Here is a 56,005-nt window from a genome sequence, read left to right as displayed (position 1 = left end):
TTTCAGCGTCCGATCATGTGCCTTGCGATGATCACCCGCATGATCTCATTGGTGCCTTCCAGAATCTGGTGCACCCGCAGATCGCGAACCAGCTTTTCCACGCCGTAGTCGTGCAAATAGCCGTAACCGCCCAATAGCTGGAGCGCCTCGTTTGCGACATGAAATCCGGTATCAGTAACGAAACGTTTGGCCATGGCCGACCATTTTCCCGCGTCATGCGCCTTGCGGGTCAACTTATTTGCTGCCGTATAAAGAAGCAGTCGTGCTGCGCAGAGTTCGGTCTCCATGTCAGCGAGACGGAATTGTAAGGCCTGAAACTGGTCAAGTGTCTGTCCGAACGCCTTGCGCTCGCTGCAATATTGGAGCGCCTTATCAAGGGATGATTGTGCGCCGCCCAGAGAACAGGCGGCAATATTGAGGCGACCACCGTCAAGACCTGCCATGGCGATTTTAAAGCCATCGCCTTCATCACCAAGAAGGTTTTCGACGCTCACGCGGCAATTCTCGAACGTGACGCTGCGCGTTGGCTGCATATTCCAGCCCATCTTGTGCTCGTTGACACCAAACGACAGGCCTGGTGCGTCCTTTGGCACAAGAAGGGTCGAAATGCCTTTGGGGCCGTCCTCGCCGGTACGAACCATTGTGACATACACATCGGTTGCACCCGCACCCGAAATAAACTGTTTGATGCCGTTGATGATGTAATGATCGCCGTCCCTCTCTGCGTGGGTTCTGAGCGCGGCTGCATCAGAACCTGAACCGGGCTCTGTCAGACAATAGCTTGCAAGCCATTCCATAGAGCTCAGCCTGGGCAGAAATGTCTGGCGCTGGTTTTCGGTGCCAAAATGATCGATCATCGATGCTGTCATATTATGAATGGAGATGAAGGCCGAAAAAGCCGGGCACGCGTAAGCGAGCGCTTCAAAAATCAAGACGGCATCAAAACGCGTCAGTGCACAGCCACCGACATCGTCGCGCACGTAAATGCCGCCCATGCCAAGCGGGCCGGTTTCGCGGATGGCATCGAGCGGAAAATACTTATCGCGATCCCATTGAAGCGCGTGCGGCGCAATGCGATCTTCGGCAAATTCCCGTGCCATGTCCTGAATGGCCCGCTGATCCTCGTTTAACTCAAATTGGTTGTGGTGGGCCTCATCCATGGTTTCCTCCCTATGAACATCGCGCCTCCATATACAAATAGATCACAGCCGCGCCCAACTGCCAACGCGGCAGTGAAATAATGTTGCTCAATTCTGCAACAATCTGTTGTGCGTTTTTACATATAAGATTTCGCAAGGTGCTGTCATTGCAAGCGGCCAAGACTTCCGCTAGGCACAACGCATGGCACGCGCGATCATGTTTCAGGGGACGGGTTCGGATGTCGGCAAGAGTGTTCTTGTCGCGGGGCTTTGCCGTGCGGCGCGCAATCGCGGATTGAAGGTGCGCCCTTTCAAGCCGCAGAACATGTCGAACAATGCTGCTGTCAGTGATGACGGCGGAGAGATTGGTCGTGCGCAATGGCTGCAAGCCTTGGCATGTGGTGTGCCCTCGTCGGTGCATATGAACCCGGTTCTGCTTAAACCCCAAACCGACATGGGCAGTCAGATTGTCGTGCATGGAAAAGTGTATGGCGAGGCACGTGGACGCTATTACCAGCAATTAAAGCCGCAATTGATGCAAGCGGTCTTGCAATCCTTCGCACATGTCAGTCAGCACGCCGATCTGGTGCTGGTGGAAGGGGCTGGTTCTCCTGCCGAGATCAATCTGCGTGCAGGCGACATTGCCAATATGGGATTTGCAACGCGCGCGAATGTGCCGGTTGTCCTTATCGGCGATATCGACAGAGGCGGGGTCATTGCCTCGCTGGTCGGTACGCATACAATCCTTACGCAGGAAGACCGTGCCATGGTGCGCGGCTTTCTCATCAATAAGTTTCGCGGCGACATTTCGCTGTTTGATGACGGGCTTGCAGCAATCACGGATTTTACCGGTTGGCGCTCTTTCGGGGTGGTGCCTTGGCTGAAGGCCGTATCACGGCTTCCGGCGGAAGATTCGGTTGTGCTGGAACGAGCTGTGCGCGGTGAAGGGAAAAGTTTCAAGGTGGCCGTGCCCATGCTGCCGAGGATCGCCAATTTCGACGATCTGGATCCGCTGAAAGCCGAACCACAGGTCGAGGTGGTCATGGTGCCGCCGGGGCAGGCTTTGCCGCAGGATGCAGGTCTTGTTATCCTGCCGGGAACAAAATCCACGATTGCCGATCTTTGTGCCTTTCGAGAGAACGGCTGGGACCGTGATCTGGAAATGCATGTACGGCGGGGCGGCCATGTGCTGGGTATTTGCGGCGGGTTTCAGATGCTGGGCAATCGGATCAGCGATCCAGATGGCATCGAGGGACAAACATGCGAGGTCAATGGATTGGGGCTGCTTGACGTGGAAACAGTCATGGAGCCGGAAAAGATCGTGCGCAACGTCACGGCGACCTCGCTTTTCCTTAATGCACCGATCGAGGGGTATGAAATCCACATTGGTCGTAGCACCGGCCCTGATGCAGCGCGCCCCTTTTCTCGCATTGGCAATCATGACGATGGCGCAGTTGCTGCGGATGGCCGGATTATGGGAACTTATCTGCACGGCGTGTTCGGTTCTGATCAATTCCGGCAAAAGTTTCTGGCAAGGCTGGGCCTGCGCGGCTCAGGCGAGAACTACCGCGCCAGTGTTGAAACGGCGCTTGATGAGCTGGCTCAAGAACTGGAAGCCTGTCTTGATATCGATGCCTTATTTTCGCTTCCATAGTCACTTTCTGGCTCGCGCTCAGGTCTTTGCCCAGGCGTGCTTGGTCAGGGCTGACAATGTGCAGTGGGCGCGCCCCGCACGCGCCAACTGATAGAGTTTGGCGAAACGCGGGGACGCTGGTGGTTGGTGTGATGCTCTATCGTCAGGCCAATTGACGCCGCTCTGGCAGAAGCCTAATGTTTGATCATGCGACAGGTTTTGCCGGGATGAGAGTCCCGGCAATGCGAAAAGGGAATGCGACGGACGGACCCAAGCCGGGCGTCTTTATCGCAGCCGACCCCGCGACTGTAGAGCGGAGAGGGATGAAACAGGCCGGGCAACCGGCAGCCACTGGAAACCATAATTTCCGGGAAGGTGTTTTACTCCTTACGACCCGTGAGCCAGGAGACCTGCCTGTTGCGTGAAGGACATCATGTCCGCACCCGATGGGAGGTTTTCCCTGCTGCCTGCACGGAGGTTGTCATGGCTGCGCGTAACGAAAATTCACTCAGTACTACACTCCCTTTGCCCCTTGCCACCCGTCTTGTGACGGCCTCGTTGTCGCTTCTGCTCGGAGCCTTCCTGATCTACGGTGTTGGACTGGCGCATTCCGACACGCTGCACGATTCGGCACATGACACGCGTCATGCCTATGGGTTTCCCTGCCACTGATCTGGGCCATAAGGCTCTGCTGTTTTCACAAACTGGGAATTGAAAAACGCTCAATGGTGGACGGCCATTGGAGCGGGTTTTCTGTTGAGGGACAAAAATGTTGATTCGTTATTTATTGGCCACGCTTGCCGCAGGCCTGCTGGCAGGGGTTCTGGTGACGCCTGTCATGTATCTCAAAACCGTGCCGCTGATTCTTGAGGCAGAAACTTACGAAGATGCTGGGGGCGGGCATAGTCATACAGAAGCAGACGCTGCGCCGCACGACCATGATGAGGTGGCAGCAAATGAGGAAGAGGGGGCCGAGCTGCCTTTTGGACGCCTCGGAAATACCTTGCTCGCCAATCTCGTTGCAGGCGCGGGCTTTGCCCTGTTGCTCGGAGGTACAGCACTTCTGGCTGGTCGCCGCATCACGGTGCGAAACGGCATTTACTGGGGTGTTGCCGGTTTTTTTGCTGTGGCGTTCCTGCCGGCGCTCGGCCTTTCGCCGGAACTGCCAGCAATGCCTGCCGCAGAGCTTGCGACGCGGCAGCTCTGGTGGCTGGTGACGGTGCTGTTCAGCGGAATCGGTCTTTACCTTATCGTATTGCGATCCGAAATCTGGGCAAGAATCGCGGGTCTAGCGCTCATTATTGCGCCGCATCTTTATGGTGCGCCGCACCCGCATGACATTGCATCGCCCGTTCCCGCCTTGCTTGCGTCGCAATATGCGGTTTCCTCGCTTGCAACCAACCTGTTTCTGTGGGCAGTGATTGGTCTGGCACTGGGCTGGTTCATCCAGACCTACGCATCAACGGAAATCGAAGGCTGAAACCATGGCTCCGCCGCGAACTGAATTTGCAAAAATCACTTTCGTTCTTGGCGGAGCGCGTTCGGGGAAATCGTCTTTTGCCGAGAAGAAGGTTGAAGCCTCCGGGCTTCAGCCCGTTTATCTCGCAACCGGACGCGCATTTGATGGCGAAATGGAAAACCGTATTGCCATTCATCGCGACCGTCGCGGGTCCCAATGGCAGACGGTAGAAGAGCCGCTTGATCTTGTCGGTGCGCTGGAAAAAAACATGGGTCACGACCGCTTTGTGCTGGTCGATTGCCTTACACTGTGGATCACCAATCTGATGATGGCCGAGCTTGATATTGCGGCTGAAACGCACAAACTGGCGGCAAGCTTGCGCAAGCTTGTCAGTCCCGTGATTCTGGTTTCCAACGAAGTCGGGCTTGGCATCGTGCCGGAAAACCGCATGGCGCGAGAATTTCGAGATTTCGCGGGTTTTGCGCATCAGGCGGTAGCATCGGTTGCGGATGAAGTTTATTTCATGGCGGCAGGTCTGCCGCTCAAAATGAAGGGTTAGTTTTATGCAGGGTCAAAAAATTCCGGCAACGGTCATCACGGGCTTCCTGGGTTCCGGCAAGACGACGATGATCCGCAATTTGCTGGAAAACGCCAATGGCAAGCGCATTGCGCTGATCATCAACGAGTTCGGCGATCTGGGTGTCGATGGCGGTATCTTGAAAGGCTGTGGCATTGAGGCCTGCCGCGAGGAAGATGTGATCGAACTCAACAATGGCTGCATCTGCTGCACTGTGGCTGACGATTTCATTCCGACCATGACAAAACTTCTCGATCGCGCGGATCGTCCCGATCATATCGTGATCGAAACCTCGGGTCTGGCGCTGCCGCAGCCCCTCGTTGCCGCCTTCAACTGGCCGGAGATCAACACACAGGTGACGGTTGATGGCGTCGTCACGGTGATTGATGCAGCCGCCGTCGCCGAAGGGCGTTTTGCCGATGACCACGACAAGGTCGATGCGCAACGTGCAGCGGACGAAAGTCTTGATCATGAAAGCCCTTTAGAGGAACTTTTTGAGGATCAGATTCATGCAGCCGATCTGATCGTACTCAATAAAGCTGATCTAATCGATGCAGATCGGCTCGAACATGTGAAATCTGATGTGGCAGAGCGGTCGACACGACGTATCAACATGGTGCCTGCAAGTTTTGGTAAGCTTGGTGCTGAGGTGCTGCTCGGGCTTGGTGTCGGCACACAAGACGATATCGCCAACCGAAAGTCGCATCATGAAATCCATCACGCCGATGGCCATGAACATGACCATGACGAATTTGAAAGCTTTGTCGTTGAAGCCGGCTCTGTCAATGATCCCAAGGCTTTTACCGACAAGCTGAAAACAGTGATCGCGGATCACGATATTCTGCGGCTCAAGGGTTTTGTGGATGTGCCGGGCAAGCCGATGCGGCTTGTGGTGCAGGCAGTGGGCCAGCGCGTCGAGCATTATTTCGACCGCCCATGGGGCAAGGACGAGACACGGGCCACGCGGCTTGTGGTGATCGGCCTGCATGATATCGATCAGGATGCAATTACGACGGCTGTTAGAGCTTCTGTTTTGTAATGCATCTTCTGCTTGCCCAAAAAGGAACAATCAGCGACGGCAATGAGGCCGTCGATCTCGGTCAGACGCCGGGCGATATTTTGTTCCTTTCCGCTGCCGACACCGAACTGGGGTCAGTGGCTGAAGCGCATCGTCAGGCACCGGGAACGGTGAAGCTCAGGCTTGCCAATTTTCTAAGCCTCATGCACCCGATGTCGGTCGATGCCTATGTCGAGCGCACAGCGCGTCACGCAAAACTCATCGTGGTGCGTATTATCGGCGGCGAAACCTACTGGCCCTATGGATTGCAAGCGCTGCACTCTGCGGCCCTTGCGCAAGATATCAAGCTAGTCGTGCTGCCGGGCGATGACAAACCGGATATGGCGCTTGCGCGTTATTGCACGGTGGCGGCGCAAGAGCGCGATGCTCTCTGGCACTATCTGATCGAGGGCGGGGCGATCAATGTGCGTCACTTCCTTGATTATTGCGTAGCTCTGATCGCGCGCGGTGAAAAACCGGCGGAGGCAGCACCACTGCTTAAAGCGGGGCTTTGGTGGCCGGGCATGTCTGCGCCTTCGCTCGACCGTATCCGAACCGCGTGGCAGCAAGCGGACGGGCCTGTTGCGGCTATCGTCTTCTACCGTGCGCTTGTGCAAAGCGGGCAGATGCAGCCGGTGGAGGCGCTGATCAAGGCCTTGCAGTCACAAGGCCTGAACCCGCTGCCAATCTTTGTCTCAAGCCTCAAGGACCGCTTGTCTGCGGCGGTGGTAGATGGCCTTTTTGACGATTGCACGCCTGATATTGTGCTCAACGCCACCGGCTTTGCGATTTCATCGCCGGGTGCCGAACGTAAGCCGACCGTGCTCGACCAGCGCGGCAACATGGTGTTGCAGGTGATTTTTTCCGGTACGCCGAAAGAGACATGGCAAGCTTCACAGCAGGGTTTGCTGGCGCGCGACCTTGCCATGAATGTCGCATTGCCTGAAGTCGATGGACGCGTGCTTTCAAGAGCCGTGTCATTCAAGTCCGCGCAGCAATATGACGCCGCGGTCGAAGCGGATATCGTCACCCACGAGCCGGAGGAAAGCCGCGTCGCTTTCGTGGCGCAACTTGCGGCAAACTGGGTGCGGTTGCGACGCAAGAAACCATTTGATCGCCGTGTTGCGCTGATCCTTGCCAATTACCCCAATCGCGACGGGCGGCTTGGTAATGGCGTCGGTCTCGATACACCTGCTGGAACGGTGGAAGTGTTGCGTGCCATGGCGGGCGCGGGCTATGCGGTCGGCGAGGTTCCCACCGATGGCGATGCGCTGATGCAGCTTTTGATAGCCGGTCCAACCAATGCAGCGCGTGATGGGCGCGAAATCCGCGAAACCATTTCCTTCAATCAATACAAGGCTTTCTTTGAAAAGCTTCCCGACGCGATTCAGGATGAGATTTCCGGGCGTTGGGGCGAGCCGCAAAATGATCCGTTTTTTGATGCAGGTCTGAATGGCTTTGCGCTGCCCTTGATGAAGACGGGCGAAACATGGATCGGAATCCAGCCCGCACGCGGCTATAATATCGATCCCAAGGAAAGCTATCATTCGCCCGATCTGGTGCCGCCGCACGGCTATCTGGCATTCTATGCCTGTTTGCGCGACGTGGCCAAGGTTGATGCTATCGCCCATATGGGCAAGCACGGTAATCTGGAATGGCTGCCGGGCAAGGCTTTGGCACTTTCGGAAAACTGTTACCCGGAAGCGGTCTTTGGTCCGACACCGCATATCTATCCCTTCATCGTCAATGATCCTGGTGAAGGCACACAGGCCAAGCGTCGCGCGGCCGCCGTCATCATCGATCATCTGACGCCACCTTTGACGCGAGCCGAAAGCTATGGGCCGCTCAAAGATCTCGAAGCGCTGGTCGATGAATATTACGAAGCATCGGGCGTCGATCCGCGCCGTCTGGTGCGGTTGAAAGCGCAGATTCTCGATCTGGTGCGCGATATCGGTCTTGACCGCGATGCGGGCATTCAGGATCAGGACGACGAGGACATGGCGCTGCAAAAGCTCGACGCCTTTCTTTGCGATCTGAAAGAAATGCAAATCCGCGATGGTTTGCATATTTTCGGCCTTGCACCCGAAGGGCGGCTTTTGACCGATCTTCTGGTCGCACTTGCCCGTGTGCCGCGCGGCATTCCGCTCTCGCTCGGCGGTGATCCCGGCGAGCAGAGTTTACAGCGTGCGATCGCTACCGATTGTGAACTAGAATTCGATCCGCTCGATTGCACAATGGCGGAACCCTGGACAGGGCCGAAGCCGTTGGAACTCATATCTGTGAGTGCCGACCCGTGGCGCACTACCGGTGATACGGTCGAGCGCATCGAATTGTTTGCGGCACAACTGGTTAATGGTCATGCGGAATGCCCGGAAAGCTGGACGCAGACAAAAGCGGTTCTGCAATCCATCAATGAGCATTTGCGACCCATGGTGACAGCCTGCGGACCTGCGGAGATCGAAGGCTTTCTTTCAGCCCTTGGCGGGCGTTTTGTGCCGCCCGGCCCATCGGGTGCGCCGACGCGCGGACGCCCGGACGTTTTACCTACGGGGCGCAATTTCTTTTCCACCGATAGCCGCGCGGTACCCACACCCGCCGCATGGGAACTGGGGCGCAAATCAGCGGAACTCTTGATCACGCGCTTCACACAGGATCACGGCGAATGGCCAACTTCGTTCGGCCTGTCGGCATGGGGCACATCAAACATGCGAACGGGGGGCGATGACATCGCACAGGCGCTGGCGCTGATCGGTGTGAAGCCGGTCTGGGACATGGCCTCGCGCCGCGTTACGGGCTATGAAATCGTGCCGGTTGCAAAACTTGGGCGTCCGCGTGTGGATGTGACATTGCGCATTTCCGGCTTTTTCCGAGATGCTTTCCCGGAACAGATTGCTTTGTTCGACAAGGCCGTGCGGGCGGTGGGCGCGCTTGATGAACAGGCAGACGATAATCCCATCTCAACACGCATGAAGGCCGAATGTGCCCGGCTCGTCACCGAGGGCATGGATGGTGTGGCCGCGCAGCGCCGGGCAGGTTTTCGCGTCTTTGGCGCAAAGCCGGGTGCCTATGGCGCAGGTCTTCAGGCGCTAATGGACGAGAAAGGCTGGCGGGACCGTGACGATCTGGCTGAAGCCTGGCTCGTCTGGGGCGGCTATGCCTATGGCGCAGGCGAGGAAGGGCAAGCCGAGCGCGGACTTCTGGAAGAACGGCTGCGTTCGGTGCAGGCGGTGGTGCAAAATCAGGATAATCGCGAGCATGACCTGCTCGATAGCGACGATTATTACCAGTTTGAAGGCGGTATGGCGGCAAGCATCGAAAAGCTTTCGGGAGCGATGCCTGCTCTTTACCACAACGATCATTCGCGCCCTGAAAAGCCGATTATCCGCACACTGGAAGAAGAGCTGTCGCGGGTTGTGCGCGGGCGCGCCGCCAACCCCAAATGGATCGCCGGCGTGATGCGCCACGGCTATAAGGGTGCTGCAGAAATCGCTGCTACCGTTGATTATCTTTTTGCCTTTGCGGCGACCACCGGCAAAGTTGGAAATCATCATTTCGAGGCGGTTTATCAAGCCTATCTTGCCGATAAAGCCGTGCATGACTTTCTAGCTGCAAAGAACCCGGCGGCGCTTCGCGAGATTGCACAAAAATTCGATGAGGCGATTGAGCGGGGCCTTTGGGTGCCACGTTCCAATTCGGCGCGTTTTGAACTTGAAAAGCTTATGAATATGAATCCGGGAGTGGATATAAATGGCTGAAAAATCAGAAAAACTTCTCTCTATGACGGAAGAGGAGCTGAATGCCCGGCACGCGGACAAGATGCGCAAGAAAAAAGCCGCACGCGATAAAATTCAGGCCACCAAAACCGACGAAAAAGGTCTCGTCATCGTCCATACAGGCAAGGGGAAAGGCAAATCAACTGCCGGTTTCGGCATGGTGTTTCGCGCGCTCGGCCATGGTATGAAAATCGGCGTGGTTCAATTTGTCAAAGGCTCATGGGATACAGGTGAACGCTGGGTGCTGGAAAAGTTTCCAGAACAGGTGACGATCTCGGCTCTGGGCGAGGGCTTCACTTGGGAAACGCAAGATCGTACGCGTGACATCGCCATGGCGCGTGACGCGTGGGAGCAGGCCAAAGCCATGATTCTCGACGAGAGCTATGACATGGTTCTCTGCGATGAACTCAATATCGTGCTGCGCTATGATTATCTCCCCGTTGCTGAAATCATCGAGGTGCTCGCGGCCAAGCCGGAAATGAAGCATGTCATCATCACGGGCCGAAACGCCAAGGATGAACTGATCGAGGCCGCAGATCTTGTGACCGAAATGGAAATGATCAAGCATCCGTTCCGTTCCGGCGTGAAAGCGCAGAAGGGTATCGAGTTTTGATCAAAATCCGAGCCATTGCCGGATCGGGTTAGCTGGTTCCATTAAAAGACGCACGGCCAGGGCGAGACTGACAACGATCAGCAGCGGCTTGATGATGCGCGAGCCGATCTTCATGGCGAGGCTTGCGCCGATCTGTGCGCCGATAAATTGCGCGATACCCATGCAGATGCCAAGCTTCCAGTTGATGACGCCGACGGCGGCAAAGGTTGCAAGGCCACCGACATTGGACGCGCAGTTTAAAAGCTTGGTGTGTGCGGTGGCTTTCAAGACGCCGTAGCCTGCAAGTGCTACAAAGGCCAGCATGAAAAACGATCCCGTGCCGGGGCCGAACAGTCCGTCATAAAAACCGATCAGCGGAACCATCGTGACACCGAACAAAAACGGGCCGATGCGGCGTGCGCGGTCCAGATCGCCAAGGCTTGGCTTGAGCGCAAAGTAAAGTGCGATCGCAATCAGCAGCAAGGGCAATGCCGCACGCATGATGTCGACCGGCAGCACGGTTGCCAGAAGCGCACCGAATACCGATCCAATGGCGGAGGCGATGGCTTCGGGCCATTGCGTGGCGATATTTACATAGCCTTTGCGGGCATAGGCGATGGTTGCCGAAGACGAGCCGAACAGGCCTTGCAGCTTGTTTGTGCCGAGTGCTTCGACCGGCGGAACGCCTGCAAGCAACAGGGCAGGAATGGTGATCATGCCACCGCCACCGGCAATCGAATCGATGATTCCAGCGATAAAGGCAGCAACTGTGAGAAGCAGCGTAATCGTATCGAAAAATTCAAGCATGGGAAGCGTCCGGAAACAGTTGGCGCAACATAACGTTGTTTTCCGTTTCCGCCAGCATTATTGATGCAATATGCATTATCAACGCAAAGGGCCGCACATGAGCGAGAATATCTTTGACCGCATCACAAGTTTTTTGAGCAAGAAAAGCGCTGTACAGCGTGTGGCCGACGATCCCGCCCTTGCATCGGAACTGTTGCTTCTGCTGCACGTGATCTTTGCCGATGGACATCAGCACCCGGCAGAGATGGTGGTTTTCAAGGAAATCGCTTTTAAGAATTTCGGTATTCCACCGGAGGAAATCCCGGAAGTCGCAGAATATCTCAAGGATTTTGCCTATGAAACGACGACCAAGCAGGCCGCAAATATGCTGGCCGTAATGGCGCCAGAGCGTCGTGTTTCGCTGTTGCGTGACCTGATGCAGGTCGCATGCGCCGACAAGCGCCTGCATGAAGCGGAGACCTCGATGATACAGCGTGTGGCGCAACTGCTCGGTATTACGCCAGAAGAGTTGCAAGAGGCCCGTAAGTCTATCCCCAGTGCGTGAGACGTTTTGTTGTGTTCTCGGCATGGGGAGTTCCTCCAGCACGACGCTTTTGGAACTGATCGTGGTTGCCGATCACGTGCTATCATCTGCTGATATCCGTAGACCGGATGCTATTGCCACGCTTGGCCGCAAGCGTGGCGATCCTCTCTGGGAAAAGCTCGCGACCCATTATCGATGCAGGCTTTTGTTTTTCGATGCGGCGCGTCTGGAGATGGAAACGCCCCGGATCAGCCATTCCTCCGAGGCGGTTTTCAAAATGGTCGGTTGTCATAGTGTGGCGGAAGCCGCAGCCCTTGCAGGAGCCGGTCCCGATTCCATTCTTCGCGTTGAAAAAACCACCCATGCGCATGTGACCGCTGCATTGGCGGTGCACAAGGGCGAGAATTTTTAAACCAATCTTTCTTTGCGTGTTTGCCGTTTCTGAATGCTATGGATGAAAAGGACTGCGGCAAGCAATATTGCGGCAGTACTGATCACCACGATAACATAGGCACCTTCAAAAGCCTGCGATGCCATGGCAATCAGATTTGTCGCATCTTGCGATGACAGGTTTTGCGCCGCAAGCAAGGCCTCGTCGAGACTGTCACGAGCCGATGCTGGAACATGGGCTGGTAGCGACATGTGAGCCGTATAGAAAACTGACAAAATGCTCCCGAAGATGGTAACGCCAAGTGCATTGCCGAGTTCATAGGAGACTTCCTCGACAGATGCCGCCATACCGGATTTTTCCGCTGGTGCATTGGTCATGATTGCGGATGAGGCACCGGTCATGGATGCGCCCAAACCAAAGCCCATGATGGCCAGTCCCGCTAGATAATAGAGGCCGGAATAGCGGTACGTTAGAATATAGAGCGTGATACCGACCGCCGTGATGATGAGCGAACCCGATAATAGCCGTTTCGTGCCGATGCGCGGCAGATAAAGGCCAGCAAGCGGTCCGGCTATGAAGGCTGCAATCGGAATAGGCAGGATAACCAGACCGGCATGAAGTGGAGTAAAACCTTCAATCAGTTGCATCCGCTGGCTGAAGACGAGTTCCATACCGGTCATCGATGCCGAGGCGATCAAGGCTGCGAGAACACCCATGGAAAACAAGGGCGCGCGGAACAGAGAAAAATCGATCAGCGGTTCAGCGCTTTTGTTCTGGCGGCGTACGAACAGGAAGGATGCTACAAGCCCGATTACAAGTGCTGCGGCAAAGATCGGCATGGATGCATCGCGCTTTGCAAGCTCCTTGACAGCGTAGGTCAGTGCGATCAGGCCGATCATAATCTGGACCGAGCCGACCAGATCCCATTTACGCGACGATGCCAAAGCACGATTTTCAAGATTGCCGTATGACAGCAGAAGTGCCACCAGCACCACCGGCACATTGATGAGAAACACGGATCCCCACCAGAAATATTCAAGCAGAACACCGCCCGCAACGGGACCGATGGCTGCACCACCCGAGGCAATCGATGCCCATATGCCGATGGCAAGCGAGCGTTCCTTCTCATCGGTGAATGTCAGGCGGATAATTGATAGCGTTGCCGGCATCATCATGGCCGCACCTACGGCTAAAAGTGCACGTGCGGCAATCAGCACTTCCGGGGTGGGGGAATAGGCTGCACAGAGGGAGGCAATGCCGAAAACCACAAGCCCGCCCATGAAAATGCGCTTGTGTCCAAACTTGTCACCAAGCGTGCCAAGTCCCGGCAAAAGGCCTGCCACGATCAGCGGATAGATATTCATAATCCAGAGCTTTTCCGAAGCGTTTGCCTGAAGATCATGAGTGAGCCGCGGCAATACTGTATAAAGCACCGTCATATCGACGACGATGAGAAACAGCGCGCTGGAAACAATGGTCAGAACCAGCCAGCGGTTTTTCGGCAACATGGAATTCACCTTTTCAATACGGTCGTATTCAAACTTGTCAGGGTGGCTCTCTTAATATAAATCCATCCGTATGGAAAGTAGTAAATCACTAAAAACAGGCCGACCGCGCAGCATCGACCGCGATCACGTGCTCGACATGGCTGAAAAAATCGTCTCAGAGGGCGGTATCGTTGCTCTCACCATGGATGCCGTGGCTATTGCGGCAGGGGTGACCAAGGGCGGAGTTCAGTATTGTTTTGGCAACAAGGATGGTCTGCTCAAGGCGATGATTGCACGCTGGGGCGATGATTTTGACCGGCAAGTCGCGCGGGAGCAGAACGGAAGCAGCGGGGCCATCGCCCATATTGCCGCGCATATACGCGTTTCACGCAACAGCGACGCTGATGATGACGCGCGTTTTGCTGCGATGATGTCGAGCCTCATTCCCAATTCTGACTATATGAAGGACACGCAGCGCTGGTATCGCAAGCAATGGGAGGGGCTTGACGTATCAACAGCGGAGGGGCGAAAAGCCCGGCTCGCCTTCATTGCCAATGAAGGGGCTTTCCTGCTGCGCAGTTTCAATTTTTTTGAACTGACGCAGGACGAGTGGCAAGCGATTTTTGACGATATTGAAAGCCTGATCGCAGGCGAAGAAGGAAATGCGGAATGACGGTTCATTTTATCGGCGCGGGGCCGGGGGCGGCGGATCTCATCACCGTGCGCGGGCTACGGCTGATTGAAAAATGTGCCGTTTGCATTTATGCCGGATCGCTGGTGCCCAAAGACCTGGTCGCCTCTGCGCCCAGGCACGCGCGTGTGATCGATAGTTCCGCACTGACGCTCGATGACATCATGACCGAGATGAAGCGCGCCCATGATGAGGGCCACGATGTGGCGCGGGTACATTCCGGCGATCCATCGATCTATGGCGCGGTTGCTGAGCAGATGCGCAGGCTTGATGCGCTCGGCATCGCGTATGATGTGACGCCGGGTGTTCCGGCCTTTGCCGCTGCTGCTGCCGCGATGAAACAGGAATTGACGATCCCTGAAGTCAACCAGACCATCATCCTGACGCGCACATCCATGCGCTCATCCGCCATGCCGCAAGGGGAAGACCTCGCAACGCTCGGCCAATCGCGGGCGACGCTGGTGATCCACCTTTCCATTCGAAATCTGGCAAAGATCGAACGCGATCTGACGCCGCTTTATGGCGCGGATTGTCCGGTGGTGGTGGCCTATCGTGTCGGCTGGCCGGATGAGGCAATCTTGCGCGGAACGCTTAGCGATATTGCAATGAAGATAGAAGCCGCCAATCTCACGCGAACGGCAATGATCTTCGTTGGCCGCGGCCTTGACCCAGCAGGTTTTCGCAATTCCGCACTCTATGATGAAAGCCACAGCCATGTGGCTCGTTCAAAGCATGAAGTGTGATTTTATAAATAGCACCGCTTCATCCACGCTGCTCACCATCTCCGCCCCTTGATAGAGAGGGCGGGCGATCATGATGACCCGTAGTGCAAGATCGCGCGCGGCTCTGATTTTTTGATACGATAGAGCGCCGCCGGAATTGCGGCAGATAATCAGCCCGATGCGCTTGTCTATGAGAAAGTGCTTTTCCGTGTCAAAATCGCCGGGTTTTGCCAGAATGATTTCGCGGTTCGCTGGTAGCGATACCTCCGGCGGATCGATCATGCGCATGATGAAATGCACATCATTCCGTTTTGCGAATGGCGCGATATGCTGTCGCCCCAAGGCAAGCAAAACCCGCTCCCCTAATGGAATGCGCAAAGCGGCATCTGTTTCGTCTGGCACGTTGATCCAGTTGTCACCTGGCTTGCGCAACCATTGCGGGCGCTCAAGACGAAGATGCGCAATGCCAGCGGCCTTGGCCGCTGCAATAGCGTTTTGCGAAATGGTGAGTGCATAGGGGTGGGTGGCATCGATCACGAGATCTATATTTTTGCGATCAAGATAGGCAATCAACCCATCTATCCCGCCAAAGCCACCGATTCGCACTTTTCCCGAGGGAAGATCAGGGTTTGCCGTGCGTCCTGCAAGCGAACTGATGCTTGTGACAGGCAGGCGGGATAAGGCATCGGCAAGGCTTGACGCTTCAGCTGTGCCTCCCAGAATAAGGATTCTGGGTTCAGACACGGGCAAGGATCGTCCCCTTGCGGTCGGTGATGATGATTTCAACCTCGACCGGCGCACCGCGCAGGGTTACAAGCGCCACATTTTTGGCTTTCAAGGCGATTGGTGTGGCAAGGTCAAGGTTTAAAGATTGTGTTAATTCAAGCACTTCAAGTGCCGTATTGGCAGATAGAATCGGCTCTTTCAGAGTGTCTGTAGCGCCCGCCTTTTTTGCGATCTCCCAAAGAAAATTCTTATCGACCTGAGAGCGCGATGAATGCAGATCGAGTGCGCCCTGCGCAAGTTTTGTGAGCTTTGCAAAACCGCCTGCAATCGTCAGCCTGTCGATGGGATGGTGGCGCAGATATTTGAGCACGCCGCCCGCAAAATCCCCCATATCAAGAATGGCATAATCCGGCAGATTATAGATTGCTTGTGCGGCATCCTCCGAAGTCGAGCCGGTCGCGCCCAGCACATGTTTCTGGGCTTCCGCGCGCGCTACATCAATCCCGCGATGAATGGAATGTATCCATGCCGAGCACGAGAATGGATGCACCACGCCGGTGGTGCCGAGAATAGAAATGCCGCCCATGATGCCAAGCCGTGGGTTCCATGTCTTTTCAGCGATTTCTTCGCCGCCCGGGACAGAAATGGTGATGACGAGATCAGCGGGCAAACCATATTTTGCGCAGATTTCCTCGCAGATTTCGCGCATCAAGCGGCGCGGCACCGGATTGATCGCGGGCTCTCCCGGCGGAATGGTGAGGCCCGCACGGGTGACAGTGCCGACTCCTTCGCCAGCCTGAAAGACAATACCGGTTCCCGGCGGTGCCGGAAACACGGTGGAGATGATGGTGGCACCATGCGTGACGTCTGGATCGTCGCCGCCATCCTTGACGATACCCGCCATGGCATAGCCTTCGCCCAAGCCCTCATAGGCAAGCTGGAAATAAGGCACATCGCCCTTGGGCAAGATGATTCCAACCGGATCGGGAAACTCACCAGTGATAAGCGCCGTCAATGCAGCCTTGGTTGCGGCGCTCGCGCAGGCACCCGTGGTCCAGCCACGGCGCAATTCTGGCTTCTCATGGCTTTTATCGGTTGTGTCGCTTTCGTCATTCATGGACGCCTTATAATGTATCTGATAGCTGTGCCGCCAGATTAAATAAATGGTTTGACCAAATGAGCGGATTTAAAACGGACAACCTTTCCGTAAACGCAGTGGCCTTGGCCAAAATGGAACCCGGCCATGTCTGGCTGGTTGGTGCCGGCCCCGGGGATCCGGGTCTGCTCACCCTTCATGCCGTCAATGCGTTGCGTGAGGCGGACGTGATCGTCTATGATGCGCTGGTCGATGAAACCTGCCTGTCATTAAAAAAGCCCACGGCAATTCTTGAATATGCGGGAAAACGCGGCGGCAAGCCGTCACCGAAACAGCGCGATATTTCATTGCGTCTGGTGGAATTGGCTCGGCAGGGCAAAAGGGTGTTGCGGCTCAAAGGCGGCGATCCATTCGTTTTCGGGCGCGGGGCCGAGGAGGCGCTGACACTGGTCGAGCATCATGTGCCGTTCCGCATTGTTCCCGGCATCACAGCAGGCATTGGCGGACTTGCCTATGCGGGCATCCCCGTAACGCATCGCGATATCAACCAGTCCGTGACTTTTTTGACAGGTCATGACGCAACGGGGCTTGTGCCGGACGGCGTTGATTGGGAAGGTATCGCAAGATCATCGGCTGTCATCATCATGTATATGGCGATGAAGCATATAGAGCTGATCACGGGGCGGCTTATGGCAGCAGGGCGTTCGGGTGAGGAACTGGTAGCCTTTGTCTCCAATGCCAGCCTGCCGAGCCAAAGGGTTCTGGAAACGACACTGGCGCGTGCGGCAGATGACGTGGCAGCCTCGGGCATGGAGCCGCCAGCCATCGTTGTGGTGGGTGATGTGGTGAAATTGCGGGCCGGTCTTGACTGGCTTGGTGCGAAACAGGGCAAACAACTGGTCGGCGATCCGCTGGCAACGCGGCAGAAAGGGCAGAGCGCATGAAGGGGTTTATGATCGCGGCACCGCAATCGGGTTCGGGAAAGACCACGGTGACGCTCGGCCTACTGCGCGCTTTGGCGCGCAAGGGCGTAGCACTTGCACCCGCCAAGGCCGGTCCCGATTATATCGACCCCGCTTATCACAAGGCGGCAAGCGGTGCGGATTGTTTCAACCTTGATCCATGGGCAATGCGTCCGGAGTTGATCAGTGCCTTGTCGTCGCGCATGACGGAAGGCGGGAAGCTGTTGATCGCAGAGGCCATGATGGGGCTTTTCGACGGTGCGCAGGATGGCAAGGGATCGTCTGCGGACCTTGCGCATATGCTCGATCTCGCCGTGGTGCTGGTGATTGATTGCGCAAAACAATCGCATTCCATCGCCGCACTCGTGCAAGGCTTCAGCCGTTTTCGCAAGGATATCATGGTGTCCGGCGTCATCCTCAATCGTGTCGGCAGCCCGCGTCATGAAACCATGTTGCGCGATGCATTGAGGCCGCTTGGTGTGAGCGTTCTGGGTGCAGTGCCCAATGATTTGCAGCTTGCTTTGCCCGAGCGACATCTGGGCCTCGTTCAGGCGCGTGAACATCCCGATCTTGAACGCTTTCTCGATCATGCAGCCGACGTCATGCAGACACAGATCGACTGGTCTGCGCTGGAGCGGTTGTGGTCCGCGCCCACGCGCTATGAGCCGATGGCCAATGTGCCGCGTCTCGCACCGCTCGGCAGTCACATTGCTGTTGCGCGTGACGATGCCTTCGCCTTTGCCTATGCGCATCTTTTCGAGGGCTGGCTGAGACGCGGCACCGAGATCAGCTTCTTTTCGCCACTGGCCGATGAGGCACCGTCAACCGACGCCGATGCGATTTATCTGCCGGGCGGCTATCCCGAACTTTATGCCGGTCAACTGGCTGCGGCAGCTAATTTCCGTGCGGCCATGACGGCAGCGGCCGCACGAAATGTCGCTATTTATGGCGAATGCGGCGGCTATATGGTGCTGGGCGAGACGCTGGAAGACGCGGGGGGTATAAGCCACGCCATGTTGGGGCTTTTGCCGCTTGCAACCAGCTTTGCCAATCGCAAGCGCCAGCTTGGCTATCGTGTGATGGAGCCGCTGGCCGGTTCGCCATGGCAGATGCCGCTTAAAGGTCACGAGTTTCATTATGCCAGCATCGTGCGCGAAGGTGCGGGCGAGCGGCTGTTTCGGGTGCGCGATGCGCTGGGCGAAGATCGTGGCGAGGCGGGTCTGCGTGTGGGGTCTGTCGCAGGCTCCTTCCTGCATGTCATCGACTTTGCCGGAGACGATGCGTGAGTCATATCGAGCATGGCGGGGCGCTCGACGGGGCCATCGCCGTATATGGCGGCGCAGCAGAAGACTGGCTTGATCTCTCCACGGGTATCAACCCGGAGCATTTTCTGTTGCCGCCTTTGCCAGCCGCACTCTGGAACCGTCTGCCCGATGAAAGCCTGTCAGAGAAAACGATCTATCATGCGCGTCGATATTATGGTGTTGCGGAGGGTGCCGCTATTGTTGCAGCACCCGGCACGCAGGCGCTTATTCAACTTATCCCGACATTGACAAAGCCTGCAACAGTGGCCGTGCTGACGCCGACCTATCAGGAACATGCGCGGTGTTTCGAAGCATCGGGTTGGTCGGTGGTGAAATGTGCAAGCCTTGACGCAATTCCTGAAAGTGCCAGTGTTGCGGTGATCGTCAATCCCAACAATCCCGACGGACGGGTGATTGCGCGGGAGGATTTGGTAGCCCTTGCAAAAAAGCTTGGGTCAAGGGGTGGCTTTCTGATCGTGGACGAGGCTTTTGCCGATCCGCACCCGGCGGTCAGCATTGTGCCGCACATGGCCGATGCGCCGCTGATCGTTTTGAAATCCTTTGGCAAGTTTTTCGGCCTTGCAGGGATTAGGCTGGGTTTTGCCATTGGCCCGGAAAATTTCGCGTCCCGGATCGCGCAGCGTCTGGGACCGTGGGCTGTGCCCGGTCCCACCCTTGCCATTGCCGCGCATGCTTTTTCAGAAGAGCAGGAATTGCAGCGGTTTCGTGCGCGATTGAATGCGCGCCGTAAAGCTTTGACGTCTGTGCTTGAGCGCACGCAATTAACAGAAATCGGTGGAACCGAACTCTTTGCGCTGGTGGAAACGCCTCAGGCAGAGGCCTTGTATGAACGCCTGTGCCAAAGGCATATTCTGGTCAGAAAATTCTCCTATGCGCCGCATTGGTTACGCATCGGGCTGGCACTGGATGAGGTCGCTCTGCTGCGCCTGGAACAGGCTTTGACACATTGAGCGTCTTGAAAAAATGATTCAGGAATTCTGGTCAAGCTTATGGAAATAAAGCTGATAATCCTGTCGCTAGCGCTCATTTTGGATCGCGTGATCGGTGATCCGCCAAAACTATGGCAAAGATTACCGCATCCGGTGGTGGCGTTCGGCAGAGCGATTTCATGGGGCGAAAGGCGCTTCAATGATGCCGCACTTTCCGCCGAGGTTTTGCGGCGTAACGGCATGGCATTGACCGTGGTACTGGTTGCCGTCTGCATTGCTTTGGGCTTGATCGTCGAGGCGGTTTTGCCCTTCATGGGTACAGCAGGGGCACTGGTGGAAATCCTGATCGTGGCGGTGTTTCTTGCGCAAAAAAGTCTAGCTGATCATGTGCGCGCCGTCCTCACTGGCTTGCGGGACGAGGGGATTGAAGGGGGGCGCAAAGCAGTTTCGATGATCGTGGGGCGCAATCCCGATCAACTGGACGAAGGCGGTGTCAGTCGTGCGGCGATCGAAAGCCTGGCTGAAAATGCCTCCGATGGTATTGTCGCGCCCGCCTTCTGGTTTCTGATTGGCGGTCTGCCGGGATTGTTTGCCTATAAGCTGATCAATACGGCGGATTCGATGATCGGCCATCTTAATGATCGTTATCGCCATTTCGGACGCTTTGCCGCCCGGCTGGACGATGTCGTCAATTATCTGCCTGCCCGTCTGACTGGATTGCTGAGCGTTATGGCTGCAGCGTTTACCGACGGCAGAAGTGTTGGTAAGAGGGCTTTCAACGCTATGCGCCGCGATGCGCGATTGCATCGTTCGCCCAATGCGGGCTGGCCCGAATCAGCTTTTGCCGGTGCGCTTGATCTGGCGTTGGCCGGGCCGCGTCAATATGGGGCGGAAAAAGTCGAAGGTCCGATGCTTAATGCATCCGGCAAGCGCGATGCGGATGTGGGCGACATCGCGGCGGCACTCAAACTGTTCTGGAGGACCATGAGTCTGATGACGGGCTTGGTGATGAGTACCAGCCTGATCGGGCTTATCTGTCGGCTGGTATAAACCTCTTGCCGTCATAGCGCTGCAAACGGTTGGGATTGTCTGTGCGTAAGCCGTTTGGGTCGAACTTGATGGTGCCGAGCGCAGTCTCGAACGAAACATTGCGCAACACATCCGGCAACGGTTGCTTGCGTTCTTGCGCCTGGGCAAGTGCTGAAACTGTGATTTCAACGCTCGCATATCCGGTGATGGCAAAGCCATCGACCAGATCGCCGGACGCCTTCAGGGCGTCGATGGCGGGCTTTGCTGTCGGCAGGTTTTGCGGTTTTAGCGGGGCTGTCATCAACGTGCCTTCAGCAAGCGGCACCGCGCCGGGGACCGCATCGAGCAGACTGCCGCCTGCGATCACCAGTGGATAGTTCATTCTTTCCGCGCTGGCTGCGATTGCCGAAATGTCGTCGCGCTCCCCGCCGACATAGACATGGCTGGCCCCGGCGCGTTTTAGCCTTGCGATAAGCGCATTCTGGTTTTCAAGGCCGGGGCGGTAGGTGTCGGTGAAGACAGGTTGCAACTGTTGCGCCTTGAGACTGGCCAGTACGTGGCCTGCACGTTCACGGCCCTCGATGGTGCCATCTTCGATAATGGCAAAGGGCTGGGCGCGCCAAAGACTTCCAAGAAAACTGGCTGTCGCCTGCGTTTCCTTATTCAGCCCTGTCGTCAGCCGGAATGTCGGCATCGCAGGTGACGTCCGCTTTTCGGTGAGTGTCGGTTCGCTGATGCCGGAAATAATGATCGGAATATTGCGTTTTCCTAGCACCCGAAGGGCTGCCTCAAGCGCCTCCGAGCAAAGAAATCCAGCTGCGATCTGCACATTTTGCTGCACAAAGCGTTCCGCAGCATCTTTGCCGCCCTCCGCCGTGCAATGATCGTCGGAGACAACCAGTTCCGCGCCTTTCGCCAAAGCGGCGATACGCGCACCTTGCGCAAGCTGGTTGCCGAGCGGCGCGAAAGTGCCGGATAGCGGTGCTGCAAATCCGATACGCATGTTTTCGGCATAAACAGGGAGGCTTCCTGCCATCAAAAGAATGGCAAGGCTCGTCAGGGCAGTGGCGGGATTCTTTCCCGAAACAATCACGTTAATGGTCTTCTTTAACAAATCGTGGCAATGTGAACGGAATGTGGGTAGCGGTTTCCGTGTCTTTGTGCAATGCCCGTGATATATGTGACGTTGGTTGCTTGAGGAACGGATCATTTCGAACGTGCAGACGATAAACAACATCATTTCCAGTGCGGTATCGGTCGAATCTGCGGCTTACCGCGATGCGATGAGCCATTATGCCGGTGCAGTGCAGATCGTAACGACCGATGGCAACGCGGGACGGCGCGGACTGACTTTGACGGCATCCTGTTCGGTGTCCGATAATCCGGCGAGTGTTCTCATTTGTCTTCAGAAGTCCCATGAGGCAAATCGTCTGTTTCTTGAGAATGGCGTGTTTGCCGTCAATACGCTTTCGGGAACGCACCAGCAGCTTGCCGATGCTTTTTCTGGCAGGATAGGGCTCACACAGGACGAACGTTTTGAACTGGCAAAGTGGGAGCGACTAGCCACAGGAGCGCCCGTTCTGGTCGATGCGCTCGCGGCATTTGATTGCCGGGTAACGAGCGTTGAGGATCATCAGACCCATTTTGTGATCTTTGGTGAAGTGATGGCGCTACAGGCCAATAAATCAGCCTCGGCGCTTATCTATCTCAACCGGCGCTATCACGTTCTGGAAATTTGACGGTTTTATTGAGAGTATGATCCGATCAGAATGAAATGAGGATTGAGGATTATGCTGGGTTTGGAATGGATTAGAGCGTCGATCTGATAAAATTGGATCGAAAAACGCGCTTGGGAGACGAGATGAAAAGCTGCATGCGTGCGATCATCTGGGCAACAGCCCTGTTGTTTTCGGTTCAAGCCTCGCTTTCTCAGGCCCCGTCGGCCCAAGGTTCGTTGCCAGCGTTCAAGGATGATTATTTCAAGTATCCCGGTGTCGTGAAAGAAGCCGATGGTGGCGACTACAAGGTCATCGACTATAACGAGATGCGCGATATCAATGGGCGTGATGCCGTGCCGGAAAAGCGCGTCAAGGATGCCTATGTCTCGTTGCGCGCGCGCGCTTATCAAAGAGATGTCACGTTTCAGACTGCGGCTGGCCCCGTAAAGGCCATGGTGGCAGGAAAGCGTGAGGGAGCATCCTTCATCGTCATCTATTTGCATGGGCGCGGTGGCAACCGCCATCAGGGCATGAATGACTTCACCTTTGGCGGCAATTTCAATCGCGTTAAAAACCTTGCCACCCGCAATAACGGTCTTTACGTCACTCCAGACTTTCGAAACTTCGAGGCGAGCGGTGAGGCGCAGATTGCCGGGCTGATTGATGCATTGAAGGCCTCCTCGCCGTCGGCTCCATTGATCCTGTCCTGCGGATCGCAGGGTGGTGCTCTGTGCTGGCGTGTCGCCTCCAATGCAAAAGCAGGGTCCCAGCTCTCTGGACTTATTCTTCTTGGGTCGTTGTGGGATGACAGTTTTTTCGCGTCTCCTGCCTTCAAGCGGCGCGTGCCCGTGTTCTTTGCACATGGCAGCCGCGATCCGGTTTTTGCCGTCGATCGGCAAGAAGCTTTCTATCGCGAAATCCGCAAGCGTGCGCCCGGCTATCCAACGCAGTTCCGCCGGTTCGAGAGCGGCAATCATGGCACGCCGATCCGCATGGCTGATTGGCGCGAAATGCTCAACTGGGTTTTGGCAAGGCGAAGTTAGCAGTTTACAGATACGAAATTCTGGCTCTGTGGCCTTCCTGCCACTCGACAATTGCCAAAAAGCGAATAGTTATCTGGATAAAATTTTGCCATCCCGCAGATCTTATGAGGTAGATCATCATGTACGGACGTGTCCGCGCTGGAGCCCGCTTTTTCGCAATTGTCCTATTGGCCCCGCTTGCTGCCGCCTGTACGACGACAGCACCTGTCGCAACCCCACCAGGCCTCACCGATTCTCCCGTGTCCGGTGCAGGTTCTTCGTTTTCAAAATTCATCCCGTCACCGGTCAGAAGCGTCGACTATGCTCTGGCGCAGCCTTGCATCACCGCTGCCGCCAACAAGTACTTCCTGCCTGAGCGCGCCATCAGCGCCACTGGTACGCGTCCGGGTGCCAACGGCGGCACAGATGTCGATCTGAAGGTCGATCTTCGCACAGCTGTCTGCTCGCTGACGGCCAATGGCGGCGTTCGTTCGGTCATCGATACATCGCCCAAGAGCGCGGATCAGGTTGCAGCCGAGGCTGCTGCTGCGAGAGCCACGCCCGTTGCTACATCGGCACCCAAGAAAGCGCGTGCCAAAAAGAACTAATTCTAAACAATTCGATAAGCTGTTCAAAAGGCGGGGTAATCCCGCCTTTTTATTTGTCAGGCTTTTCGCCGTACCAGCGCGGTGTATAGACCCATTCGCCACCGTCAGAACGCTCAAAACGTTGCGTGTGGGACGAGCCGATAATGACGACGGTGCGCATGTCGACATCATCCGGCGTCAAGGCTCCGAGCGTCATGACGCGTGAACTTTCGCCGGGCCTGCCGATGTCGCGCCCAAGCACAACCGGCGTCTCTTCTGTGCGATGTTGGCGCAGTATTTCCAGTGCGCGGGCAAGCTGATGCGGGCGAGCTTTGGAAATGGGGTTATAGAAGGCCATGGCGAAATCGGCTTTAGCTCCAAGCATCAGCCGTTTTTCGATTGTTTCCCATGGTTTCAGATTGTCGGATAAGGAAATCACGCAGAAATCGTGACCAAGCGGCGCGCCGCTGCGCGATGCAGCCGCCATGGCAGCTGAAATGCCGGGTTCTATTGTCAACTCCACGCCCTGCCAGGCCGGATTATCGCTCTCATGTAGCGCTTCAACGACTGCCGCAGCCATGGCAAAAACGCCCGGATCGCCGGAGGATACCATCGCCACCGAGTGCCCTTCGGCTGCGAGTGCAAAAGCATGGCGCGCACGCTGCATTTCCTCGCGATTATCGGTCATATGGAGGCTTTGTCCGGCATGGAACGGACCCGCCATGCGGACATAGGTTTCATAGCCCAGAATATCGTCGGCCTGCTCGATTGCCCGTTGCACGGCGGGCGTCATCAGATCACGCGACCCGGGGCCAAGGCCGATGACGGTCAGTCGCCCACGCTTGCGCCCGACAAGGAGCACATCCGCGGGAGTGACGGCAACAGCCAGTGTAAGATTTTCTGTTTCGATCACTCGAACCGGACTTTCAACAGAAAGGCGGGCGAGGACGGTGGCATCCTCTGCATTGTTCACAAAGCGCAAATCTACGGCTAGAGCCTTGGACGCTTCATGGATTTGCGGGGCGGCGCAATGGCGCTCATGCGCAAGCAGCAAAGCAAGAGAACTCTGTGCCAATCCGGCATCATCCAATGCGCGTGTGATCGCAGCGGCCAGATTGTCGACGGGCTTGTTCACAGCCACGGCCACCGTTTTTGGGTGATAGATCAGTTCATTCGGGGACGCGGGGCGATTGTCCGGCGTGATGGTGATCGCAAGCCTGCCATCATCGGCAAAGGATAATTTGGAATGTTGCAACCAGCGTGACTGGCCGTTGAGACGAACCGCACTTCCAGCCAGAAGATCGGAAGTGAAGGTCTTCGCGTCTTCCGGGTTGGCAAGGATCAATTGGGCAGGCGGGTTGAGCAGATTGATACCGAAACGCAACTCACCGGAGGTGGTGATTGCGGGCGTAACCTCCAGGGTTTTGGCAATCAGCCGCGCCATGTCGTTGACGCCGGATAACCCGCCCAGAAGCGGCACCACAGCAGTTCCATCCTCGGCTACGGCCAGAACTGGCGGTTCAATACGCTTGTTTTGCAAAAGCGGCGCCAGAGCGCGGATGATAATTCCGGCCGCGCATAGAGCGATGATCGGTCGACCTTCCTCATAGGCTGCGCGTATGGTATCGCCGAATTTGACAAAGCTTTTATCAGCGCTCTGCACTCGGTTATGCAGACCTAGAATGTCAGCGCCATCGAGTGTGGCTGCGATGCGCCGTGCCGTCGGCAGTGACGATTGCGCGAGCGTGAGGATAACGGGCTTCATGCGCCATTCCACTTAGCGCCCGGAACGAGGATCAGCGAGAAATAGGGGCAATCCTCACTATCCACATCGCCAAGCGGCAGGATGCGTTGGTTGGCCATGGTGGCGCGTTCGATATAAAGCGCACGTTCGATCAGGCCCAGTTCTGCAAGGGCGGCGCGTACCTTGTCAAGATTTTTACCAAGCTTCATGATGGCTGCGGCTTCACAACCGCCAAGCCTTTGCGTGAGTTCTTCTTTTTCCATAACGCCTGAAAGAACCGACAGCGTCTGGTTGCGATAGACAAGCGGCGCACCAAGCACTGCTGCCGCCCCAAGAATCGAGCAGATGCCCGGCACGACAGTCGTTTCATAAGTCTGTGCCAGCCGGTCATGAATATACATGAAGGAGCCGTAAAAGAACGGATCGCCTTCGGCAATCACCGCAACATCCTGTCCCCGGTCGAGATGCTCGGCGATGGTTGCGGTGATTTCGCCGTAAAAATCGCAGACGATTGCCTCATAATCCATATGTGATGGCAGTTTTTCAGTGGTCACCGGATAGATGAGCGGCAGCAATGTTTGCTCGGGCTTGAGATAGTTTTCGACGATTGTGAGCGCATTTCCTTTCTTGCCCTTGGCGGCATGATAGGCGACGACCGGAGCTGCCTGCAAAAGCCGCAATGCCTTCATGGTGATGAGCTCGGGATCACCTGGACCGACGCCCAGCCCGAAAAGCCTGCCTTTAGAGGCCATTATTCGCGCTCCGAGGCAAGGGCGTTGACGGCTGCTGCCGTCATGGCGCTGCCGCCGCGCCGCCCGCGCACCACCACATAAGGCACGCCACGACTGTTTGCGATGAGTTCGTCCTTTGATTCCGCAGCGCCGACAAAGCCGACCGGCATGCCGATGATGAGCGCGGGTTTTGGCGCACCTTGATCGAGCAGCTCAAACAGGCGGAACAGCGCAGTTGGTGCGTTGCCAATTGCGACTACGCTGCCTTCCAGATGCGGAAGCCAAAAGTCGAGGGCCGCCGCCGAACGGGTATTGCCGATGTTTTTCGCCAGTTGCGGTACGGACGGTTCATTAAGGGTGCAGATAACCGTATTGTTGGCGGGTAGACGCGCACGAGTGATGCCTTCGGCGACCATACGCGCATCGCAGAGGATCGGCGCACCTCTGGCAAGCGCCAGCCGTCCGGCGTCACCGGCATTTTTCGAGAAAGCAAGGTCATCGACCACATTCACCATGCCACAGGCATGGATGACGCGAACGGCCAGCTTTTCAAGATCGCCGGGAATGCGCGATAGGTCCGCTTCCGCGCGGATGATGGCGAAGGACCGGTCATAAATGGCCTGTCCGTCGCGGATGTAGTCGATCATGGTTTCCGCTCATGTGAATTGAGAAGGCGCACGGCTTTATCTATAGCCATATCGGACGCCAATAGCTGCCCGAAGCGGGATGGTCCAGCCTTGTCAGCAAAAAAGACATCGTAGCGCCCAGGTGCGGTGGCCAAAAGCGTATAGGGCAGGGGTGCAAGAGCCGCGCAGGATTTAGCGCAGCCGGTCAGGTGAACGGCGCCCGTGTCGTCATAGAGCTGTGCTGCCATATGCTGCGCATCACTGCGCGTGTCAGCCCGTGCCGACGCGCAGCCAGAGGTCCCGGTGCAGGCCCGAAGCCGCGCTTGCGGGCTATTGACGGCGGTGGCGAGGCCCATATCATGCAATTGTTGGATAAGCGCATCGCATTGATCGCCCCCGATATGGGGCAGCAGGAGGCTTTGCCAGGGCGTGAGCCGGATTTCGCCACCATTTGCGTCTCTGGCGATTGTTGCGATGCTTTTCAATTGAGTGGCGTTAAGTCTGCCCAACAGTGGCGTCGCGCCGACGTAGTATTTTCCATCCACTTGGCGATGCTTGCCCAAATGCGCAAACGCGTCTGGCGTGGATCGTTTCCAATCTTCTAGCGGTTCGATGGCAAAGCGTGCTGCAAGTTCGCGCATGAATTTTGCAACGGGCATGGTCTGGAACAGATATTTCATACGCGCAGGCGAACCCTGTGCGATGGAAAGCTGCAACAGCGTCTTCACGAAGGGAAGAAGGGTTTGTGCTTCGATTTTGCCGAGCGTTGCCTCGTCTGGTGCGGAAGCAAGCCCGAAGACGAAATGCTTGCCGTCCTTCATCGCAGAGAACCAGATATCGCCGGGATGCGAAATCATCGCGCAATTTTCGCCGCCGTCGATCTGAAACGAAAATTTGGGCGAAAGACTATGAAAAGAAACCTCATCTTCCAGCATGGCGAGCAATGAACGTGCCAGAGGCGATACATCCAGAAGCTGACCTGCGTCGATGCCCGCGGTGGGGCTTACCATGACATTTCGAATATCGTCAGCGGAAGGAACATTTGCGCCAAGCCCGGCCTCATGCAGCGCGCCGACGGCCTGATCCCAGTGTTCTGGCGCAATGCCGCGTAGCTGGAGATTGCTGCGGATGGAAAGCTCGACTGCGCCGCCTGCAAAATCCGCTGCAATGTCGGCCAACCGCAATGCCTGATCGGCTGTAAGCCGCCCCAGTGGCAATTTTATGCGCGCAATCGCGCCGTCCCGCGCCATGACCATGCGCGATAATCCTGGACAGGCATTGCGCCGGTCGTTGATATTTTCCGCGCTTGTTCGCACTGGCTGACGATTCAACATGACTGTCTTATACGCCTTGAAATTGCGTGCGCAAAGTGGGTGCACTTGCGCTTCGTGCTGCCGCACTCTACCACCGCAGCAAAGGAGCAAAGGCATGACATGCTGGCTTAAGGTCATCGGTATCGGCGAAGACGGATTGGACGGATTGGGTGTGATGGCGCGGGACGCTATCAACGCAGCCGATGTTGTGTTTGGCGGTGCACGACATCTCGCGCTTGTAGGCGCGACACCCAATGCACGACGCATTTCATGGCCTTCGCCCTTCGATAAGGCTTTTGCTATGATCTCTGCCGAGCGGGGCAAGCGGGTCGTTGTACTGGCCAGCGGTGATCCGATGTTTTACGGAATGGGCGCATCTTTGAGCCGTCATTTTTCGTCCAAAGAAATGCAGATCATTCCGCATCCTTCTTCGTTCTCGCTGGCAGCCGCCCGTATGGGCTGGTCCTTGCAGAATGTGCGTTCGTTGAGTGTACATGGACGTCCATTCGAGCTGCTTGTCCCGCATATATTGCCTGGAGAACGGATGCTGGTTCTAAGCCATGATGGCACGACGCCGCGAACAATTGCCGATACGCTTAAAGCGCGTGGCTTCGAACACAGCCGTATCGATGTTTTGGAACATCTTGGCGGACCGCAAGAGCGGCATCTTCATGCCATTGCCTGTGATTGGACGGAGAATTGCTGTGCGGCGCTGAATATCGTAGCCGTCGAATGTATCGCTGGCCCGGATGCAATGGTCCTTTCGCCAGTGGTGGGATTGCCGGATGAAGCCTTTGAAAATGACGGGCAACTGACCAAGCGCGACATACGTGCGGTGACGCTGTCGCGGCTCGCCCCCTTGCCGGGAGAACTGCTCTGGGATGTGGGCGCGGGCTGCGGCTCGATTGGTATTGAGTGGATGCGCATGCATCCATCCTGCCGCGCCATTGCCATTGAGGCACATGAAGGGCGACAGGGCTTGATTGCAAACAATCGTGCGGCTCTGGGTGTTCCGGGGCTGGAACTGGTCATGGGGCAAGCGCCGGATGCTTTTGAAGGTCTTCATCAACCGGATGCGATTTTCATCGGTGGTGGCGTCACGGATTCGGGTGTCTTGGAAGCGTGCTGGGACGCGCTGAAGCCCGGTGGGCGGCTTGTCGCCAATGCGGTGACGCTGCAAAGCGAGATGCGGCTTTTCGACTGGAAGCAACGTTTTGGCGGTGAGCTTTTGCGGCTTTCGCTGGCGCAGGCCGGGCCGCTTGGTTCGTTCGATGCCTGGCGGCAGGCCCTGCCTGTCACGCTTTATTGTGGTCGCAAATTGAAAAGATGACTTGAATCCTCATCTTATAATCGGGTAAGGCTTGCTGACAATTTGTCTGAACGGAGGACGGCCATGCCCGCACTCAACGCAAATACTCGTTTTGAACTGAACAATGCCGGTCACGTCGTCAATCAGCTGCTCGATCATTTTGTCGAACATGCCGACGTGCGTCGTGCAGAGGATAATGCGCAGCTCGTTTTGAGCTTCGGTCAGGCCGAGGTCAAATGGGATGACGGCAATGTCAGTGTCGATGTCGGCAGCGAGGACGAGGTAGGCCTCGCCTATATGAAATATTCCATTGCCGAACATGTGCTGGAATTTCTCGACAAGGGCAGTGTCAAGCCGAAGATCGTCTGGAACGGCGATGGTGCATCGGGTGGACCGCTTCCCTATTTCCGCGAAATGCAGGTTGTATCCGTCTCGAACGTCACGCCGCATATGCGTCGCGTAAGGCTCAAGGGCGATAATCTCCTGCGCTTTTCACAGGGCGGATTGCATATCCGCCTTCTGTTTCCGCCCAAGGGACTGGCAAAGCCGGAATGGCCGCTCATGGGTGAGGATGGACGCCCCGTCTGGCCGGAAGGAGACGCAAAACTTTCGACGCGCGTCTATACGATCCGCAATATTGATCCTGAAGCCGGCTTCGTGGACATCGACATGGTCGTTCACGGTGACGATAGCGATGCGCCGGGTTCAGGCTGGGCATTGAGCACAAAGCCGGGTGATATTGTCGGCATGACCGGTCCGGGCGGCGGAGGCAACGCCATCACGGCAAAATGGTGCCTGCTGGCGGGCGACGAAACAGCGCTTCCGGCAATTGGCCGTATTCTGGCAAATCTTGCCCAAGGGGTAAAGGCGGTGGTGCGGATTGAGATCGGTGATGCGTCGGAAGAGCAGGAGCTCGTTTCACGCGCCGATGTTGATCTGAAATGGCTGCATCGCAACGGTGCGGAAGCGGGGACGACCACGCTTTTGCAGGATGCGGTTTGCACTGTGGAACTGCCTGAGGGCGAAGAGGATATTTACGTCTGGGCGGCTTGTGAATTCAAAGCCTTCCGCACTATCCGCACCTATATGCGAAAGGAACGTAATATCCCCAAGGAGCAACAGCTCGTCGTTGCTTACTGGCGGCACGGTTTTGATGGCGACAATGCGCGACGTGCGTCAAAAGACTGATAAAAATGGGGACCAACAGGTCCCCATTTCTTTGTCAGATCGGGTTTTTCAGAACTTGTAGTTCACGCCTGCCTTGATAGCATGGTTCTTGAGGTCATTGCGTTGCGATATGCCATTGACCTCGGACTTCACATCGTTAAAGCGCTGGAAATCATATTCTGCCTTCAACGAAACTGGACCGGAGATTGCCTGTTCGACGCCTGCGCCGATCAGGAAGCCGCCTTCCCATCCGGGAGCGGAGGTGGTGTTGTCCTTGGCTTTAAAGCGTGTCACGCCATAACCAGCCGTTCCGTAAACGAGCGTTTTGTCGAAAGCGTAGCCAGCCTTGGCCTTGGCATTGGTGTTCCATGACTGCTGCAGACTGCCGCCGCGACCGATGCGGTGTTCTGCTTCGGCGAAATTGGCTTCCGCTTCCACACCCATGACGAAATTGCCGCTTTGCAGGTTCTTGCCTGCCACAACGCCGCCGAGCACGCCAGCGCGGTTCGTGAAAGGTCCTGGCACCTTGGACGAGGATGCACCGATCTGCGCGCCGACATAATTACCGGACCAGTCATGGGGGCCTGAAGCGACAGGTTCATTATAAGAATAATCGCCTCCATTATCCATTATATCGGCGGCGAATGTCGGGGCAGCCAGGCCCGCGATCGCGACTGTCAGCGTCGCTGAAAGATAAGAACGCTTCAACATCATTTACTCAACTCCTGAGCATTTCCAGCAAAAGTATTTTGCGTTCGATACTGCTTGATTCATACATCGCGCCTTGGGTGCAGGCTGCGTTGCGTGCTTGTGATGATGTGTGAATGTGTCCAAAACCGGAAAATTTGAAGCAAATTCGCCCGGTTTCCTGCGCTGTGTGGTTTTAGCGTTAACAGGCGGTAAATAAATGGCTTTGACTCAAATGCAATGCATTCAAATCAGCTTCAGCCCGCGAAAGCTGGTGCACCCGTCTCGCCCGACGATGACATGGTCGTGTACCGCGATATTAAGCGCCTTTGCAGCCTCCACCAGCATGCGTGTCATCTCGATATCGGCGCGCGATGGCGTCGGGTCGCCGGAAGGGTGATTGTGGACGAGAATGATTGCAGTGGCAGAGAGCTCCAGAGCACGTCGCACCACTTCGCGCGGATAGACCGGGGTGTGATCGACCGTGCCTTGCTGCTGCACCTCGTCAGCTATCAGGCGGTTCTTCTTGTCGAGAAAAAGGATGCGGAACTGTTCGCGTGTCTCATAGGCCATTGCCGCGGTGCAATATTCTATCACCTTGTTCCACGACCCCAGAACCTCGCGCTGCATCACCTGACTACGGGCGCTTCGCTTGGCAACTGCTTCAGCAATTTTCAGATCCATCGCCACTGAAGGGCCAGCGCCCGGCAATTCCGCGATCAGCTTTTCCGGTGCGCCCAGGACTTCGGCAAATGATCCGAACCGGGTGAGCAGCGATTTTGCAAGTGGCTTGGTATCGGCGCGCGGTATAACGCGGAAAAGCAGGAGTTCGAGCAATTCATAATCGGCAAGCGTATCGGGCGCGGCCCGGAAGCGTTGCTTCAGACGGTCGCGGTGGCCCAGATGGTGCGGCTTTTCCAGCTTCGGCGTAAGCTGCATCGTATCGTTGAAACCGGGAGCTTGAAGGTCTCCCGGTTGGCGCGGTTTCTTCGTCATTCTGTTCACACCCCGCAAAACAGATCAGACAGATATAAGTTTATCAGCGCATCGACACAGGACCGAAGGCATTGGCGGGCGAAAGCGTGAAAATCTCGCAGCCATCTTTGGTAACGCCAACCGTATGTTCGTATTGCGCCGTCAGCGAACGATCACGGGTGACCGCCGTCCAGCCATCGGACAAAACCTTTACCTGCGGCTTGCCCAGATTGATCATCGGCTCGATGGTGAAGATCATGCCTTCCTTTATTTCCACGCCGTCATTGGGCGACCCATAATGGAGAATATTGGGCGTATCGTGAAAAAGCTGACCGACGCCATGGCCGCAGAAATCACGCACCACGGAGCAACGCTCGCCCTCGGCAAAGGTCTGGATGGCCGCGCCAATGGCACCGGTCTTGACCCCCGGCTTCACTGCGGCGATGCCCAGCAACAGGCTTTCATAGGTTACTTCCAGCAGGCGTTCGGCAGCTCGCTTGATTTCACCGACCGCATACATGCGGCTCGAATCGCCATGCCAGCCGTCCAATAGATAGGTTACGTCCACATTGACGATATCGCCTTCGCGCAGCGGCTTGTCATTGGGGATCCCATGGCAGACGACATGATTTATCGATGTGCAGGACGATTTGGTATAGCCACGATAGTTTAGCGTCGCTGCAAAAGCGCCGTTATCCATGCCGAATTCAAAAACGAAACGATCGATTTCATTGGTGGTGACGCCCGGTTTGATAATATCGTTGAGGGCGTCGAGGCAACGTGCGGTGAGGTTGCACACTTTGCGCATGGCTTCAAAGCCTTCAGGGCCGTAAAGCTTGATCTGGCCGGTGTATTTCACGGGCGCGCTTGTGGCTTCGATATAGGTTACCATTACTCGATCCGTCTCTGTCTATCCAATAGGCACCAGTTGCGTGGCGTCGATGCTGTTATGCGTTATTTGGCATCGAATGGCCCAAGCCTCAACCCCCGCTGTGAGCGCGCGTTCGAATGCGCGTGCATAGGTTGGGTCGAGATCGCCGCAGATGCTGAATTTACTGCAATCGTTTCTCTGGATAATAAACAGCATCACGCCGCGATAGCCAGCGCTAACCACATCAATGAGTTCATTGAGATGTTTTGTGCCGCGTGCAGTGACCGTATCGGGAAACTCGGCCAAGCCCTTCGTGCGGGTGAAATGCACATTTTTCACTTCGACATAGGCACGTGGAAGCGGGCCATCGTCGAGCAGGATATCTATCCGTGAGTTGACGCCGTATTTCTGCTCGCGCCGCAGGCTGGCATAGCCATCAAGGCTAGGAATGAGACCTTTTAGAATGGCCTCCTCAGCGATACGGTTGGGCAGGCCCGTGTTGACACCCACGAGCGTTCCGTCGGCTTCAACAATCTGCAATGTATGGATATATTTGCGGTGGGGAGCATCGGACTTGCTCAGCCAGACACGGGCACCGGGTGTGCTCAAGCCCAACATCGAACCGGTATTGGGTACGGAAGCGGTAATGAAGTGACCGTCATCGAGTGTGACATCGGCCAGAAAGCGCTTGTAACGGCGTTCCAGCCGGCCGGAAATGAGGGGCGTTTGAAAAAACATGCGTCTTTAGAGCATTTCCAGCAAAAGGGTGAAATAGTTTTGCGTCAGATAACGCAAAAAGAAAAAGCAGATTCGGACAGATAGAGGAAATGGCTGTTCGTCCAATATATGGACGCAAGTCAAAATCTTTGAGCTTAGAAAAATGCTTTGACGAGGTCGGTCCAGTTCAGATCGGCACCGAGCACCATGGCGGTTGCAACAAGCCCGGCGCTGAGGAAGGTGAGGGTCGTTCTGGTTTCGCTGGTCATTATCGTATCCATCTTGGGCATGTAAAAATCTCGATGGAAATTTCGGGGTCGAATGAGCCGGGATTATGATGCGATAATGGCTATTCAGCGAAGTTTACCGGTAAGGGCGCAAAAGGGTAAATGATTGGCTAAGGTTGTTGCAAAATAGGACGCTAGTGAGAAGGAATGAGAATGTCGATGAAGACCGGCCCAAAGGCCTGAGTGATATTACTTTAAGAAAAATGAAAAACCAGCAAGTGGTACGCCCAAGGGGAATCGAACCCCTGTCTGCGCCGTGAAAGGGCGCTGTCCTAACCGCTAGACGATGGGCGCCTGTTGCTGGTGTGAGTGGGCTTATATTCAGGAAGGTTCGGGTACGCAACCCCCTAAAATCACTTTTCTGAAAAAAAACACAGCATTCGCAACAATTGCCTGAAAAACAACACGAAGCACAAACTATGCCTTTGATTAAAATAACAAAAAAAGCCGGATCAATTCGGTCCGGCTTTTTTCATCTGTTGATAAAGCGGTACCGCTCAGCGCTTGCAGCGCCAGTTCCAGTCGCGATCCGGGCCGACATCCACATGCACGGATTTCGTATGACAATAGGTGCCCACACCACCACGTCCCCGCATGGAGCGTGCATAGCGAGCCAGTTCCCATTTGGAGACGCCTTCGACTTGAATATCGGCGGCGGCACAGATCATATGCAGCGATTTGCGTGCGCCGTTGACCTTGCGGTTGTAGTTCGGGCTGCGATAGCCGGAGGTTACAACGACCGGACGGCGGAAGTGGCGCTCAATGGTTCGAAGCATCGTGACGAGCTGTGGCTTGAGGCAGGCGACATCGACCGTTTCGCGTTGCACCTTGAGACCATTTGGTGCCAATCTGGCAAGGCCGGGAGCAGAAGCCAACGTTACTCCGGGAAATTCGTCGTACTCATTCGCATCAACGTCACTGTCATCGGCAAGGCTGTTTCGATGCTTGATCTCAAAGCCGGCATTCGCGCGGACACCGGGAAGCGCATAACTGTAATTGTGCTTGGCGGCAGGGGAGACTGCTTTGACAACGGCAAGTTTCTTGTTTTCGGCCCGGTCGGAACGGCCATTGCCTGAATCTTCAGAAAAGAGGCGGGCAATACTGCCCTGCGAGGCGGTTGGTCGCTGCGGTGTGGCAAAAGCACTTGCGGTCTTCGGCGTGCCGAAAAGAGAGGTTGCCTGTGCCGGTTTTTCCGGCTGTTCTGTCTGAGTGACGGCCTCATTCTGCGCGGTCTGTGTTGTTCCGGCCTCGGTCTTGATTGGCGTGGCTGACGTCTGGCTGGGTTCAGCTTGCGTTGTTTTCGCAGGGCCGGAACCTCCCAGAAAACCCAACAGCGATGTTGACTTCTTTTCTGGGGGCGATGCCGCAGCGACCTGCGTCGCTTCTGCGCCAGGCTGGGTCTCGTCGGCACTGGCAACGCTGTTTGAGGCGGTGTTGGCTTCGACTGGTGCCTGCTGCGCGTTGCCATTCTTGGCTTCACTCGCCGTGCCGTCAGTTAAATTGTCTTCGGCCTTGGCCGTTTGTCCGGCTTCCGCTGCAACCGCCTGGTCGGCAGCGCTTTGTAGCGTATCCGCCAGCAGCGATCCATTATTATTCGCCGACAACTGCACACTCTGGCCATTGCTCGCGGTACCTGTGGAATTACAGGATGCCAGCACCAACGCCATTAGGGCGACGCTGCCTGAAAGAAATCTGCCGGCTGACCGGTGTGTAGAAGATATTAATTTCAATAGTTCGCTCCGACTCGATTTCCCTGGCCAATGGCGCAAACAGGACCCGTCCTGTCCGCATGGTTTCGGGAGATCGATTCTCCCCCATGAGATCAAACCACTCATAAATCTGGTTTTTCTCACAGATCCCGATGTCGATATCGGGAAATATATTGTATAATATCAATGCTTTGCGGAGTGATTGCCCATGTTCGTCAAGCAATCTCGGCATTGCCCCAGATTACCCGGGTGGTAACTGGTAGGCAATTTTTAGGTTTTTTATGCGCGTGGTGCAACTATTGAAGTGCATTTTCATGCTTTATTATCAAATAACGTACCATTTGCTTATTGATTGTTTCCGAGTAACGAAATGTTACTTGTTGCAATTTTCATTTATATTGCATTCCGAAAAGAGCGGCAACGCGTCGAAATGCGCTGGTTGGAGCATTCGCTTGTTGACATGCAGGCTCCAGTTGATGCTATCCCTTCACAATTGAACTTTGTCGCGGTTTGCGCGGCGTTAAAGCATAATCCGATTGCGGTGAAACGAGGACCGACAAGATTTTGCTTAAAACAAAAGAAATTAGGGCGCAGGTCTGATGCAATTGGACCGAAACACGCTCTAGTGGCAGAAACCGGGATCAAGACAATGAACAATCGTGCGCGGCAGATCGCTCATCTCATGCTGGCAGTTGCGGCCGCGGCGATGCTTACCGCGTGCGCCGGTGGCAGTGAATTTCAGGGCGCGCCTCAGGAAGGTGCTTTGCGCACGGATACATATCCGACCTTTGGACGCATGCCTAAGGCTGCAACTGTTCAGATTTCTCCGGAAGAAAAAGAGAGCCTGACCCAACGGCTTGATTCGGATCGCACACGTCTTGCCGCCACACGAAGCTCCGGCGGGGGTGTCACGCCCGCACAGGCGGCTGCCTTGCGCAAGCAGGCGCAGGATGAGGCGGACGCGACGCTGCGCCAGATTGAAGCTGGCGAAGATTGAACCGGTTTTCCAACTCTTTACTATAAAATTACCCTTAAAACGAAAAAGCCGGTCTTTTGCACGGTTCAGAAGTCTCGACCCGATTCGATAACAGGTGTATAGCTCCTCAACACGGCGCAGATGCGCCATTATGTTCAACCCTCCACTGGAACAGGATCATGTCGGAAGAATTCCATAAAGTCCGTCGTTTGCCCCCTTATGTCTTTGAACAGGTTAATCGCTTGAAGGCATCGGCGCGAGCGGCGGGAGCCGACATCATCGACCTTGGCATGGGTAACCCCGATCTGCCGACATCGCAGAACATTGTCGACAAGCTCTGCGAAGCCGTTCAGGACCCGCGTGCGCATCGCTATTCAGCGTCGAAAGGTATTCCGGGTTTGAGGCGCGCGCAGGCGCAATATTATGCGCGCCGGTTCGGTGTAAAACTCAATCCCGATACCCAGGTTGTGGCAACGCTCGGCTCCAAGGAAGGCTTTGCGAACATGGCGCAGGCCATCACTGCGCCCGGTGACGTGGTACTGTGCCCCGATCCGACCTATCCGATCCACTCCTTCGGCTTCATCATGTCGGGGGGCGTGATCCGCTCCATTCCTGCAAAGCCCGACGAGAACTTCATCCGCGCGCTGGAACGGGCGGTCAGGCATTCTATCCCTAATCCGATAGCCTTGATCCTTAATTTCCCGTCCAATCCGACGGCCTATGTGGCGAGCCTCGATTTCTACAAGGACGTGGTGGCGTTTGCGCGCAAGAACGATCTGATTATCCTGTCAGATCTGGCTTATTCGGAGATTTATTTCGACGGAAACCCACCGCCATCGGTACTGGAAGTACCCGGTGCCATGGACGTTACGGTGGAATTCACCTCCATGTCCAAGACCTTCTCGATGCCGGGTTGGCGCATGGGCTTTGCTGTCGGCAATGAACGGCTGATCGCTGCCTTGACACGCGTAAAATCCTATCTCGATTATGGCGCATTCACGCCCATTCAGGTGGCGGCGACCGCAGCACTCAATGGCGATGGGTCAGACATCACCTATGTGCGCAATGTCTATAAGCAGCGCCGCGACGTTCTGGTCGAAAGCTTTGGTCGTGCGGGCTGGGAAGTGCCTGCGCCTGCCGCAACCATGTTCGCATGGGTTCCGATTCCCGAACGCTTTAAAACGCTCGGATCGCTGGAATTCTCCAAGCTGCTGGTTGAAATGGCCGATGTGGCAGTCGCTCCCGGTGTCGGCTTTGGCGAGCACGGCGACGACTATGTGCGTATCGCGCTGGTCGAAAACGAGCATCGCATTCGTCAGGCCGCGCGCAATATCAAGCGCTTTCTCGCCACCAAGGACGAGAATCTGCATAATGTGATTCCTCTGGAAACCCGTCGCTGAGGCGACTCTCCCGTTTTGTGCCGGGCGTGTCCGCGCCCGGTTTTTTCTCGAAATCAATCCATCGGAAGGTCTAAAGGTATGAGTGATGCATTGCGGATCGGCGTCGCGGGGCTTGGCACCGTCGGCGCTTCAGTGTTGCGTATCCTGCGTGACAAGTCCGAAATGCTCACCCGTCAGTGCGGTAAACAGGTGACCGTTACTGCTGTCAGCGCCCGTGATCGTGAGCGTGATCGTGGCGTTGACCTTGGCGATATTGCCTGGTTCGATGATCCGGTCGAACTCGCGAAATCTGCCGATATCGACGTGTTTGTGGAACTGATTGGCGGTGACAATGGTCCGGCTAAATCAGCCGTTGAAGCAGCCCTTCGCGCCAGTCATCATGTGGTGACGGCCAATAAGGCGCTGCTGGCCCGCCACGGCGTGGCTCTGGCAAAAATCGCCGAGGACAAAGGCGTGCTTCTCAATTTTGAAGCGGCTGTCGCGGGTGGCATTCCGGTCATCAAGGCGATGCGAGAATCGCTCTCCGGCAATACCGTCTCGCGCATCTATGGTATCATGAACGGCACCTGCAATTATATTCTGACACGGATGTGGGAAGAGGGGATTTCATTCAAGAAATGCCTGAAGGAGGCGCAGCGTCTGGGTTATGCCGAAGCCGATCCGACCTTTGACATCGAAGGCAACGATACCGCGCACAAGCTGGCACTTCTGACCAGCCTTGCCTTTGGCACACAGATTGCGGCCGATGATATTTACCTTGAAGGTATCAGCAATATTTCGCTGGCCGATATCCGGGCAGCAGACGAATTGGGCTATCGCATCAAGCTTCTGGGCGTAGCACAGAAAACCGACACCGGCATTGAACAGCGCGTGCATCCGACCATGGTGCCGACCTCATCGGTCATTGCGCAGGTGCATGGCGTGACGAACGCCGTGGCAATCGAGACCGATCTTCTGGGCGAGTTGCTGCTGTCGGGTCCCGGCGCTGGTGGCAATGCGACCGCATCCGCCGTCATCGGGGACATTGCCGATATTGCGAAAAGCCGCCCCGGATTCCAGCATGGACCGGTGTTCGGCACGCCTGCAAAAGCCTTGCAGCCCTATACCCGTGCCAAGATGCGCAAACATGCCGGTGGCTATTTCATTCGGCTGACCGTGCATGACAGGATCGGTGCGTTTGCCGGTATCGCCAAGCGCATGGCGGACAACGATATTTCGCTGGAATCCATCGTGCAGCGCCCCCCGATGGGGGACATGCAGCCCGTTGGTGTCAAAACAGTCATTCTCGTGACCCACGAAACTACTGAAGCGGCCGTCAAAAAGGCGTTGGACGCGATACTCAAGGATGATCATCTGGTCGACAAGCCGCAGATGATCCGCATTGAGCGTGCTGGCTGAGAAGTGCTCCTAATCACGGCAATTCAGGCCATGCAACGAAGCGTGTAAGTCTTAAATCGATTAAGTATTTGAGACTACATGGTTTTTGGATTTATGCCCTTGCGGGCTGCAATAGACTTTGACAAAAGGTCTACACACTATCGCTATAGATATTGTGCGCATATCAGTCAGGCGCGTCTGCGCCGCATCAACGCAATTCGAATTCAGGACTTGTTTCAATGGCCAAGACCGCAGAGCAGCAACCCCACGGACTGGATCGTATTCTCACACTGGAACTGGTGCGTGTGGCCGAGCGTGCGGCGGTGGCCGCAGCGCGTTTGCGCGGACGCGGTGATGAAATGGCGGCCGATCAGGCCGCTGTCGACGCAATGCGTCAGGAATTGAACCGCCTGCCGATTTCAGGCACGGTTGTGATCGGCGAAGGTGAACGTGACGAAGCGCCGATGCTTTATATTGGCGAGGAAGTCGGCACCAAGCAGGGACCGGATGTCGATATCGCGCTCGATCCGCTGGAAGGCACGACGATCTGCGCAAAAAATCTGCCGAATTCGCTGGCCGTGATCGCCATTGCCGAGAAGGGCAATCTGCTTTACGCGCCTGATGTCTACATGGAAAAGATCGCAGTCGGGCCGGGATATCCCAAGGGTGTTGTCGATATTGATGCCACGCCGACCGACAATATCATGTCGATTGCCAAGGCCAAGGGCGTGAAGATCAACGAAATAACCGCTTGCATCATGGATCGCCCGCGCCATGCACGCCTGATTGAAGAAGTGCGCGCCACGGGTGCCGCAATTCGCCTGATTGGCGATGGCGATGTGGCTGGCGTCATGCACACGACCGACCCGGACGAAACCGGTATCGACATCTATATCGGTATCGGCGGCGCGCCGGAGGGTGTTCTGGCAGCAGCAGCCTTGCGCTGCATTGGTGGCCAGATGCAGGGCCGTTTGCAGCTCAACACAGACGAGAAGATCGCGCGTGCCGCCAAGATGGGCATTTCGGATCCCAAAAAGGTCTACACAATGGAAGAAATGGCCAAGGGCGACGTGCTTTTTGCTGCCACGGGCGTAACGGACGGCAATATGCTCTCGGGTGTGAAATTCGCCCGTGATTATATCCAGACGCATACAATCGTCATGCGCGCCAGCTCGCAGACGGTACGCGAGATCAAGGCACGACATCAGGATATGTCGAAGTTTCTTTAAAAATATCGAGAGACATTGGCAAAAGGCGGCATTGCAAAAATGCCGCCTTTTGTGTCTTTAAGGGATATGAGTACAGACCGCCTTTTCCTTGGAATAAAAAATTCGGCAACCGGCCAGAAATGGATCGACCGGCTTGGGCCTCGTGAGGCTAATACGGCGTTGGCGATTGCGCAGCATCACGGCATTTCCGATCTGGTGGCGCGGGTGCTGGCCGGACGCGGTGTGACGCTGGAAGCGGCACAACAATTCATTGACCCGACCTTGCGCAATCTCATGCCCGATCCAGCCTCGCTCACCGACATGGAGAAGGCGGCCAACCGTATTGCCGATGCAGTTCAGCGGCGCGAAACGGTGGCGATCTTTGGGGATTACGATGTGGATGGTGCTTGTTCCTCCGCGCTGATGGCTCGGTTTTTCAAGCATTACGGCATTCAATATTCAATCTATATCCCGGACCGGATTTTCGAAGGATATGGCCCCAATCCCGATGCGATGCGTGAACTGGTCGCCAAGGGCGCTCATCTCATCGTGACGGTCGATTGCGGCACCAACAGTGCGCCATCGATTTCAGCTGCAAAAGAAGCGGGAGCCGATGTCGTGGTGCTTGATCACCATCAGGTCGGTGGCGATCTGCCTGCGGATGCGGTTGCAATCGTCAACCCGAACCGGGAGGACGATATTTCGGGGCAGGGGCATCTCTGTGCTGCCGGTGTGGTGTTTCTCACGCTGGTTCAGGTAGCCAAAACTTTGCGCGCAAGGGGGAAAGGTCCTGCGCCCGATTTGTTGACGCTACTCGATCTGGTGGCGCTTGCGACCGTCTGCGATGTCGTGCCCTTGATCGGTGTCAATCGCGCTTTCGTGGTCAAGGGGCTGATGGTGGCGCGCGCGCAAAGCAATGTCGGTCTTGCCGCCTTGGCCCGTGTTTCGCGCATTGGCGAGCCGCTCAATGTATTTCATCTTGGCTATCTCATCGGTCCGCGCATTAATGCGGGCGGGCGCATTGGCGACGCGGGGCTTGGCGCGCGGTTGCTGACGCTTGACGACCCAAGCATGGCTGACCCAATCGCAATAGAACTCGACCGACTCAATCAGGAACGACAGGCCATGGAGGCTGAAATGCTGATGGAGGCGGAAGCCGAGGCATCGCTTGAAATATCAGGCGGGGCGGGGGCCTCGGTGATCGTAACGGCGAGCGAGCGCTGGCATCCGGGCATTGTTGGGCTTTTGGCTTCTCGTCTCAAAGACAAGGCGCGGCGTCCGGCTTTCGCCATTGCGTTCAAGGCCAATGGCATTGGTTCCGGCTCTGGGCGTTCGATTTCGGGGCTTGATCTTGGAAAACTTGTGCGCGGTGCCGTCGATAAGGGGTTGCTCGTGAAGGGCGGCGGGCACGCCATGGCCGCAGGCATCACCATTGAGCAGACAAAACTGGGCGCGTTTCGCGCTTATCTGGAAGAGGAATCGGCGCATATCGTGGCGCGGCTCAATGAAAACCGCAGCCTGTCGGTCGATGGCGCGCTGGCCGCATCGGGCGCGACCGTGCCGCTTTATGAAACCTTGCAGAAGGCAGGGCCTTATGGCTCAGGCCACCCGCAGCCGACACTCGTTCTGCCGCATCATGTGCTGGCGGATGTGCGAACCGTCGGGCGTGATCATGTGCGCGTCGCGTTACGCGGTGCTGACGGTAAACGCGTCAATGCCATTGCTTTTCGGGTTGCGGAAGGTGATCTGGGGCGTTTTCTGTTCAACAATATCGGTCAAAGCGTGCATATAGCCGGAAATCTTTCGCTCAATCACTGGAACGGATCGGTATCGACACAGATCCAGATTTTGGATGCAGCGCTTCCGGCCTGAAAAACATTCAAAAAACCAAGGTTTTTTGCCTTCACGCTCTTGTGAAGAATGGGAACGAATGCCCATATGCGCACGGGTTCAAACATAGACTGATCAATATAATCGGGAGTATCGAATGACGGGTTCTGCAAACCGCCTGACCAAACTGACAGCCGCCTTGGTGTTGGGGCTTATTGCCTCCTTTGCCGCTGTCGATTTCGCCGAGGCTCGCCGTGCGGGCGGTGGCGGTTTCGGTAGCCGTGGTGCTCGCACCCATCAGGCGCCTGCGCCGACGCGCACCGCCCCCAACAATGCAGCACCCATCGAGCGCTCGATGACGCCCAATACCGGCACCAATCAGGCAAATCGTCCTGCAGCCGGTGCGCAGACGGCGGCGCAGGGCCAGCGTGCGGGTGGCATGTTCGGTAACTTCGGTCGTTCCATGCTCGGTGGTCTGCTGGTTGGCGGCCTGATCGGCATGCTGCTGGGTAACGGTCTTGGTGGTTTGGCGGGCATGTTCGGCCTGCTGCTTCAAGTGGCCGTAATTGCATTGATTGCCATGTTCGTCATGCGCATGTTTGCCAATCGTCGCCAGACTGCACCAGCAGGTGCAGGCCATTCAGCTGCCACACCGTTTGGTGCAGCCCAGCCGTTCGGTTCGGCAAAGCAGGCCGCCCCGCAGGGCAATTTCGGTGGCCGCACGCCTTCCGTCAATCCATTTGGCACCCAGCAGTCAGCGCCGAGCTCAACTGTCGAAGAAGAGCCGATGGATGTCGGGCAGGAAGAGCTTGACCGTTTCGAGACCATGCTGTCGGACATCCAGAGCGCCTATGGCCGTGAGGATTATGCAGCACTTCGCAAGCTCACCACACCGGAAGCCATGTCTTATCTCGCGGAAGAGCTTGGGGAAATCGCCTCCAGCGGTATGCGCAACGAGGTGAAGGACGTAAAACTCTTGCAGGGTGACGTTTCCGAAGCCTGGCGCGAAGGCAATGTCGAATATGCAACGGTTGCGATCCGCTATTCGGCCATCGACGTCATGCGCGACCGCACCAGTGGTGCGGTGGTTGAAGGCGACCCGGACAAGCCGGTGGAAAGCACTGAACTCTGGACCTTTACCCGCACCGATGGCGGTGAATGGTTGCTGGCAGCAATTCAGGGCACCGAATAAATTGTATGAAATGAAAAAGCCCCGCAGCGATGCGGGGCTTTTTTGTGCTTACCAGCTGCCGATGTTTTCAGCCGAAGCCCATGGCTCCTGTGGTTCGAGCCGCTCGCCCTTCTGGATCAGTTCGATGGAAATGCCGTCCGGTGACTTGATGAAAGCCATACGACCATCGCGAGGCGGGCGGTTGATTGTGACGCCTTTATCTTGCAGCTTCTGGCATTCGGCATAGATATCATCGACCTCATAGGCGAGATGGCCGAAATTGCGTCCGCCGGAATAGGTTTCAGGATCCCAGTTATAGGTCAGTTCGAGTTCAGGTGCGCGATCTGCCTTGGCCGTATCCTTGTCGGAGGGAGCCGCCAGAAAAATCAAAGTGAAGCGGCCCTTTTCATTTTCAGTGCGGCGGATTTCTTCAAGACCGAATTTGTTCACATAGAAATCCAGCGATTCGTCGATGTCGCGAATACGAACCATGGTGTGTAGATAACGCATATTATTCTCCTCAAACCTTGCCTGGAAATTGCATGGTGATTTGCAGCTCCAAACTCATATAGCAAAGGGCAGGGCTTTTTCCACGCTCCGGCTTTGCTTAGGCACAAGTGAGGGCCAAAAATAACCATGAAATCAAATTCCATGCATTCTTCATGGGGACGAATAAAAGTTAGGGCTTGCCGGTTGTGGTTAAGGAAGTGTTATTCTCTTCCCAAGAATCAAAGTCTGGATCGCAACGCAAAAACAGAGGAGGGGCGAACGCATGGCGGACAAGTCTGTGTCAAATGACCAGTTTCACAGCCAGCACGCCTCGGAAGAGCTGGGCGATATTATTGAAATTTCCGGCCATATCAAATGGTTTGACGTGGCCAAGGGCTACGGCTTCATTGTGCCGGATCAGCCGGGCCTGAACGATATTCTGCTTCATGTCACTTCGTTGCGCCGCGACGGTTTCCAGACAGCACTCGAAGGCGCACGCATCGTCTGCGAGGTCCGACAGGGTGAGCGCGGTCTGCAATGTTTCCGTGTTCTTTCCATGGATACATCAACAGCCGTCCATCCGGCACAAATGTCACCACAACGCACCCATGTGACGGTTACGCCATCAAGCGGACTGGAGCGCGTGATCGTCAAGTGGTTCAACCGTACCAAGGGCTTTGGCTTCTTGACGCGGGGCGAGGGCACCGAGGATATTTTTATCCATATGGAGACGCTGCGTCGTTTTGGCATGATGGAACTGCGCCCCGGCCAAGTCGTACTCATCCGTTTCGGCACCGGCGACAAAGGTCTAATGGCCGCTGAAATTCATCCGGATATAGGCACCGCCATTCCCGTCTCCCATTAAATCGGGTATATTCGGGCTATGACGGTCTGCAAATGGCGCTCTTTTGCGCTTCCGGTGCTCATGTAGACTTTGATTTTCACATAGTCCCGAAAAGTCTGCAACTTTTGGGGACTATGTGCGAAGTACGCTGCGCTCCGGTTCTCAAAGATCACCATTTTTGCCACGTCATAACCCAAATCTTTCCCGATTTCCGGTGCCCTACGATCACTGAATTCTGACGCCGTAGCATCTTGATTTGACGTGCATCTTGTTCCAAACCCTTTGCATGGGATGCCCCTCAATCCGACTGGAAATTCTATGCGCGGTTTTTTTGTTGCTCTGATGTTTATGTTTTTCACGGCTGCCGCTCAGACGCAAGCGGCAGAGCCCATGCTTCTGCCGGTCGACAAGGAGCCGCTCACAATTGTCACCGCCAATGGCAACAAACTCTCATTCGCACTTGAAGTGGCAAGCTCGGATGAGGCGCGTGTGCGCGGACTGATGTGGCGCAAGGATTTTCCCAAGGGTAGGGCGATGATTTTTGTTTTTGGCGAAATGCGCCGCATCATGATGTGGATGCAGAACACGCCGTCGCCGCTCGACATGGTTTTTCTTGACGACAGGGGCAAGGTGACGGCAATCCATGAAAATGCCGTGCCGTTTTCGGAAAACATCATTTCTTCCGAGACGCCAGCGGCCTTTGTTGTCGAACTTCTGGCCGGAACCGTGAAGAGCAGCGGTATCAAGCGCGGCGACCGTGCCTTTCATCGGGTGATTTGCGGCGACTGCGGCCCCTGATCATGCGTGAGCAATCAAAAGGAATATCAAGTGAGTGCCCTCGATATTGACTATTTCGACCATGACGGCCTGCGTCTTGCCTATCGTCAGGATGGAGAAGGTGACCCGATCCTGCTGATCCACGGTTTTGCATCATCGAGTGTGGTCAACTGGGTTTCTCCGGGCTGGTTTCGCACTTTAACCGAGGCGGGCTATCGGGTCATTGCGATTGATAATCGCGGCCATGGATTATCTGCAAAGCCGCATGAGGCGGAAGCCTATACGCCTACCAAAATGGCGGGTGATGCAGCAGCCCTGCTCGATCATCTGGGGATCGAAAAAGCTCATGTCATGGGATATTCGATGGGCGCTCGCATTTCGGCCTTTTTGGCCATCGAGCATCCCGAGCGGGTGCATAGTGCCATTTTTGGCGGGCTTGGCATCGGCATGGTCACAGGCGCGGGTGATTGGGAGCCGATCGGTGAGGCTCTTCTGGCGGAAGATCCGAGCACCATTACCAATCCGCGTGGGCAGATGTTCCGCAAATTTGCCGAGCAGACCAAGAGTGACCGGATCGCGCTGGCGGCCTGTGTGATCACGTCCAAGGAACTGGTTCCTGCCGCGGGGATAGCCCGTATCATGCAGCCGGCTCTGGTGGCCGTTGGCACCACGGATGACATTGCAGGCAATCCGCAGGAATTGGCGGATCTGATGCCAAACGCCCAAGCCCTTGATATTCCTGACCGCGATCACATGCTCGCTGTGGGTGATAAAGTCTATAAAAAGGCGGTTCTTGAATTTCTGCGCGACAATCCGATTTAGATATCGAGAGTAACATCTTCGTTTTTGGAGCGGGTGTGTCAAATTCCACGGTGTAAAGGCAGGGTGTTTTAAGCTATGCTCTGTCCTGAAATCGTGTTGCGGTGTGGAACCAGAGTAGAGATATCTACTTTTCTCCGGTGCACAGCATGCAAACCTCGGACAGTCAAAAACCTGTCAGGGAAAATCTGGAGTAATGCATATGTCAGTTCGTGCGTCTGCGAAGGAAAAAGCCGCTCTGGATCAGGTTGATCCGATCTGGCATTCCATTCGTGCTGAGGCAGAAGAAGCAGCCAAGTCCGATCCGGTTCTGGGTGCGTTTCTTTACACGACGATACTCAACCAGCCCAGCCTGGAAGCAGCCGTAATGCATCGCATTGCGGAGCGTCTAGGACATGCCGATCTGAGTGCTGACGTTCTGCGCCACGCTTTTGATTCCATGCTGGAGGCAACACCCGAATGGTCACAGATCGTGCGTGTCGACATTCAGGCCGTCTATGACCGCGATCCCGCCTATAATCGCTTCATGGATCCGATCCTTTACCTCAAGGGTTTTCATGCCATCCAGACCCATCGTCTCGCGCATTGGCTCTACCATCAGGGGCGCAGGGATTTCGCCTATTATCTGCAAAGTCGCTCATCGTCGATTTTCCAGACCGATATTCATCCGGCGGCAAAGCTTGGAAGCGGGCTGTTTCTCGATCACGCCACCGGTGTGGTTATTGGCGAGACGGCTGTTGTGGAGGATAATGTTTCGATCCTGCATGCCGTCACGCTGGGCGGCACCGGCAAGGCGAGCGGCGACCGCCACCCCAAAATCCGCCATGGTGTGCTGATCGGTGCGGGCGCAAAGATACTTGGCAATATCGAGATTGGACATTGTTCCAAAATCGCTGCGGGCTCCGTTGTGGTTAAACCGGTTCCACACAATGTAACGGTTGCAGGTGTTCCTGCGCGGGTCATTGGCAATACCGGATGCACCGAGCCATCGCGTGTCATGGACCAGCTTCTGGGCGACGGCCTGATTGGTGCCATGGGCGACGGAATTTAATTTAACAGGCTTTGAAAACTCAACGGACGGCAGCGTGCTGGTCTTTTCCAGCAGGCCGCCTATATGCTGCCATAAGCAGAACCAGAAAATCATTGCCTATGCATGTCCCCGGACACTTATCGCTCGGGGCTTTACATCACAGGGAGCCGGATGCAATAAACCGGCCTCATTTCAAATCAGGAGAATCCGGTTGAATCCCGAAGAACTCAAGAAACTGGACGCATATTTCAAGAAGACCTTCAATAATCCGGGTCTTCAGGTCAAGGCACGTCCGCGCAAGAACGATTCTGCCGAGCTTTATCTCAATGACGAGTTTCTAGGCCTTGTTTACAAAGATGAGGACGAAGGCGAATTGTCTTATAATTTCTCGATGGCCATTCTGGACGTCGATCTTTAAGTTCTGTTTTCAAGAACGTCAGCACGATAAGCGCCGCGTTTGCTATTGCAGATGCGGCGTTTTGATTTGAGGAGAAGCCTATGACGATTTATGCCTATAATGGCAACAAACCGGAATTTTCCGACCGTAGCAGCAACTGGATCGCACCGGATGCGACTTTGATCGGCAAGGTCAGGGTGGGTGAAAATGCAGGCTTCTGGTTTGGCTGCGTGCTGCGTGGCGATAATGAGCCGATCATCATCGGGGCCAACACCAATGTGCAGGAACAGTGCATCATGCATACCGATATCGGATTTCCGCTCACTATCGGGCAAGGGTGCACGGTGGGGCATCGCGCAATTTTGCATGGCTGCACGATTGGCGATAATTCTCTGATCGGCATGGGTGCGATTGTGCTCAATGGTGCGAAAATCGGCAATAATTGTCTGGTCGGGGCTGGCGCCATTGTGACGGAAGGCAAGGAATTCCCCGACAATTCGCTGATCGTCGGCTCGCCAGCACGCCTGGTACGCGCACTGGATGCGGCAGCAATCGAAAAGCTAAAGAGCTCTGCACAACACTATGTCGAGAGGGGACAGTCTTTTATGCGTGGTCTGGAGCCGGCGTAAATCAAGCCTTCCCGCCTTTGATCAATTGCAGGCGCGGCTTGCTCGCGATCGCATGATCGAGCGCCTGCGGTTCAGTCCATATGCGCTGATAAGGTCGGGCATTGACGACCTGACTGGTTTCGACCGGATTTTCTTGCGCAAGTTCAGTATCCGGGGCAATCGGTTCAATCGTGCCAAGATGCCCCAATACCAGTGGATCAGCTCCGATCCATGACACGGTGTCCAGAACGGCGAGTGCACCAAGAAGGTTCATCTGCCCATTGCGGTCTCTCAGCGGTGCCAGCAGCATTTCAAAATGGAGATTGCGACCTGATAGGCTGATGCCCTTGTGATAGCTCAAGGCCGGGATATGCATGGAGGTGATATTTTGACCAAGTTCCATCAGGGCTGGGCGGTCGTGTTCAGGCCAGAGCGAATGAAACCGCTGGCCTTTCAGTTCCCGTCCGAACAGGGTGCAGATATCGGTGCCGCCCAAACGAAACACAAGCTCGTTGCTGCTGTCATATTCCGCAAAAAATAGATTGGACAAATGCCGCCCGAGCCTGCGTGGCTTGATATTCTCGCGCTGCGGGACGCCGAAGCTGCGATCATTCTCAAAAGCCAGACGCTGCCATTCGCCAAAAATCGCGATCGTGCTGCGGTGTTTCATTATACGCCGTTCTTTGAATGCCGGAATAAGCAGGCGACCTGCTGTGTCGAACCATTAAAATAGAATGAAGAGCCACGATGCCAGTTTAACCGCGTGCTCGTCCACCAAGCTTGCTTGTTAAGGTTAACGAGAAGTCAGCCTTGTAAAATTCACAGGACGTGATTTGGATAGAATTGTCAGGGAGAGCGCGAGTTTTTTCTGGTCTCCAGCACTTCGATTACGAAAACTATATGAAGCTCGGCATGGTAACGTGCCGAGCTTTATTTTTAACACATTGTCTTCTATCAAGAGAGCCGCCAACTCTAATATCGAAAGCCAAGTTCATGCCTCAGCCCGACATCCAAAATCGTCAGGACCGATCCGGCAGGGGCGAGCCGATTTTCAACATTCCTGGTGTGGTGGTGGCCCTGATTGGGCTTTGTGTCGCCGTCTATGTCCATCAGAACTATCTGATCAGCGAAGAGCAGAATTACGCTTTCATTCGTGACTATGCACTTATTCCGGCGCGGTTTATGCTGCCGGACGGTTTCTCCGATCCGGCCGCCCTGTTCACGCTTGTGAGCTATTCGTTCATGCATGGCGGTATCGAGCATATCGTCGTCAATATGATCTGGCTTACCGCTTTCGGCTCACCGCTTGCCGGTCGTATCGGGACTGGGCGTATGCTGCTTTTCTGGGTCGTGACATCGGTGCTGGCTGGATTGACGCATTACGCGCTTTATCCAGAGAGCGTGTCGCCGCTTGTTGGCGCATCAGGTGCCATTTCCGGCATGATGGGCGCGTCCGCCCGCTATGGTTTCAGGCGTGTGAATTTCGGACGACGGGCTGAATTTGCGGGGCCGCTTCTACCCATCGGCCTCACGCTGACCTTGAAGCCGGTGTTGACCTTTGTAGGCGTGTGGTTTGCGATCAATATCGTGACCGGCCTTTATACGACCGGCGGTGCTGGTCTTTCGGGGATTGCATGGGAAGCGCATATTGGCGGCTTTATCGCTGGTTTCTTCGGGATTGCGCTTTTGGATCAGCCGCGCAGTTATGACGCAGTCCTAAGACGTTAAGACCAATTTAGTCGCACTTGCCAATTGTGTCTGTGGAGCGCACCATGATGAAATGCGGTGGGAGGGGCTGCGTTTGACATTCGGATGTTCTGCGTCTGGATGAACGCTGACTGAGGAGGAGCCAGATATGACCGTAAAATCGATTTTGGAAGCGAAAGGGCGCGATGTGGTCGTCATAGCGCCTGCTGACACGCTGTCCCACGCCGTTGAGATTTTGGCAAAATATAAGATTGGTGCCGTGGTGGTCTGCGATGAAACCCGCCATATCAAAGGCATTCTATCGGAACGCGATGTCGTGCGCGCGCTCTCAATCCGGCAGGCCGCGGCACTCGATATGCCGGTTTCCGAAGTCATGACGGCAAAGGTGCAGATGTGTCGTGAACACTATACGGTCACGCAAGTCATGGAAAGCATGACCCAGAGCCGGTTCCGTCACATGCCTGTGGAGGAACACGGCAAACTGGTCGGCATTATTTCCATCGGTGACGTTGTGAAACGGCGGATAGGCGATGTCGAGCGCGAGGCCGAGGAGATTCTCACCTATATCGCCACGGCCTGATGATCATTTGCTTCGCAAATAACGCTCCGCTGCATAAAGCGAAATCGCCGCCGCATTGGACACATTGAGCGACTTGATTGCGCCCGGCATGTCGAGCCGGGCCAATGCATTGACTGTTTCGCGCGTTTTCTGGCGCAGACCTTTGCCTTCCGCGCCCAGAACCAAAGCGATTCGTCCGCCCGAAAGCGTTGCCTCCATCTCAGTCTCGCCTTCTGAATCGAGCCCGATGGTCTGAAAGCCAACTTCATGCAGCTCTTCAATTGTCTCAGCGAGATTTCTGACCTCAATGTGCGGGATGAGTTCGAGCGCGCCGGAGGCAGCTTTTGCCAAAACGCCGCTTTCCTGTGGACTGTGACGGCTGGTGGTGATCAGTGCACCTGCACCGAATGCCACGGCTGAGCGCATGATGGCCCCGACATTATGCGGGTCTGTCACTTGATCGAGCACCAGAATGAGTGCGCTATCCTTTAATTCGGAGAGTTTTTTTGCTTTGAGCGGTTCTGCTTCGATCATCACGCCCTGATGCACCGCATCCGTTCCGGTTTCCTTGTCGATGTCTTTTGGCTCGACGATTTCAATCGCAAAGGGGAGTGAATCAGGCTCACCGATCTCCAGTCGCGCAAAACCATTGCGCGTGGCGCGCATGCGCAAGATTTTGCGCGCCGGATTTTCCACTGCCGCTCGCACCGTATGCAGGCCATAAAGGCGCACGGTGCCGTCCGCAACTGTGCTAGCGGGAAGGGTGGGGCGCTGCGGCTTGCGCACCGGTTTTCCTTCGGCAAGTGCCTTCTGGTCGCGATGCTGGCGGCGCAACGTTGCATAATGCTTGTCTTTTGCGCTGCGGTCCGGGGTTTCGTCGTTCATGGTCTTTTCGCTTTTCACAAAAGAATTGGTTGCCGGTGCTGTAAAGCATATCTGCGTTTCGACAAGAGGGGGAGGCGGAAAGCGGAGTTTTTTAATAAAGGTGTTTGCATCAAAACCCCTATTTTCGGGAAGCTGTGGAAATTGATCCATTCTTTTCGCTTTTACCCTGTTGACAGGGAATACGCTTATCGTCATAAGGCCCCTCGCGGAACGGTGGACAACCCGCTGCTTCGCAAAAATGCCTAGTCGCTCGACTCTGCTGATAGTGATATTAGGAGGGATGCCCGAGTGGTTAAAGGGGACGGACTGTAAATCCGTTGGCTATGCCTACGTTGGTTCAAATCCAACTCCCTCCACCACTGTCGGATCAGAGTATGAGTGCGCGGGTATAGCTCAATGGTAGAGCAGCAGCCTTCCAAGCTGAATACGCGGGTTCGATTCCCGCTACCCGCTCCAGATTTTTCAGGGCGGTTTGGCGTGTAAGGAATCATCGACGGGCGGTTCGCCGTTCCGTTTTGGCATAAATGCTGGTCCGAAAGTCCAAGGGCTTTTGTGCTGGCGCTCAAGCGGTTCTAGAACAAAGAGAACAACGGCGATGGCAAAGAGCAAGTTTGAACGTAACAAACCCCACGTAAACATTGGCACGATTGGTCACGTTGACCATGGCAAGACGTCGCTGACTGCGGCGATCACGAAGTTCTTCGGCGACTTCAAGGCCTATGACCAGATTGACGCAGCGCCTGAAGAAAAGGCTCGCGGCATCACGATCTCGACCTCGCACGTCGAATACGAAACGGCAAACCGCCACTACGCACACGTCGACTGCCCCGGCCACGCTGACTATGTCAAGAACATGATCACCGGTGCTGCACAGATGGACGGCGCGATCCTGGTTGTGTCTGCTGCTGACGGCCCGATGCCGCAGACCCGCGAGCACATCCTGCTTGCCCGTCAGGTTGGCGTTCCGGCAATCGTCGTATTCTTGAACAAGTGCGATCAGGTTGACGATGCAGAATTGCTCGAACTGGTTGAACTGGAAGTTCGCGAGCTTCTGTCCAAGTACGACTTCCCCGGTGATGACACACCGATCATCAAGGGTTCGGCTCTTGCTGCTTTGGAAGACTCTTCCAAGGAATTGGGTGAAGACGCCATTCGTTCGCTGATGGAAGCTGTCGACAGCTACATCCCGACCCCTGAGCGTCCTGTTGATCAGCCGTTCCTGATGCCGATCGAAGACGTGTTCTCGATCTCTGGCCGTGGTACGGTTGTGACGGGTCGCGTTGAGCGCGGTATCGTCAAGGTTGGTGAAGAAGTTGAAATCGTTGGTATCAAGGATACGACGAAGACGACTGTTACCGGCGTTGAAATGTTCCGCAAGCTGCTCGATCAGGGTCAGGCTGGCGACAACATCGGTGCGCTGATCCGCGGCGTTGGCCGTGAAGACGTTGAGCGCGGTCAGGTTCTTTGCAAGCCGGGTTCGGTTAAGCCGCACACCAAGTTCAAGGCAGAAGCTTACATTCTGACCAAGGACGAAGGTGGCCGTCATACGCCGTTCTTCACGAACTACCGTCCGCAGTTCTACTTCCGTACAACGGATGTGACGGGCGTTGTGACGCTGCCGGAAGGCACGGAAATGGTTATGCCCGGCGATAACGTCACTGTTGACGTAACGCTGATCGTGCCGATCGCCATGGAAGAGAAGCTTCGCTTCGCTATCCGTGAAGGTGGCCGCACCGTCGGTGCAGGCATCGTCGCTTCGATCGTCGAGTAGTGAATTTTGACTGGCGGTTCTGCCGCCAGTCATGCATTCTAAGACAGGCATTTTAAGTAATGCCATACAGGGGTATAGCTCAGTTGGTAGAGCGACGGTCTCCAAAACCGTAGGTCGCGGGTTCGAACCCTGCTGCCCCTGCCAGATTGAAACGGGTGTCTGCGGCTTGACTGCGGGCACCCGTTTTCTATAGAATGATTGAAGCGCGTTGAGCGTTGCCCGCTTTTCGTCCGTGCGCTGGTGGTTGGTTGACGATCCTGCGATGGACGAGGGGAGGGCGTATTCTTGCCAAGGTTGACTGGGTAGGGGTGATTTGCCGCCGAACGATTGAATGGTTCTGGCAGGGCAGTGGTGCAAGGGTCGGATTTCCGATAAGCCTGTATGGTATTCTTTTACCTTTGGGCTTGTGTTTTGTGAGAATCGATTCTATGTAAAGTCAACAGACACGCGGTGCGTGGGGCTGAAAATTCAGCTTTACGTGCCGTATACGCGTGGGTTCTGGGTTCTGATTCGCTGATCACTGTGGTTAACACTTTGGTTTTCGAGGAGTTTCTGGAAAGCGCGCTGGAGCAATGACAGAGCGGCAGATGGCATCCAAGACGAATCCGATCACCTTTTTTCAGCAGGTTCGCGCTGAGACAGCGAAAGTAACCTGGCCGACCCGGCGTGAAACGATCATCTCCACCATCATGGTGGTGGTTATGGCGTTTCTGGCTGCTGCGTTCTTTTTTCTTGCCGACCAGCTTATGGCCTATGGCGTGGAATTTATTCTCGGCCTTGGTCGATAAGTAGGATTGGGGAGTTTTGAGATGACGGCGCGCTGGTACATCGTTCACGCCTATTCCAATTTCGAAAAGAAAGTGGCCGAAGATATTCAGGCTAAGGCGGCCCAGAAGGGTTTGTCTGAACTGATCGAGCAGATCGTCGTTCCGACCGAAAAGGTTGTTGAAGTGCGTCGCGGTCGCAAGGTGGATGCAGAGCGCAAGTTCTTCCCCGGTTATGTGCTGGTTCAGGCCACGCTGACTGATGCGGTCTTCTCGCTGATCAAGAATACGCCGCGCGTCACCGGTTTTCTTGGTGATTCAAAGCCGGTTCCGGTTTCGCAGAAGGAAGTCGACCAGATTTTGAGTCAGGTTCAGGATGGTGTCGAACGTCCAAAAGCGTCGGTATCGTTCGAAATTGGCGAAAATGTTCGCGTTTCCGATGGTCCGTTTGCTTCGTTCAGCGGTATTGTTCAGGAAGTCGACGAAGAGCGTGCGCGCTTGAAGGTTGAAGTTTCCATCTTTGGGCGTGCGACGCCTGTGGATCTTGAATACGGTCAGGTCGACAAGGTCTGATTGTTGCCCGCAAGGGTGTTCATTTCGGGCGAGAGTGTTCTCGTGTAATCGAAATGAGCAGGTGGAAGGGAAGGCGGCTTAGCCGGTTGCTCAACTCGCACCACCAAACTGCCCGCCGGTTGTCCGGCGTCAGTCGAGGCCGGGTTTTCCGGCATTAATCGAAAAGCCGGTTCGTCCGGCCAAGTTAAAAGGCAGAAAGCAATGGCTAAGAAAGTTGCAGGCCAGCTGAAGCTCCAGGTAGCGGCAGGTGCGGCCAATCCGTCGCCCCCGATCGGTCCGGCTCTGGGTCAGCGCGGCATTAACATCATGGAATTCTGCAAGGCGTTCAACGCTGCCTCGCAGGAAATGGAAAAAGGGTCTCCGATTCCGGTCGTGATCACCTATTATCAGGACAAGTCTTTCACATTTGTGATGAAGACGCCTCCGGTGACCTATTTCC

Annotated in this window: 57 protein-coding genes, 4 tRNA genes and 1 riboswitch (1 of these 62 cut by a window edge); of the genes, 41 read left to right on the top strand and 20 right to left on the bottom strand. The window is 55.7% G+C overall.

The window, feature by feature from the left end:
- Positions 1-2 precede the first annotated feature (2 nt).
- A complete protein-coding gene (locus tag AAIB41_RS05605; RefSeq protein WP_343314642.1) occupies positions 3-1,160 on the bottom strand; it encodes an isobutyryl-CoA dehydrogenase in 1,158 nt (385 codons plus the stop codon).
- A 181-nt stretch (positions 1,161-1,341) separates the two neighbouring features.
- Here AAIB41_RS05605 and AAIB41_RS05600 point away from each other — a divergent pair, with 181 nt between their 5' ends.
- The 7 genes from AAIB41_RS05600 (at position 1,342) to cobO (ending at position 10,251) form a co-directional block, all read left to right on the top strand.
- Positions 1,342-2,793, top strand: a complete 1,452-nt coding sequence (locus AAIB41_RS05600) for a cobyric acid synthase (RefSeq protein ID WP_343314641.1) — start codon at positions 1,342-1,344, stop codon at positions 2,791-2,793.
- Positions 2,794-2,969: 176 nt separating this feature from the next.
- A riboswitch (cobalamin riboswitch) is annotated at positions 2,970-3,205 on the top strand.
- Between the two features lie 50 nt (positions 3,206-3,255).
- Positions 3,256-3,444: a CbtB-domain containing protein gene (locus tag AAIB41_RS05595; protein ID WP_343314640.1), complete on the top strand. Its 189-nt coding sequence runs from the start codon at positions 3,256-3,258 to the stop codon at positions 3,442-3,444.
- A 97-nt stretch (positions 3,445-3,541) separates the two neighbouring features.
- Entirely contained in the window at positions 3,542-4,252 is a 711-nt protein-coding gene (locus tag AAIB41_RS05590) for a CbtA family protein (protein WP_343314639.1), read from the top strand.
- 4 nt (positions 4,253-4,256) lie between these two features.
- On the top strand, positions 4,257-4,790 hold the full coding sequence (gene cobU / locus AAIB41_RS05585) for a bifunctional adenosylcobinamide kinase/adenosylcobinamide-phosphate guanylyltransferase (RefSeq protein WP_343314637.1): 534 nt from the start codon (positions 4,257-4,259) through the stop codon (positions 4,788-4,790).
- Between the two features lie 4 nt (positions 4,791-4,794).
- A complete protein-coding gene (gene cobW, locus AAIB41_RS05580) occupies positions 4,795-5,847 on the top strand; it encodes a cobalamin biosynthesis protein CobW (protein WP_343314636.1) in 1,053 nt (350 codons plus the stop codon).
- Positions 5,847-9,620: a cobaltochelatase subunit CobN gene (gene cobN, locus AAIB41_RS05575; protein WP_343314634.1), complete on the top strand. Its 3,774-nt coding sequence runs from the start codon at positions 5,847-5,849 to the stop codon at positions 9,618-9,620. The genes cobW and cobN overlap by 1 nt, the downstream gene beginning before the upstream one ends.
- Positions 9,613-10,251: a cob(I)yrinic acid a,c-diamide adenosyltransferase gene (gene cobO / locus AAIB41_RS05570; RefSeq protein WP_343314632.1), complete on the top strand. Its 639-nt coding sequence runs from the start codon at positions 9,613-9,615 to the stop codon at positions 10,249-10,251. Before cobN ends, cobO begins: the two co-directional genes overlap by 8 nt.
- Here the strand turns inward: cobO and AAIB41_RS05565 are convergent, their stop codons facing one another.
- Positions 10,252-11,037: a TSUP family transporter gene (locus AAIB41_RS05565; protein ID WP_343314631.1), complete on the bottom strand. Its 786-nt coding sequence runs from the start codon at positions 11,035-11,037 to the stop codon at positions 10,252-10,254.
- A 97-nt stretch (positions 11,038-11,134) separates the two neighbouring features.
- Here AAIB41_RS05565 and AAIB41_RS05560 point away from each other — a divergent pair, with 97 nt between their 5' ends.
- Both AAIB41_RS05560 and AAIB41_RS05555 read left to right on the top strand, forming a co-directional pair.
- The gene (locus AAIB41_RS05560; protein WP_343314630.1) at positions 11,135-11,581 is read left to right on the top strand and encodes a TerB family tellurite resistance protein; all 447 of its coding nucleotides are present in this window, start codon (positions 11,135-11,137) and stop codon (positions 11,579-11,581) included.
- 22 nt (positions 11,582-11,603) lie between these two features.
- The gene (locus AAIB41_RS05555) at positions 11,604-11,972 is read left to right on the top strand and encodes a cobalamin biosynthesis protein (protein WP_343314629.1); all 369 of its coding nucleotides are present in this window, start codon (positions 11,604-11,606) and stop codon (positions 11,970-11,972) included.
- Here AAIB41_RS05555 and AAIB41_RS05550 read toward each other — a convergent pair.
- Positions 11,969-13,459 (bottom strand): MFS transporter, encoded by a 1,491-nt coding sequence (locus tag AAIB41_RS05550; RefSeq protein ID WP_343314628.1) that lies wholly within the window; start codon positions 13,457-13,459, stop codon positions 11,969-11,971. The two genes, AAIB41_RS05555 and AAIB41_RS05550, sit on opposite strands and share 4 nt — an antisense overlap.
- 136 nt (positions 13,460-13,595) lie before the next feature.
- Here AAIB41_RS05550 and AAIB41_RS05545 point away from each other — a divergent pair, with 136 nt between their 5' ends.
- Both AAIB41_RS05545 and cobM read left to right on the top strand, forming a co-directional pair.
- On the top strand, positions 13,596-14,111 hold the full coding sequence (locus AAIB41_RS05545) for a TetR/AcrR family transcriptional regulator (RefSeq protein WP_343314627.1): 516 nt from the start codon (positions 13,596-13,598) through the stop codon (positions 14,109-14,111).
- Positions 14,108-14,872: a precorrin-4 C(11)-methyltransferase gene (gene cobM / locus AAIB41_RS05540; protein ID WP_343314626.1), complete on the top strand. Its 765-nt coding sequence runs from the start codon at positions 14,108-14,110 to the stop codon at positions 14,870-14,872. Before AAIB41_RS05545 ends, cobM begins: the two co-directional genes overlap by 4 nt.
- Here the strand turns inward: cobM and AAIB41_RS05535 are convergent.
- The gene (locus tag AAIB41_RS05535; RefSeq protein WP_343314625.1) at positions 14,855-15,601 is read right to left on the bottom strand and encodes a cobalt-precorrin-6A reductase; all 747 of its coding nucleotides are present in this window, start codon (positions 15,599-15,601) and stop codon (positions 14,855-14,857) included. The genes cobM and AAIB41_RS05535 overlap by 18 nt on opposite strands.
- Positions 15,588-16,694, bottom strand: a complete 1,107-nt coding sequence (locus tag AAIB41_RS05530) for a cobalt-precorrin-5B (C(1))-methyltransferase (RefSeq protein WP_343314624.1) — start codon at positions 16,692-16,694, stop codon at positions 15,588-15,590. Before AAIB41_RS05530 ends, AAIB41_RS05535 begins: the two co-directional genes overlap by 14 nt.
- A 59-nt stretch (positions 16,695-16,753) precedes the next feature.
- Between AAIB41_RS05530 and cobA the strand changes: the two genes are divergently transcribed.
- Genes cobA through cbiB form a run of 4 tightly spaced genes read left to right on the top strand, consistent with a single transcriptional unit; the run spans position 16,754 to position 20,939 of the window.
- Positions 16,754-17,617, top strand: a complete 864-nt coding sequence (gene cobA, locus AAIB41_RS05525; protein WP_343314623.1) for a uroporphyrinogen-III C-methyltransferase — start codon at positions 16,754-16,756, stop codon at positions 17,615-17,617.
- Positions 17,614-18,921 (top strand): cobyrinate a,c-diamide synthase, encoded by a 1,308-nt coding sequence (locus AAIB41_RS05520; protein ID WP_343314622.1) that lies wholly within the window; start codon positions 17,614-17,616, stop codon positions 18,919-18,921. The genes cobA and AAIB41_RS05520 overlap by 4 nt, the downstream gene beginning before the upstream one ends.
- Positions 18,918-19,910 carry a threonine-phosphate decarboxylase CobD gene (cobD, locus tag AAIB41_RS05515; RefSeq protein WP_343314621.1) on the top strand — a complete coding sequence of 331 codons (993 nt, stop codon included), beginning with the start codon at positions 18,918-18,920 and terminating at the stop codon, positions 19,908-19,910. Before AAIB41_RS05520 ends, cobD begins: the two co-directional genes overlap by 4 nt.
- Positions 19,911-19,949: 39 nt before the next feature.
- A complete protein-coding gene (cbiB, locus tag AAIB41_RS05510) occupies positions 19,950-20,939 on the top strand; it encodes an adenosylcobinamide-phosphate synthase CbiB (RefSeq protein ID WP_343314620.1) in 990 nt (329 codons plus the stop codon).
- On the opposite strand, the gene AAIB41_RS05505 is transcribed toward cbiB, so the two are convergent.
- Positions 20,920-22,011 carry a branched-chain amino acid ABC transporter substrate-binding protein gene (locus AAIB41_RS05505; RefSeq protein ID WP_343314619.1) on the bottom strand — a complete coding sequence of 364 codons (1,092 nt, stop codon included), beginning with the start codon at positions 22,009-22,011 and terminating at the stop codon, positions 20,920-20,922. The genes cbiB and AAIB41_RS05505 overlap by 20 nt on opposite strands.
- A gap of 124 nt (positions 22,012-22,135) precedes the next feature.
- On the opposite strand from AAIB41_RS05505, the gene AAIB41_RS05500 reads away from it, so the two are divergent.
- From AAIB41_RS05500 to AAIB41_RS05490, 3 genes are all read left to right on the top strand, one after another.
- Positions 22,136-22,657 (top strand): flavin reductase family protein, encoded by a 522-nt coding sequence (locus AAIB41_RS05500; protein ID WP_343314618.1) that lies wholly within the window; start codon positions 22,136-22,138, stop codon positions 22,655-22,657.
- A 122-nt stretch (positions 22,658-22,779) separates the two neighbouring features.
- Positions 22,780-23,679 carry an alpha/beta fold hydrolase gene (locus tag AAIB41_RS05495; protein WP_343314617.1) on the top strand — a complete coding sequence of 300 codons (900 nt, stop codon included), beginning with the start codon at positions 22,780-22,782 and terminating at the stop codon, positions 23,677-23,679.
- A 119-nt stretch (positions 23,680-23,798) separates the two neighbouring features.
- Positions 23,799-24,266, top strand: coding sequence for a hypothetical protein (locus AAIB41_RS05490; protein WP_343314616.1), 468 nt, complete (start codon positions 23,799-23,801; stop codon positions 24,264-24,266).
- Positions 24,267-24,315: 49 nt separating this feature from the next.
- Here the strand turns inward: AAIB41_RS05490 and cobJ are convergent, their stop codons facing one another.
- From cobJ to cobG, 4 genes are read right to left on the bottom strand one after another with little or no spacing between them, the layout of a single operon-like run.
- Positions 24,316-26,010, bottom strand: a complete 1,695-nt coding sequence (gene cobJ / locus AAIB41_RS05485) for a precorrin-3B C(17)-methyltransferase (RefSeq protein ID WP_343314615.1) — start codon at positions 26,008-26,010, stop codon at positions 24,316-24,318.
- Complete coding sequence (locus tag AAIB41_RS05480) at positions 26,007-26,741, bottom strand: precorrin-2 C(20)-methyltransferase (protein WP_343314614.1); 735 nt, start codon at positions 26,739-26,741, stop codon at positions 26,007-26,009. Before AAIB41_RS05480 ends, cobJ begins: the two co-directional genes overlap by 4 nt.
- Positions 26,741-27,367 (bottom strand): precorrin-8X methylmutase, encoded by a 627-nt coding sequence (locus AAIB41_RS05475; RefSeq protein ID WP_343314613.1) that lies wholly within the window; start codon positions 27,365-27,367, stop codon positions 26,741-26,743. Before AAIB41_RS05475 ends, AAIB41_RS05480 begins: the two co-directional genes overlap by 1 nt.
- A complete protein-coding gene (cobG, locus tag AAIB41_RS05470; protein WP_343314612.1) occupies positions 27,364-28,680 on the bottom strand; it encodes a precorrin-3B synthase in 1,317 nt (438 codons plus the stop codon). The genes AAIB41_RS05475 and cobG overlap by 4 nt, the downstream gene beginning before the upstream one ends.
- Positions 28,681-28,774: 94 nt before the next feature.
- On the opposite strand from cobG, the gene cbiE reads away from it, so the two are divergent.
- Together cbiE and AAIB41_RS05460 are read left to right on the top strand one after the other, a co-directional pair.
- Positions 28,775-29,989 carry a precorrin-6y C5,15-methyltransferase (decarboxylating) subunit CbiE gene (gene cbiE, locus AAIB41_RS05465; RefSeq protein WP_343314610.1) on the top strand — a complete coding sequence of 405 codons (1,215 nt, stop codon included), beginning with the start codon at positions 28,775-28,777 and terminating at the stop codon, positions 29,987-29,989.
- Positions 29,990-30,052: 63 nt separating this feature from the next.
- Complete coding sequence (locus AAIB41_RS05460) at positions 30,053-31,156, top strand: siderophore-interacting protein (protein ID WP_343314609.1); 1,104 nt, start codon at positions 30,053-30,055, stop codon at positions 31,154-31,156.
- A 48-nt stretch (positions 31,157-31,204) separates the two neighbouring features.
- Here the strand turns inward: AAIB41_RS05460 and AAIB41_RS05455 are convergent, their stop codons facing one another.
- The 7 genes from AAIB41_RS05455 to AAIB41_RS05425 form a co-directional block, all read right to left on the bottom strand.
- Positions 31,205-31,846 carry an outer membrane protein gene (locus AAIB41_RS05455; protein WP_343314671.1) on the bottom strand — a complete coding sequence of 214 codons (642 nt, stop codon included), beginning with the start codon at positions 31,844-31,846 and terminating at the stop codon, positions 31,205-31,207.
- A gap of 222 nt (positions 31,847-32,068) precedes the next feature.
- Entirely contained in the window at positions 32,069-32,818 is a 750-nt protein-coding gene (gene radC, locus AAIB41_RS05450; RefSeq protein WP_343314608.1) for a DNA repair protein RadC, read from the bottom strand.
- Positions 32,819-32,861: 43 nt separating this feature from the next.
- Entirely contained in the window at positions 32,862-33,689 is an 828-nt protein-coding gene (gene map / locus AAIB41_RS05445; protein WP_343314607.1) for a type I methionyl aminopeptidase, read from the bottom strand.
- Positions 33,690-33,707: 18 nt separating this feature from the next.
- Complete coding sequence (gene sfsA / locus AAIB41_RS05440) at positions 33,708-34,406, bottom strand: DNA/RNA nuclease SfsA (RefSeq protein ID WP_343314606.1); 699 nt, start codon at positions 34,404-34,406, stop codon at positions 33,708-33,710.
- Positions 34,407-34,891: 485 nt separating this feature from the next.
- Positions 34,892-34,966, bottom strand: a tRNA-Glu gene (locus AAIB41_RS05435).
- A gap of 203 nt (positions 34,967-35,169) precedes the next feature.
- A complete protein-coding gene (locus tag AAIB41_RS05430) occupies positions 35,170-36,402 on the bottom strand; it encodes a D-Ala-D-Ala carboxypeptidase family metallohydrolase (RefSeq protein ID WP_343314605.1) in 1,233 nt (410 codons plus the stop codon).
- The gene (locus AAIB41_RS05425) at positions 36,314-36,613 is read right to left on the bottom strand and encodes a hypothetical protein (RefSeq protein WP_343314823.1); all 300 of its coding nucleotides are present in this window, start codon (positions 36,611-36,613) and stop codon (positions 36,314-36,316) included. The genes AAIB41_RS05430 and AAIB41_RS05425 overlap by 89 nt, the downstream gene beginning before the upstream one ends.
- Before the next feature lie 417 nt (positions 36,614-37,030).
- Between AAIB41_RS05425 and AAIB41_RS05420 the strand changes: the two genes are divergently transcribed.
- The 6 genes from AAIB41_RS05420 to AAIB41_RS05395 all read left to right on the top strand — a co-directional run bounded on the left by AAIB41_RS05420 (position 37,031) and on the right by AAIB41_RS05395 (position 44,364).
- A complete protein-coding gene (locus tag AAIB41_RS05420; protein WP_343314604.1) occupies positions 37,031-37,378 on the top strand; it encodes a hypothetical protein in 348 nt (115 codons plus the stop codon).
- A 158-nt stretch (positions 37,379-37,536) separates the two neighbouring features.
- Positions 37,537-38,757, top strand: coding sequence for an LL-diaminopimelate aminotransferase (locus AAIB41_RS05415; protein WP_343314603.1), 1,221 nt, complete (start codon positions 37,537-37,539; stop codon positions 38,755-38,757).
- A gap of 78 nt (positions 38,758-38,835) precedes the next feature.
- Positions 38,836-40,155 (top strand): homoserine dehydrogenase, encoded by a 1,320-nt coding sequence (locus AAIB41_RS05410; RefSeq protein WP_343314601.1) that lies wholly within the window; start codon positions 38,836-38,838, stop codon positions 40,153-40,155.
- A gap of 218 nt (positions 40,156-40,373) precedes the next feature.
- Positions 40,374-41,363: a class II fructose-bisphosphatase gene (gene glpX / locus AAIB41_RS05405; RefSeq protein WP_343314600.1), complete on the top strand. Its 990-nt coding sequence runs from the start codon at positions 40,374-40,376 to the stop codon at positions 41,361-41,363.
- A 66-nt stretch (positions 41,364-41,429) separates the two neighbouring features.
- Complete coding sequence (gene recJ, locus AAIB41_RS05400) at positions 41,430-43,214, top strand: single-stranded-DNA-specific exonuclease RecJ (protein ID WP_343314598.1); 1,785 nt, start codon at positions 41,430-41,432, stop codon at positions 43,212-43,214.
- A 115-nt stretch (positions 43,215-43,329) separates the two neighbouring features.
- Positions 43,330-44,364 (top strand): Tim44 domain-containing protein, encoded by a 1,035-nt coding sequence (locus AAIB41_RS05395; RefSeq protein WP_343314596.1) that lies wholly within the window; start codon positions 43,330-43,332, stop codon positions 44,362-44,364.
- A 48-nt stretch (positions 44,365-44,412) separates the two neighbouring features.
- Here the strand turns inward: AAIB41_RS05395 and gloA are convergent, their stop codons facing one another.
- Entirely contained in the window at positions 44,413-44,853 is a 441-nt protein-coding gene (gene gloA / locus AAIB41_RS05390; RefSeq protein ID WP_343314595.1) for a lactoylglutathione lyase, read from the bottom strand.
- A gap of 262 nt (positions 44,854-45,115) precedes the next feature.
- Here gloA and AAIB41_RS05385 point away from each other — a divergent pair, with 262 nt between their 5' ends.
- The 6 genes from AAIB41_RS05385 to AAIB41_RS05360 all read left to right on the top strand — a co-directional run bounded on the left by AAIB41_RS05385 (position 45,116) and on the right by AAIB41_RS05360 (position 49,328).
- Complete coding sequence (locus tag AAIB41_RS05385; RefSeq protein WP_343314594.1) at positions 45,116-45,697, top strand: cold-shock protein; 582 nt, start codon at positions 45,116-45,118, stop codon at positions 45,695-45,697.
- A 297-nt stretch (positions 45,698-45,994) separates the two neighbouring features.
- Positions 45,995-46,474, top strand: coding sequence for a DUF192 domain-containing protein (locus tag AAIB41_RS05380; RefSeq protein ID WP_343314593.1), 480 nt, complete (start codon positions 45,995-45,997; stop codon positions 46,472-46,474).
- 30 nt (positions 46,475-46,504) lie between these two features.
- Positions 46,505-47,275 carry an alpha/beta hydrolase gene (locus AAIB41_RS05375; protein WP_343314592.1) on the top strand — a complete coding sequence of 257 codons (771 nt, stop codon included), beginning with the start codon at positions 46,505-46,507 and terminating at the stop codon, positions 47,273-47,275.
- A 199-nt stretch (positions 47,276-47,474) separates the two neighbouring features.
- Positions 47,475-48,323 (top strand): serine O-acetyltransferase, encoded by an 849-nt coding sequence (gene cysE / locus AAIB41_RS05370; RefSeq protein ID WP_343314591.1) that lies wholly within the window; start codon positions 47,475-47,477, stop codon positions 48,321-48,323.
- A gap of 190 nt (positions 48,324-48,513) precedes the next feature.
- The gene (locus AAIB41_RS05365; RefSeq protein ID WP_343314590.1) at positions 48,514-48,720 is read left to right on the top strand and encodes a DUF3126 family protein; all 207 of its coding nucleotides are present in this window, start codon (positions 48,514-48,516) and stop codon (positions 48,718-48,720) included.
- An 80-nt stretch (positions 48,721-48,800) separates the two neighbouring features.
- Positions 48,801-49,328 (top strand): gamma carbonic anhydrase family protein, encoded by a 528-nt coding sequence (locus tag AAIB41_RS05360; protein ID WP_343314589.1) that lies wholly within the window; start codon positions 48,801-48,803, stop codon positions 49,326-49,328.
- A 1-nt stretch (position 49,329) separates the two neighbouring features.
- On the opposite strand, the gene AAIB41_RS05355 is transcribed toward AAIB41_RS05360, so the two are convergent.
- A complete protein-coding gene (locus AAIB41_RS05355; protein WP_343314588.1) occupies positions 49,330-49,977 on the bottom strand; it encodes a PAS domain-containing protein in 648 nt (215 codons plus the stop codon).
- Positions 49,978-50,300: 323 nt separating this feature from the next.
- Here AAIB41_RS05355 and AAIB41_RS05350 point away from each other — a divergent pair, with 323 nt between their 5' ends.
- Together AAIB41_RS05350 and AAIB41_RS05345 are read left to right on the top strand one after the other, a co-directional pair.
- Entirely contained in the window at positions 50,301-51,035 is a 735-nt protein-coding gene (locus tag AAIB41_RS05350; RefSeq protein WP_343314587.1) for a rhomboid family intramembrane serine protease, read from the top strand.
- A 127-nt stretch (positions 51,036-51,162) separates the two neighbouring features.
- Positions 51,163-51,594: a CBS domain-containing protein gene (locus tag AAIB41_RS05345; protein WP_343314586.1), complete on the top strand. Its 432-nt coding sequence runs from the start codon at positions 51,163-51,165 to the stop codon at positions 51,592-51,594.
- Between the two features lie 3 nt (positions 51,595-51,597).
- Here AAIB41_RS05345 and rlmB read toward each other — a convergent pair whose 3' ends face one another.
- On the bottom strand, positions 51,598-52,458 hold the full coding sequence (gene rlmB, locus AAIB41_RS05340; protein WP_343314585.1) for a 23S rRNA (guanosine(2251)-2'-O)-methyltransferase RlmB: 861 nt from the start codon (positions 52,456-52,458) through the stop codon (positions 51,598-51,600).
- Positions 52,459-52,732: 274 nt separating this feature from the next.
- Between rlmB and AAIB41_RS05335 the strand changes: the two genes are divergently transcribed.
- The 7 genes from AAIB41_RS05335 to rplK form a co-directional block, all read left to right on the top strand.
- Positions 52,733-52,817, top strand: a tRNA-Tyr gene (locus tag AAIB41_RS05335).
- Positions 52,818-52,840: 23 nt separating this feature from the next.
- Positions 52,841-52,914 (top strand) — tRNA-Gly (locus tag AAIB41_RS05330).
- A 139-nt stretch (positions 52,915-53,053) separates the two neighbouring features.
- A complete protein-coding gene (gene tuf / locus AAIB41_RS05325) occupies positions 53,054-54,229 on the top strand; it encodes an elongation factor Tu (RefSeq protein ID WP_343314571.1) in 1,176 nt (391 codons plus the stop codon).
- A gap of 68 nt (positions 54,230-54,297) precedes the next feature.
- A tRNA-Trp gene (locus AAIB41_RS05320) sits at positions 54,298-54,373 on the top strand.
- A 443-nt stretch (positions 54,374-54,816) separates the two neighbouring features.
- Positions 54,817-55,017, top strand: a complete 201-nt coding sequence (gene secE, locus AAIB41_RS05315) for a preprotein translocase subunit SecE (protein WP_024898620.1) — start codon at positions 54,817-54,819, stop codon at positions 55,015-55,017.
- A 21-nt stretch (positions 55,018-55,038) separates the two neighbouring features.
- Positions 55,039-55,566, top strand: a complete 528-nt coding sequence (nusG, locus tag AAIB41_RS05310; RefSeq protein ID WP_343314583.1) for a transcription termination/antitermination protein NusG — start codon at positions 55,039-55,041, stop codon at positions 55,564-55,566.
- 201 nt (positions 55,567-55,767) lie between these two features.
- Positions 55,768-56,005 carry the 5' portion of a 50S ribosomal protein L11 gene (rplK, locus tag AAIB41_RS05305; protein WP_343314582.1) on the top strand. Its footprint extends 191 nt past the window's final position, so 238 of the gene's 429 nt are visible here — the first part of the coding sequence; its start codon is at positions 55,768-55,770; the stop codon falls past the right edge of the window.

Origin of the sequence: Brucella sp. BE17, from assembly GCF_039545455.1 — a bacterium.
In the GTDB taxonomy this organism is placed as follows: Bacteria; Pseudomonadota; Alphaproteobacteria; order Rhizobiales; family Rhizobiaceae; genus Brucella.
This window is presented reverse-complemented; position numbering and strand designations above follow the sequence as displayed.

Coding starts and splice junctions, on each gene's coding strand:
- gloA (WP_343314595.1), bottom strand. CDS start 44,853: ATGCGTTATCTACACACCATGGTTCGTATTCGCGACATCGACGAATCG.
- nusG (WP_343314583.1), top strand. CDS start 55,039: ATGACGGCGCGCTGGTACATCGTTCACGCCTATTCCAATTTCGAAAAG.
- AAIB41_RS05555 (WP_343314629.1), top strand. CDS start 11,604: ATGGGGAGTTCCTCCAGCACGACGCTTTTGGAACTGATCGTGGTTGCC.
- cobJ (WP_343314615.1), bottom strand. CDS start 26,010: ATGAAGCCCGTTATCCTCACGCTCGCGCAATCGTCACTGCCGACGGCA.
- AAIB41_RS05590 (WP_343314639.1), top strand. CDS start 3,542: ATGTTGATTCGTTATTTATTGGCCACGCTTGCCGCAGGCCTGCTGGCA.
- AAIB41_RS05520 (WP_343314622.1), top strand. CDS start 17,614: ATGAAGGGGTTTATGATCGCGGCACCGCAATCGGGTTCGGGAAAGACC.
- secE (WP_024898620.1), top strand. CDS start 54,817: ATGGCATCCAAGACGAATCCGATCACCTTTTTTCAGCAGGTTCGCGCT.
- cobN (WP_343314634.1), top strand. CDS start 5,847: ATGCATCTTCTGCTTGCCCAAAAAGGAACAATCAGCGACGGCAATGAG.
- recJ (WP_343314598.1), top strand. CDS start 41,430: ATGAGTACAGACCGCCTTTTCCTTGGAATAAAAAATTCGGCAACCGGC.
- tuf (WP_343314571.1), top strand. CDS start 53,054: ATGGCAAAGAGCAAGTTTGAACGTAACAAACCCCACGTAAACATTGGC.
- cobG (WP_343314612.1), bottom strand. CDS start 28,680: ATGTTGAATCGTCAGCCAGTGCGAACAAGCGCGGAAAATATCAACGAC.
- AAIB41_RS05530 (WP_343314624.1), bottom strand. CDS start 16,694: ATGAATGACGAAAGCGACACAACCGATAAAAGCCATGAGAAGCCAGAA.
- AAIB41_RS05605 (WP_343314642.1), bottom strand. CDS start 1,160: ATGGATGAGGCCCACCACAACCAATTTGAGTTAAACGAGGATCAGCGG.
- AAIB41_RS05360 (WP_343314589.1), top strand. CDS start 48,801: ATGACGATTTATGCCTATAATGGCAACAAACCGGAATTTTCCGACCGT.
- AAIB41_RS05545 (WP_343314627.1), top strand. CDS start 13,596: ATGGCTGAAAAAATCGTCTCAGAGGGCGGTATCGTTGCTCTCACCATG.
- AAIB41_RS05420 (WP_343314604.1), top strand. CDS start 37,031: ATGAACAATCGTGCGCGGCAGATCGCTCATCTCATGCTGGCAGTTGCG.
- radC (WP_343314608.1), bottom strand. CDS start 32,818: ATGACGAAGAAACCGCGCCAACCGGGAGACCTTCAAGCTCCCGGTTTC.
- AAIB41_RS05350 (WP_343314587.1), top strand. CDS start 50,301: ATGCCTCAGCCCGACATCCAAAATCGTCAGGACCGATCCGGCAGGGGC.
- cbiB (WP_343314620.1), top strand. CDS start 19,950: ATGGAAATAAAGCTGATAATCCTGTCGCTAGCGCTCATTTTGGATCGC.
- AAIB41_RS05425 (WP_343314823.1), bottom strand. CDS start 36,613: ATGCCGAGATTGCTTGACGAACATGGGCAATCACTCCGCAAAGCATTG.
- AAIB41_RS05550 (WP_343314628.1), bottom strand. CDS start 13,459: ATGTTGCCGAAAAACCGCTGGCTGGTTCTGACCATTGTTTCCAGCGCG.
- AAIB41_RS05475 (WP_343314613.1), bottom strand. CDS start 27,367: ATGATCGACTACATCCGCGACGGACAGGCCATTTATGACCGGTCCTTC.
- AAIB41_RS05355 (WP_343314588.1), bottom strand. CDS start 49,977: ATGAAACACCGCAGCACGATCGCGATTTTTGGCGAATGGCAGCGTCTG.
- cbiE (WP_343314610.1), top strand. CDS start 28,775: ATGACATGCTGGCTTAAGGTCATCGGTATCGGCGAAGACGGATTGGAC.
- AAIB41_RS05385 (WP_343314594.1), top strand. CDS start 45,116: ATGGCGGACAAGTCTGTGTCAAATGACCAGTTTCACAGCCAGCACGCC.
- AAIB41_RS05410 (WP_343314601.1), top strand. CDS start 38,836: ATGAGTGATGCATTGCGGATCGGCGTCGCGGGGCTTGGCACCGTCGGC.
- cysE (WP_343314591.1), top strand. CDS start 47,475: ATGTCAGTTCGTGCGTCTGCGAAGGAAAAAGCCGCTCTGGATCAGGTT.
- AAIB41_RS05600 (WP_343314641.1), top strand. CDS start 1,342: ATGGCACGCGCGATCATGTTTCAGGGGACGGGTTCGGATGTCGGCAAG.
- AAIB41_RS05480 (WP_343314614.1), bottom strand. CDS start 26,741: ATGGCCTCTAAAGGCAGGCTTTTCGGGCTGGGCGTCGGTCCAGGTGAT.
- rlmB (WP_343314585.1), bottom strand. CDS start 52,458: ATGAACGACGAAACCCCGGACCGCAGCGCAAAAGACAAGCATTATGCA.
- cobO (WP_343314632.1), top strand. CDS start 9,613: ATGGCTGAAAAATCAGAAAAACTTCTCTCTATGACGGAAGAGGAGCTG.
- glpX (WP_343314600.1), top strand. CDS start 40,374: ATGGCCAAGACCGCAGAGCAGCAACCCCACGGACTGGATCGTATTCTC.
- AAIB41_RS05565 (WP_343314631.1), bottom strand. CDS start 11,037: ATGCTTGAATTTTTCGATACGATTACGCTGCTTCTCACAGTTGCTGCC.
- AAIB41_RS05415 (WP_343314603.1), top strand. CDS start 37,537: ATGTCGGAAGAATTCCATAAAGTCCGTCGTTTGCCCCCTTATGTCTTT.
- AAIB41_RS05595 (WP_343314640.1), top strand. CDS start 3,256: ATGGCTGCGCGTAACGAAAATTCACTCAGTACTACACTCCCTTTGCCC.
- AAIB41_RS05455 (WP_343314671.1), bottom strand. CDS start 31,846: ATGTTGAAGCGTTCTTATCTTTCAGCGACGCTGACAGTCGCGATCGCG.
- sfsA (WP_343314606.1), bottom strand. CDS start 34,406: ATGTTTTTTCAAACGCCCCTCATTTCCGGCCGGCTGGAACGCCGTTAC.
- AAIB41_RS05460 (WP_343314609.1), top strand. CDS start 30,053: ATGCCCGCACTCAACGCAAATACTCGTTTTGAACTGAACAATGCCGGT.
- AAIB41_RS05560 (WP_343314630.1), top strand. CDS start 11,135: ATGAGCGAGAATATCTTTGACCGCATCACAAGTTTTTTGAGCAAGAAA.
- AAIB41_RS05380 (WP_343314593.1), top strand. CDS start 45,995: ATGCGCGGTTTTTTTGTTGCTCTGATGTTTATGTTTTTCACGGCTGCC.
- AAIB41_RS05490 (WP_343314616.1), top strand. CDS start 23,799: ATGTACGGACGTGTCCGCGCTGGAGCCCGCTTTTTCGCAATTGTCCTA.
- cobW (WP_343314636.1), top strand. CDS start 4,795: ATGCAGGGTCAAAAAATTCCGGCAACGGTCATCACGGGCTTCCTGGGT.
- AAIB41_RS05395 (WP_343314596.1), top strand. CDS start 43,330: ATGACGGGTTCTGCAAACCGCCTGACCAAACTGACAGCCGCCTTGGTG.
- cobU (WP_343314637.1), top strand. CDS start 4,257: ATGGCTCCGCCGCGAACTGAATTTGCAAAAATCACTTTCGTTCTTGGC.
- AAIB41_RS05495 (WP_343314617.1), top strand. CDS start 22,780: ATGAAAAGCTGCATGCGTGCGATCATCTGGGCAACAGCCCTGTTGTTT.
- map (WP_343314607.1), bottom strand. CDS start 33,689: ATGGTAACCTATATCGAAGCCACAAGCGCGCCCGTGAAATACACCGGC.
- AAIB41_RS05345 (WP_343314586.1), top strand. CDS start 51,163: ATGACCGTAAAATCGATTTTGGAAGCGAAAGGGCGCGATGTGGTCGTC.
- cobM (WP_343314626.1), top strand. CDS start 14,108: ATGACGGTTCATTTTATCGGCGCGGGGCCGGGGGCGGCGGATCTCATC.
- cobA (WP_343314623.1), top strand. CDS start 16,754: ATGAGCGGATTTAAAACGGACAACCTTTCCGTAAACGCAGTGGCCTTG.